Source organism: Kosakonia sp. H7A, assembly GCF_003028445.1.
Classification (GTDB): Bacteria; Pseudomonadota; Gammaproteobacteria; order Enterobacterales; family Enterobacteriaceae; genus Kosakonia; species Kosakonia radicincitans.
The window spans coordinates 57,672-113,632 of record NZ_PYTZ01000003.1 but is presented as its reverse complement, the minus strand read 5'-3'; the positions used below and the strand labels follow the sequence as shown (position 1 = coordinate 113,632).

Here is a 55,961-nt window from a genome sequence, read left to right as displayed (position 1 = left end):
CAAGTGAGTGATTAAGAAATTAATTAACAAGTTGCCTTTTATCCTGGGCTGACAAACGATGTTGTTAACCTGCCTCTTAAATTTTACCTGTAATATTAATGTAATATACAAAAGCGAACTGTGTTACACAGTGCCAGATGAAAGATTGCACAGCCCGAAGAGAACGCTTACATTCGAAAGACATGCCTTGCTTTTCAAACTGTTATTATTCGGGGAGTGTTATGTTTTTCGCTGATCCCACGGTTATCACTGTCACTCATCCGGAGTGCTGCTGATGGCGATACCCAAACTGCATAACTGGTTGCCTCTTCTCATCCTCTCACTGCTCTTTGTTGCCATGATGGAGCTGGTCCATTTGCCTGCGGCGCTCCTGCTGGGTCCGATGTTTGCCGGGATTATTCTCGCCATCCTTAACCGGCCTGTGGTAGTAAGCAAAACCAGTTTCGGCGTTGCGCAGGCGGTGGTCGGCGCCATGATCGCCCATGCCATTCCCCCTTCGGTGTTCGGTCGCATTGCTGCCGACTGGCCGCTGTTTATCAGTTGTATTGTTTCGGTGATTTTCGCCAGTGCCATTCTCGGCTGGATTATGGCGAAGCTACAGGTTTTTCCTGGCTCCACGGCGATCTGGGGTTCATCGCCAGGCGCGGCGGCAGCCATGACCATTATGGCCGAGAGTTTCGGTGCCGATGTCCGCCTGGTGGCGTTTATGCAGTATCTGCGGGTGATGATTGTGGCGCTGGTTGCGGTGCTGGTAACCCGCATATGGATGGGCGCGACCAGCCCGGATCATGCGGTCGCGACATTTACCCTGTTCGGCCCGGTGCGCTGGCTGCCGTTTGTCGGTACGTTGCTGGTCATTGCGGCAGGTTATCTGATCGCCCGGCGGGTAAAACTTCCCTCTGGTCCGATGCTGATAACGTTAATTCTGGGAACCATTATCGAAGATACCGGGGTGTTATCACTGGAATTGCCGCCGTGGCTGCTGGCGCTCTCCTACGCGGTGATTGGCTGGAGCATCGGGTTGCGCTTTACGCGGGAGATTGTCTGGTACGCCGCCCGCGCACTGCCGCGCGTGTTGCTGTCGGTGCTGACACTGGTGGCCGTGTGCTGCGGCTTTGCATTTTTGCTGGTGCAGTTCGCCGGTATCGATCCGCTCACCGCCTATCTCGCCACCAGCCCCGGCGGGGCAGACACGGTGGCGATCATCGCCTCTTCAAGTCACGTTGATATCTCGTTTGTGATGGCGATGCAGACCGGGCGCTTTATTCTGGTGCTGATCACCGGCCCGGCGATCTCACGCTTTGTGGCGAAAAGGCTGGGAGCATAACCCCGGCAGGAACGTCAATGCCGGGGCGACAATCACCCCGCAGCCAGACGCAGCCTTTCGATCACCCCAGCCACTTCACGGCGCGCGTCGCCTTGCAGCGTCTGTAATGGCGGCGGCAGACACGGCGCCGTCACCACGCCCAGTAATTCGGCGGCAGTTGCGATCACGCGCAGGCTGCCGCCATAGCGGTTGAACAGATCCCACAGCGGTGCCAGCGCGTCGGAATGCGCACGCGCCTGCGCCATGTCACCGGCCTGCGCCGCGCGGGAGATGGCCAGCGCCGCTTGCGGGAAAAGTCCGCCCAGCACCGAATACCAGATCCCGCAACCAGCGCTCAGACCGTCCACTGCAATAGCATCGCCGCTAATGCCGAGCGTAATATGTGCCGGAATGTGCCCCCGCAGCGCCGCAATCCGCTCCAGCGCGGCAATGGGAGGAATTTTGATCGAGCCGACATTGGGTAACTGGGCGATGCGGGCAAGTAGCGCATCGCTGAAGGTGAAATGCGTCGCACGGGGATTATCGTAAACGCAGAGCGGCACCGACAATTCGCGTGTCACCGCCGCGTACAGGCCAAAGACTTCCTCTTCGGTTAACGCGTGATAGGAAACCGGCGCCAGCAACACCGCGCTAACGCCCGCTTTTTGCGCATCTTCCGCCAGCCACAGCACATCGCGGGTACGCAGTGCGCCAATCCCGGCGATCACCGGCACCGCGCCGGAGTGTTCCGTCGCCAGACGCAACGCAGCAGCGCGTTCATTACGGCTGAAATAGGGATAGCAACCCGTCGATCCTAACGCCCCAATCGAATCCACCCCGGCCACGCGAAGTTTTTCGATCAGCCGAACGTATGCCGCTTCATCCAGCCGCTCATCAACCAGCGGCGTCAGTGGAAATGCGCTCAGTCCAGTGAAATCCATGCTTTACCCCCCTTCAGAGTCAGAAACCCAACGCTGTTTTCTCACAGCAACAGCCTGGCATCATACGTTGCAATCCGGCGATCGGTTCGTCGCCTGCCTCACATAATGCAGCCTGCGGCATTTCCGGCAGGCTCTTGAGGATGAACCTTAGTTTTCGTCGCCAACCGGAACAGCGTAGCGCAGGCTGATAGCGTTGTAGAGATCCACCACCGGGTCAATGGCCGGTACCACGCCGTGGCGCAAACGGATATCCCGCACCACTATGCCAACGACAGCGCGCAGCCGGTGATCTTTACCATGACGGCCAGCGAGCGCCATTCATGAATCTCCCTCATAACGTCATTATGATTTAATGACATCATCATTTGTGTCGCTCTGATTAAGATAACGTTCCGCCTTTGTCGGCACCCTCCTCGTTACTGAATCAGGATCCTATGAGCAACAAGATACACGGGCCGCTGTTCCTCGCGATCCTCAGCGCGCTGATGGCCTTTACTTCTCTGTCGACAGATATCTATCTGCCCGCCATGCCGCTGATGGCCAGCGAGCTGCAAGGGGATATCGAACTGACCATTACCGGTTTTTTAATCGGCTTCGCGCTGGCACAACTGGTATGGGGACCGATCAGCGACGCCATTGGCCGCCGTCGACCGCTGTTTATCGGTATGCTGCTGTTTATTATCGGTTCCGCTGGCTGCGCCCTGTCGACGGATATTCAGCAAATTGTCTTCTGGCGCGTGTTCCAGGCCTTTGGCGCCTGTACCGGGCCGATGCTGGCGCGGGCGATGATCCGCGATCTGTTTGCCCGCACCCGCGCCGCGCAGATGCTCTCGACGCTGACCATCATTATGGCTATCGCGCCGATTATCGGGCCGCTGGCGGGTGGGCAAATCATTAAGATCACCAGTTGGCACGCCATTTTCTGGCTGCTGGCGGTGATTGGCGGGCTGATGTTCTTCTCTCTCTATGCGCTGCCGGAAACCCTGCCGCCGGAAAAACGGGTCAACACCTCGCTGGCGGGCGCATTTACCAACTATTTCTCGCTGTTGCACAATCGTACCTTTATGCGTTTTACGCTGTGCCTGACCTTTTTCTACGTTTCCGCGTATGCGTTTATTACCGGGTCGCCGTTTGTCTATATCCGCTATTACGGTATCGATCCGCAATATTACGGCTGGCTGTTCGCCATCAATATTGTGGGGCTGATGGGGATGAGTATGGTGAACCGGCGGCTGGTGCAGCGCCATCCGCTGGAAAGACTGCTGAAAATCGCCGTAGCCGGTGCCGCTGTTGCAGCCGTTGCGCTGGCGCTGGTGGTGAAGCTGCAACTGGGTGGCATTGCTGCGGTCGTTGTCTGTGTCTTCCTGTTCTTCTCAATGAACGGCATCATCGCCGCGACTTCTACTGCTGCGGCGCTTGATGCGGTGCCTGCCATTGCCGGGTCAGCCGCCGCGTTAATGGGTTCCTTGCAGTACGGCAGCGGCATCATTTCATCACTGCTGCTGACGTGGTTTCGCGACGGCACGCCATGGACAATGGTGTGGATCATGGCGCTCTTCACGCTCGCCAGCGCGGCGATGGTACTGCGCCGCCATTCATGACTCTGGCTCATAAGCTCATGCCGATTTCTCCCAATAGTCTCAGGTAATCGGCAGGGCTATGATCGCTGTTCCCGGAAAACGTGCGGGGCAGCGGTCACGCCAGCCTCCACCGATTTTCCGCCCGGTGAGTAAACTTAACGATAAGACCCACACTGGAGAAGACCATGAAGATCATCCGCAATGCTTCCGTTCCTTCTGCGCAAGGCCCAAAGGAATATTTCACTGGCCATGTTCGTATCGACGCGCCGTTTAAGGCCGAAGAACCTGCCCGCGTGGGCGGCGCAACGGTGACGTTTGAACCGGGCGCGCGCACCGCGTGGCATACCCATCCGCTCGGCCAGACGTTGATCGTCACCCACGGTAAAGGCTGGATCCAGTGCGAAGGCGAAGCCATTCAGGAGATGAACCAGGGCGATATCGTCTGGATCCCGGAGGATGTTAAACACTGGCACGGCGCGACAGCGGATACAGCGATGACACATATCGCCATCGCCGAGTCGTTAAATGGCAGCCCGGTGACCTGGCTTGAACAGGTTACCGACGAGCAATATCGCGGCTAACGAAGAAGCCATGAATAGCGTTGAAAACAACGTGGTGGTGATCGCCGACGATGTGGATATCAACGAATGCTCTTCCGCCCGGCGCGACAAGCGCTGTAAAACCGTAGCGCCGGGCGTGCCTGCGCCGGTTTAACGTGGCAACAATTCTGGCGTAAAACGCTGCAACTCACTCAGCAACAGCGGGTTATCCGGCGAGTTAAACAGCTCGCTAAGCTCCGTTTTTTTGTTATGGAAGGCCAGCGCTTCCGGGTTCGCTTTACCACTGATCGCCTGTTTCGCTTTACGGTTACACCACTGGCGGTACTCTTCCAGCGTGGCGCGGTAGCGCTGCGCATTCTCACGCATCAGGTGTTCGGCCAGACGGAATTTGCCGTAGCGGTCGCAAAGCTGACTTTCGATGTAGATCGCTTTCGGCAGGATATCCATCATCAGGGTGATAAAATCCAGCACCTGCTCAAGATGGCGATCGGTCAGCTCATCGGCGAACGAGAGCAGATTATCAATCAGCGACAACACTTCATTACGCTCGCAGGCCAACTGCGCCAGCAGGCTTGCCGCTACGTCTTTGGTCTCCTCCACCAGCGCTTTATCCAGCAGCAGCACGCGGGCCGATTCCACCACGCCAAAATAGCGCGACAGTTTTTCCATATAAAAGATGACGTTCTGCGCATGAATATCGGCGGAGATCACGTCGATGCTTTGTTGTAGCTTGTCGATTTTTTTCGCCAGGTACAGGGTTTGCACCACAATTGCGCCGACAACAATGCCTGTCGAAAGGCCGATCGCCGCCAGTTGCGTGGCCTGCGCCATCTGTACCAGCTGTTTCAGTTCGGTGATGGATTCCGGGTTAAAAGGGATCTGTTTGAGCGGCATATGCTGCGCAATCCCTGATTTTTCCGCCAGTTCCGTCCAGTACGCCACGCCGTCGCGCAGCACCGCTTTCCCGTTTTGCAGCGCTTCCAGCACGTCCGGATAGACCTTAAGCCAGTCAAACGTAAATATGGTATCCATCAAAAAATGTCCTCTTCAGGTTTCAGAAGCTGCTGGCGCATCGCCGCAATTTGTACCACCGCCGGCAACGTAACGCGGTAGGCCGGGCCGGTCAGCGCCGGTAGCGTGAGCAGCGCGGAGATCGCCATCCCCACTGGACCGGCAAAAATACCGATCGCCCGCACCAGTCCCGCATTGGCCGCCAGCGCCAGCCCGCGCCCCAGCAACGCTCTGGCGACAGCATTGGCCACAATCAACGACACCTGGTAAGACATAAATCCGCCGAGGCGAATCGCCGCGATAATGGCGGACAGCGCCGCGCCGCCCGCCAGATTGCCGTTGATTTTCAACTGCGCGCGCACGCTGGCGCGTTCGGCTTCACTCATGTTTTCCCAGGAATCCTCAAACAATTTCGCCAGCATCGCTTTCTCGATTTCTACCGTGTCGGCGGAGAAATCCGTTTTCACGCCGATTTTTTTACACACATCGGTCAGGATCTCTTTGTACGGCACGCCGTTGCGGCGAATGAAATTCATCAGAGAATCGCCGCCAAAATGCTGCAATTCAGCCCCAATAAGCTGCCAAACCTGGCGAAAATCGCCGTTTGCGGCCTTGAATGCCTCATCGCCGGTTAATGACTCGGTGTAGCGCGTGGAACCATCTTTGTCGGTGGTTAAATAGTTCACCAGTACGCCCAGCATCTCCTGGTCTGCATAGCGCAGAAGCTCCAGGTCTGTATCCTGCCTGTAGTTATTTGCCATCGGTTATTGACTCTGTGGTAGTGCTGTCCTGACGTGCGGCAGCATGGGTGAGAAATTGCACTTCAACGCGGCGGTTGCGCTCATCATCAGGCGAAATGCCGCTGAGCGGCTGTGAATCGCCAAAACCGGCGACAATCACGCGCCGCGATTGTTGTTCATCCAGCGAGGTGACCAGCAGCTTGCGCGCTTCCCGCGCACGGGCGGCGGAGAGCGTGTAGTTGTCGTCATAAACGGTACAGAAACGGGAAATATCGGTGACCGGATTGCTGACCTGCAAGTTGTCGGTATGCCCTTCCACAAACACCTGGGTATTCGCCGCGCTGCCAACAAACTCAGCAATCCGCGGGGCCAGGCGCGCCAGCGCATCTTTTGCCTGATCGGTGATACAGGCGCTGCCTTTGGCAAAGATTTTGTCGCGCAGGGTGATTTTGCCGCTGGCCATATCAAACCCCACCAGCATCTCTTCACCGCGATCGGCCATCTCCTTTTGCATGCTGTGCATCAGGGTGTTCAGCTTCTGCTGCGCTGCCGCCAGGCCACTGTTTTTCTCCTGCTCACGCTTCACTTCCGCCACTTTATTTTGCAGCACCGATAACACCAGCATCAGCATGACCACGGCCATCACGCCCGCCATCAGATCCGAGATAGAGACCCACTCATTTGGTTTATCTTTCATCGGCTGATTTACGCCTCTGCGCTTTCAGGCAGCGGATTCAGCCTGTAGTGTTGCGCTTCGGTCAGCAATGTCGCGAGCTTACGCTGCATATCCATCACCGCGGCAATAAGCGCCTCTTTTTCTGCCGAGGGCCACTGGCTGGCGAGCTGTCTCGCCGTGACGTCGCACAGGTCTTCCAGCTTCTCATGCAGCGTAACGATGACCTTACAGGCGTTTTCCAGCGCGGCTTGCGAGTCATTAAAGCGCTTCGGCAGCGACTCCAGCCGCTGGTTGCTGACGGAGACGGCCATCAGGCTGGTCTGGATCTCTTTGGTGACCCGCTTGATGTATTGCGTCATCTCCTGCACTTCAATGTTGAGGTTTTCACTGGTGATGGAGAAGTCGTTCATCACCCGGCTCTGTACTTTCGCCGCCTCGTTGGTTTTCTCGCTCAGCTCCGTCATGGTGCTATCAATACGCGCCGACATGGTATCGACCGACTGGCTGATCACGGAGGTCGCCGAGGTGAGCTGGCTGGCCATCTCCGTCATATTGCTGCTGAAGGCATCGCCCATCTCGCCAATCGCCGCTTTGAGAGAGCGTTCGATGGTTTCCATGGTGGCGCTTAGCTGGCGGGTGGAAGTAGACAGCATCTCGCTCATCTGCTGTACGTTGCGGGTAAAGTCGCTGTTCATCTCCGTCACCACAGCAGAAAGCTCGCTACGGATATCATTCATCACGCTGCTTAAATCCTCGCCCAGCGTGGAAACAACTCCTTGCAGGCTTTCCGCGGAATCCGCCACTTTCTGCGAAGCGTTACTCATCGCGCCAGCCGCCTGTTGCAGCGCCTCCAGGTTCTGCTGGCTGCTGCGCGTATAGCTCTCCAGCAGGCTGCGGGATTGCCCGTTGATATCGGCAATTTCCGTCAATGTCGCCAGTTGATGCGTATGGCGCTGCGTTTCGTACTCTTCGGCGCGTTTCGCCTGCTGAACAAACTCATCGCGTAATGTCTGAGTTTGCTGCGTCAGCGCCGCGACGAGACTTTCGGTGGCCGTTATCTGCGCCTGCTGTTGCTGCGCGTGGCGCTGCGCTTCGGCTTCTTCGCCCTGTTTTACCTGCTGCGCAAACGCATCGCGCAGCGTTTGGGTTTCCTGCGCGAATGCCGCAACGAGCGTGTCAGTCGCCGTTATTTGTGCCTGCTGCTGTTGTTGAAGTTGCGCGCGGCGCGCGGCCTCTTCCGCTTCGCGGTTCTCATCAATTGCCTGCTGCAACCGGGCCATGCACCAGCTTAAGCGGCGCTCTTCATAGCCGTTATGGGTTTCCCACCACTTCAGGACAATAAAGGCGATAATCCCCCAGGTGGAGGTTTTAAATTTCACCCCCAGCCCCTGCATCATATTCATCAGATCGCCCATGGCGCTATCCATTGCGCCAATGCTGTTGCCGGTGTTATGCAGAATGCCGGAGGCTTTATCCAGCGCCAGCCCAAGGCCAAGAAACGTGCCCAACAGGCCGACAATTAACAGCATCCCCGGCATAATGGCGGCGATCTTCTCCGCTTTCGTCGCCACCGACTGGCTAAGTTCAGCGGCGGAACCCAGCCCGGAATTCATTTTTCCCTGCGTCTGACCATCCCATAATGTTTGCCAGTTCGCCTCTTTCGCCCGACGTTTCACGCTGCGAATAGTCATCGCCACGCCAGCTACCATCACCAAAAAGAAGAAAAGCTGTAACACATCCAGACCGGGAATCAGGAAATGGCCGACCTCTGCCAGCAGGTTCATGCCATCACCTCAACCATCAGCCCTTTTTCGGTACGTTGCTCGCAATCGTTGGCAAAGATGAGCGCAAAGTCGTTGATCAGATACTGTTCTTCCGTCGAGAGCGCCGACCACGGGCGGTTGTCCTGTGAACACTGAATCAGCAGACGCCCCACTTCCGCGCCGCGCTCCAGCAGAAATTCATTTCCTTCATCAATCAGTTGCTGTTCGTCTTTTTCCAGCATTTGCAGGAAGCCTTCGGCCGCATTCACGTAACAGCGACGCGCCTGCAAGGTATCTTCCAGTGCATTCAATTCTTGTTCTTCGCGCGGCAGGGAAATCTGCAAGTCGTTGAGCATAGCCATATCTTCCGCGCTCAGCGTTTCATTGTTCTGGGCGCGCAACAGGCGATCGCGCAGCATGCGGCTGCGGGAGAGCACCTTGCTATCGCGTTCCCAGTCCGCCTCCAGTAACTGACGGCTTTTCTCCCAGGCGATGATCATCTCTTCGAAGATAAACGGAATGATCGGCTTACCGAACTGACGAGTCGTCAGTGCATCCAGTTGCAGTGTGTGCTCTTCGCTGAACTCCGCATCCTGTTGAATCAGACGGTTAGCGGCGAAAATGATAAACAGCAGGTCATCATCAATCTCTTCCACGCGGGTAACGGATTCCATACGGCTTTCGTAAAACGCCAGCAGTTTCTGTACCGCGCGCAGGCGCAGGTAGTATTCAAAGTCCTGCAAATCGTCGCGCTCAAGGGCGATGTCCACTTCCGCTTTGGCAATCATGTAGTTGTTCAGCATCGCAATGGCGGAAACGGCGGATTTCTCTTCACCGTGCAGTTCACGTTCCGCTTCGGCCAGCGCTTCTGCATGGCGGCGAGCCTCTTCCAGCGCGGCTTTATCGAGCTGCTGCTGACGCGCGCCTTTGCACCAGTCAATCACCCATTGAATCGCTTTCTGCGCGCGACGCACCAGCGGGTGTTTATCGGCTTTCTCCAGCCACGCCAGCCCTTTATCCAGCAATGCCAGCGCTGTTTTGACCCAGGGATGCGTAAAGTACGCGCCTACCATCTTCAGGAAGGTGCGGCCTTTGCTGATGTGCGGTTTAATGCGCGTCCACATCTGGCTGACTTTACCGACAAAACCTTCCGCTTTTTCCGCCATCCAGCCAATGGCGCTACTGACGTACTCTTTCGCCTTGCTCACCGCCGACGAAACAAAGCTGCCAACCGAGGAAACCACAGAGGAAGCAAAATCGCATACAGAATCTAACCAACCCATTATTTTTAATCCCTTAGCTCACGCCGAGCATTTTTCTTGCTGTGTCAATGTGTGGAGGTATGTGTGATGCAGAAGAGGCGATCGCGCGATACGCTTCGCGGATCTGCGTCAGCGCGCTTTCAATGTGCGCCAGAGCCAGCTGTTGTTGCGGGCTGCGAACGGCTTTCGGCAATGCCAGCCGCATCGCATTGCGCATATCGCGCCCGGAAAGGCCATCGGAAAGGGCAACCGCCTGCGCGATCAGGGTTTCGCGGTCATCCGCCAGTGGAATGGCCGCCACCAGCAGTTTGGCCCAGATGCGCTGGCGCTCAGGCTCGCCGGGCAGGGTAAAGCCGATATGATGGGTGATGCGGCTCAGGAAGGCGCTATCGTAATTTTTCACAAAGTTGGTGGCGAAAATCACGATACCCGCGTGTTTTTCCAGTTCGATAAGCAAGGTGGAACGCATGGCATTGACCTCATTATCAATACCCTGCGTGACAGAAGAGAGGCGTTTACCAAGCAGCGTGTCGGCTTCGTCAAAGAACAACACGGCATTTTCGCGTTCGGCCTGGCGAAAAAGCTCAGCAATATTCTTCGCCGTTTCGCCCATAAATTTGCTTTCCAGATCAGTAATGCTCACCAGCATGATATTGCGCGCCAGCGAACCGGCCAGCGCCTCGGCGGTCAGGGTTTTTCCGGTGCCTGGCGGGCCGTAAAAATTAAGGACAATACCTTTTCCTTGCGGGTCAACGGCAGAGAATCCCCAGTCGAGGTAGATCTGCTGGTAGTGCTCGATTTTGGCTTTCGCTTCATCCAGTTGTTCAATTACTTCCGCCGCCAGGGCGACATCGCTTTCCAGCGTAAAACGCGGCGCAATCGCTGGAGCGAAAAGTGATTTATCCTCATCATCGGCTTTTTCCCGTTGCCGGGAGAACTGCGGGCTGATGCGTCCGGATGTCATACTATCGCCTCTCTGTGTTAACGGTTTCGGTTTACGCGAACCAAACATATAAGTCCCTGTCCTTGATAACGTCGCGGCCGCTATACGGCGTGAAAACGGGTATGTAAATCCTGTTCAAATTGCTCGCGCAGCGAGGCAGGCGAAAGAATGCCGATGTCTGGCAGCCAGTAGCGCAGCCAGCGAAAAAGCGTATGCGGATCGCTGATCGCCGTAGAGAGCGTCAGGCTGCCATCGTCGTGGTGTTCAATAATGCGTTGCGCGGGGAACAGCGCCCGGCGGGTGACATACTCCGCGGCATGCGCCGATACGCGCAGTACCGTCTCCACCCGCGAGCCAAAGCGAATACCGACATGATTTTCCAGCTCGGCGACCACCTCAGCGAGCAGCTCAAAGCGCTGGTCGGTGCTGGTTAGCCGCTCAATACGCGCCACTTCGAACGCCTTTAACTGCCCTTTTTCTATGGCCGCCAGGTACCACAAGCCGTATTGGTTAATCAGCCGGTAAGGCTGCGCGCGCCGGGCTTTGTCGCGGTAGCGATATTCCACTTCTGTGCGCTGGCTAATGGCCTGATTTAACTGGTTAAGCAGCGGCTCGAGCTGCTGATTTTGCCGGCTGCTCGGTGCGTGAAAGGAGATATTGCTGCGCTGTTTCATGCTGTTACGCAGCGATTGTCCGTCCTGGCGCGGAAAGAGATGCGCCACGCCGGTAAAGTCAGCGAATTCCGCCAGATGACCGCTGTGTAATGTCGGAAGAAGGTGGGCGCTGAGTTTATAGCGTCCTGGCGAAACCTGATCGAGGATATGTCCCAGCCGCGCAAGGTCGCGGTAAGCCGTGCGTTCCGTTATGCCGAATTTATCGCACAGCCACGCCTTATCGATGGTTTTGCCCTGATAGAGCGCAGCGAAAATTTCGCACAGCCGCTCAATCAACGGGTCGTGTTTTCTGTCGTGACTTTCCTTCATTGCTGCGGGTTCCGGAATAAAGTCTCACAAGACGTTAAAAGTACAGCCTGACCATCGCGCCACGGCCCGAAGTTTCAGGTAAAACCTTGTTTTTGTTCATAGGGATTAACGGCAGAAAACAGGAAAACTAAAATGAAATTTCCGCGTGCTATGCAATCCCCTGATTCTATTAAGGGAAAGATAAACGTCCTCGCTGACAGGAGATGTCAGTGCACAGTAATTGCCGCCTGCCGCTTCGCTAACTTCAACAAAACATCAACGAATCGGCCACTTACGTTGTTCATTCCCCGTGCGGAAAAGATAATCGTTATTTACTTTTGTATATAACGAGAAGCATGATGAAAACGATGACAGGCAAGTGTGCAGCGGTGATAGCGCTGGCAGTGTTGAGCGCTACGCCCGTTCTGGCAAAAGATATTCGCGTCACTTATGCCGGTTCGATGGGCAAAGTGATGGATCAGGGGCTGGGACCGGTGTTTGCGAAAGCGGAAAACGGTGCCTGGCAGGGCCAGGGACAGGGCGCTTACGGGATGGCGCGTTTGCTGGCGAGCCATAAACTGACGGCGGACGTGTTTGTCTCCATCAACCCTGGCCCCATGCAGATCCTGAAAGATGCAGGCTTAATCGATGATGCCGTCCCGGTCGCCAGCACCAGCATGGTGATAGCGTACAGCCCGAACGGGAAATATGCCGCGCAGTTTGCCGACTCCAGTAAACATCATGATGCCGGCTGGCTGAAGCTGCTGGCGCAGAAAGATATTCGCTTCGGCCGCACCGATCCGTATGTTGATCCGAAAGGGCAGAACATTGTCTTTACCCTTCTGCTGGCGGAAAAATATTACCACCAGCCGGGCATCGCGCAGAAAGTGCTGGGCGACCTGCAAAACCCGGAACAGACTCACCAGGAAGGCGGCCTGCTGGCGCGCCTCGAGAGCGGCCAGATTGATGCCGCAGCCGGTTACGAAAGCGAAGTACGTTCCGCCCATCTGCCGTATGTTGCGCTGCCGGATGAGATCAACCTGAGTAACCCGGCGCTGGCGAAACAGTGGTATGACACTGTCAGCTTCACCATTAAAGACAGCGCTGGCAAAGATCAAACCCTGCACACGCAGCCGATGGTGTTTTACGCGGCAGTACTGAAGAACGCGCCAAACGGCACCGATCAGGCGAAGAAATTCGTTGAATTTATGCAAAGTGCGCAGGGGCAGCAGATCTTTAATCAATATGGTTACGCCGCGCCGAAAGGCAACGCGCTGTACCGCTGATGCGCCAGGCCGGGCGTATGGCGGGCTGGTTGTCGCTTCCCGCATTGCTGCTGTTGTGCATTCCGTTTGTTACCCTGCTGCATGAAACGCCGTGGGGCCACTTCCGGCTTGCCTGGCGGGATGACAATGCGATTGCCGTGTCGCTCGGCCTTGGGCTGCTGGCGCTGTGCCTGATTATCCTGATCGGACTGCCGGTGGCCTGGTGGCTGGCGCGAGCTACCGGGCGCAAACGTCTGATCGCCGAGCTGCTGGTAATGATTCCGCTGCTGACGCCGCCGCTGTCGATGGGTATTCTGCTGGTTTCCGCATGGGGGCCGTACGGCCTATTTGGTCAGTGGCTGTCGCAGGTCGGCATGACGCTGGTCAACAATCCTGCCGCCTTTGTGCTGGCACAGCTTTACGGCGCGCTTCCCTACTTTATTGTGGTGGCGCGCAGCGCCTTCAGCACCGTACCGAAAACGATTCTTGAAGCCGGGCAGACGCTTGGCGCGGGCGGCTGGCAGCGCTTTCGCTATCTGGCGCTGCCAATGGCGATGCCAGGGCTGGCCTCGGCTATTGCGCTGGCCTGGGTGCGGGCGGTTGGCGAGTTCGGCATTGTGATGATCTTCGCTTACTTTCCGCAGGGTATTCCGGTCAAGCTCTACACCAACCTGCAAAACGACGGCGTCGATTCCGTTTATACCCTGCTGTGGCTGCTGCTGATCGTCACGCTGCCGCTGCCGATGATCTGTATGGCACTGGGTAGGCGGGCGCAGGTGAATCAGCTTTGAGATAAGAGGTCACGGCCCGGCACACTTTCCATCGCCGGGCCTCTGAGGATCAGTCACCCGCTTTGGTCAGGGTTGCCAGTTCATCAGCAGAGAGGTTTAACGCTACGGCAGTGACAAAGCTTTCAACGTGGGCGACGTTGGTGGCGCTGGCGATCGGCGCGGTGACGCCCGGCTGGTTAATCAGCCAGGCAAGCGCGACTTCGGCCGGTTTTACGTTATGTTTTGCAGCAATGGTTTCCAGCGCATCAATAATGGCGAAACCGCGTGGATTCAGGTATTTGGCAATGCCCTGCCCGCGCTGGCTCTGGCTGAGATCTTTTTCGCTGCGGTATTTCCCGGAGAGGAAACCGGAAGCGAGACTGTAGTAAGTCACCACGCCGATATTCTCCCGCACCGTTAAGTTCTGCAACGCGCCTTCAAAACCGGAACGATCGTAGAGGTTGTATTCCGGTTGCAACACCTGGTAGCGCGGCAACCCTTTCGCATCCGCCACTTTTAGCGATTCCGCCAGCTGCTCCGCATTGAGGTTCGACGCGCCGACGGCGCGGATTTTCCCCGCTTTCAGCAGCTTCTCATACGCGCCAAGGGTTTCCTCATACGGCGTGTCGTTATCCGGCCAGTGCGAAAAGTAGAGATCGATATAGTCGGTTTGCAGACGGCGCAGTGAATCCTCAACCGCCTGCGCTATCCAGCGGGCGGAAAGCCCTTTTTTACCCGGTTCGCGCAGATCGGCTCCCACTTTGGTAAAGAGTGTCACTTTATCGCGCGCGCCCGGATGCGCCGCCAGCCATTTGCCGATAATGGTTTCTGATTCGCCGCCTTTGTTGCCCGGTGCCCATGCCGAATAGACATCCGCGGTATCAATCGCGGTAAAGCCGCGTTCGAAAAGCGCGTCCAGCAGGCTGAAGCTCTGCTTTTCATCTACCGTCCAGCCGAAAACATTGCCGCCAAAAACCAGTGCGGGGATCTGCAAGCCAGTTGTACCCAGTGAACGTAAAGCCATTTGCTCATACCTCCGTGAAATAGCGTATCTGTTTACGCAAAGACTTTAATCCTGGCCTGCTGAGCCGTGCGTTTTTTGGTCATCCGTGCGGTTTAAACACCGGATGCGTCTGCAATAACGCGGTGATCGGTCGCAGATTTTCGCGCAGTACGCTATGCAAGTGGCGAATGGCCGGGTTGAACTGTTTGCGGTGCGGGCACACCAGATTCAGCGGCGCGGCTTCGCCAGCATGTTGCGGTAACAACACCTCCAGCCGGCCTGCCAGCACATCCGCGCTGATGTCGATCCATGATTTATAGACGATGCCCATTCCGTCCACCGCCCAGCGGCGGGCAATATCCGCGTCATCACACAACATACGGCTTTTAACAATAAGCTGACGCCGCATGCCGTTTTCCGGAAAGCTCCATTTGTCATACACCTGGTTGTTCATGGTGAATAACAGACAGTGGTGATTCACCACTTCATCCAGCGTTTTGGGGCGACCGTGTTGTGCCAGATAATCAGGGGAAGCGGCCAGTACCCGTCGATTATCCTCGGCCACCGGCAGCGCGACATAGCTGCTGTTATCCAGCACGCCGTAGCGGATGGCGATGTCCACCGGATCGCGAAAGACATCGCTTACCTGATCGGAAAGCGACAGGCGCAGCGAAATTTTCGGGTACTGCTGGCAAAAACGGGTGATCAACGGCAGCAAGACATTGCGGCCAATGTCCGAAGGAACGGCAACGCGCAATTCGCCACGGATCTCGTTATCGCCGCTGTGCAAGCTTTCAGCGCCCGCCTGCACCACTTCCAGCATCTCCTGGGCGAAGGGCAGATATTTTTCTCCTTCCGCGGTCAGACGCAGGCTGCGCGTTGAGCGCACAAACAGGCGCTTATCCAGATCGCGCTCTAGCCGGTTGACGGCAGCGCTGACCTGACCCGGCAGTAATCCGGCTTCCCGCGCAGCATTGGAAAAACTGCCCAGCATGGCCGAGCGAACAAACAGCGTGACATCTTCCAGGCGAATCATGGTGGCTCCCGTAGCGCAAAAACCCTTCTGTTTTGCCAGAAAACCCTGTGGCGGGAAATGTTATTTTCACTCCTCGAGTGAAAGTGCTGCCTTTTTACACCGATTTATCTGGTTATGTTTTGCGTTTATGCTCGCTGCAATCAACAGTACCGTCCCTGATTTGTTCATATTTTCACCAGGAGAGAAAAAATGACCCTTGATGATGCCGTCGTTGCCCGCCATACCGTAAAAGCATTCGAACCCGGCCAGACGCTGCCGCAGGATAAAATCGAAACGCTGCTGAACGTGCTGCAAAACAGCCCCTCCTCCGTTAACTCGCAGCCGTGGCACTTTGTTGTCGCCTCCACGGCGCAAGGGCGTGAAGCCATTGCCAAATCCACCACCGGCGCTTTTGCCTATAACGAGCCGAAAGTCCTGAACGCCTCGCATGTGATTGCGCTGTGCATCCGCAGTGATATTGACGACAAACACCTGCAAAACGTTCTCGCGCAGGAGCAGAAAGATGGCCGCTTTGTCGCAGAAGGCGCGCAGGCGGGCCAGGATAAAAGCCGCCGTTCTTACGTCGATATGCATCGCTACGAACTGCGCGATCTGCCGCAGTGGATGGAGAAACAGGTGTACCTGGCGTTAGGCGGCCTTCTGCTGGGCGCGGCAATGCTTGGCATTGACGCCACGCCAATGGAAGGTTTTGACCAGCGCGCGCTGGATCTGTCGCTGGGCCTGCGTGAAAAAGGGCTGACCAGCGTGGTGCTGGTCTCGCTCGGCGTGCGCAGCGATAAAGACTTCAACGCCGCCCTGCCGAAATCCCGCCTGCCGCGCGACGAAATCTTCACCTTTATCTAACCCCGCTATGCCCGGTGGCGCGACGCTTACCGGGCCTGCAACGTAAACCGGGTTTAATACAACCCGGAAATCACCAACAGTGCATCCATGATGATTTTCATTACATCGTCCCGTTCGCCTTTTTCTGCCATGAATATGTGAGCTATGTTCGCCGGTATTGTGCAGGTGTTTGCTCGTAACGTTGCTTAAACGCACGGGAAAACGAAGAGAGGGAGAGAAACCCGCAACGTTCTGCAATGACATCGACCGTCAGACCACGCTGCTGGTGCAACAAACGCGCGGCCTGCGCAAGGCGGATTTGCGTCAGCCAACTTTGTGGCGTCAGGTGATAACAGCGGGAAAAATGGCGGGCGAAAGTTGCGCGGGAGAGAAAGCAACGCTGTGCCAGCGTCTCCAGCGTCCACGGCTGCGCTGGTTCGGCCAGTACCGCCAGTACCGCAGGCGCGAGGCGCGGATCGCTCATCAACCGCAACAGCCCGGCTGGCGGCTCCTGTGCGGCCAGTAAAATGCGCAGCAGCATCGTTAAAAACGACATCGCCAGGCTTTGTACCATCTTCGCCCCGCCGGGCTGGTTACTCAGGCTTTCACGCACCAGCATCGCCAGCAGGGTTTGCAGCTCCGGGAAATCCTGCTGCCCGTCGGTATGCAAATGGACAACATCGACTTCATGGGCAAACAGCCAGCCGCTGTGCGGGCCAAAATTGAACTCGCCGCATAACACTTCCACTGCGCTGCCTTCACCTTCCGCCACAACCTCCGTCAGCGTGCCGTTGTACTGGCTGGACACCGGCGCAAGGTGTCCCCAGTCAATCAGCCCCTGCAACAGATGCGGAGAACCGTGCGGCAGCAGCAGCACGTCTCCCGCGCGCACATCGTAGGTTTTACCCGCCACATTCAGCCGTGCTTCCCCTTTCAGGATCACATGCCAGGGCACCGCGCCGGGCGCAAGTTGAACGTGATCGGCCTGCCAGCGCCCGGCGAAACGGCAGTGAAGATTCACCGCACAGACCGGCGCAAGCAGGGTGAGCATCTGGCTGAGAGTATCCATCTTTCCCCTGAGACGATAAGACAAAAAACAGAGACGATTTGGCGCATTCTACACCGTCCGCGCAGCCTAACATAAGCCCAACGCCGCCACAGCGGCCCTCATTTAACACTGAACAGGAGCAAATCATGAGCCGTTTAACCCACATTCAGGCTGAAGAAGCCACCGGTAAAGCCGCAGAATTATTTACTGCCATCAAACGCGCAATGGGCAAAGTGCCGAATGCTTATCTGACTATCGGCAGCCACTCGCCGGAGGCGCTGGGCCAGGCGCTGCAACATAATGCCATGCTGACGAAAAGCAGCCTGAGCGCCAAAGAGCGTGAAGCCATTAACCTTGCCGTCAGCGAAGCAAGCGGCTGTGATTATTGCCTGGCCGCCCACACACTGGCAGCAAAAGGTGCAGGTTACAGCGAAGAGCAGACCCGGCAGTTGCGTCGCGGCGAATACCCGCAGGATGCGCACATTGATGCGCTGGTGAAATTCGTGCAAACGCTGGTCACCACGCGCGGCACACTGGCTGACGATACCGTTGCCGCCTTTCGCAATGCCGGTTTCGACGATCGACAGGTGGTGGAAACCATCAGCGCCGTCAGCGCGATTCTGTTCACCAATATGATTAACCGCGTCAATGATACGGTGGTGGATTTTCCGAAAGTGAATTGATCAATCCGGGAGGCGGAAGCCTCCCTTTTTTATTGCCACGACTCCACCCAGTGGCACGCCACCTGATGGCCGGGGCGCACTTCACGCAGTTCCGGGATTTCAGTACGACAGCGTTCCGTTGCCTGCGGGCAGCGTGAAGAGAAGCGGCAGCCGGAAGGCGGGCGCGACGGATCGGGGATTTCCCCCTGCACCACCGCCACGGGTTCGCTTTCCGGGTCGAGCGTTGGCGCCGCCGCCAGCAGCGCCTGGGTGTAAGGGTGCAGCGGCTGGCTGAACAACGCATCGCGGCTAGCGGTTTCCACCAGTTTCCCCAGATACATCACCGCCACGTCATCACACAAATGCTCCACGACACCGAGATCGTGAGAAATAAACAGGAAGGTGACGCCATGCTCATCGCGCAAATCGGAGAACAGATTAATGATTTGCGCCTGGATGGAGACATCCAGCGCCGAGATGGGTTCGTCGGCAATAATAAAATCCGGGTTGAGGATCAGCGCGCGGGCAATGCCGATACGCTGGCGCTGGCCGCCGGAGAACTCATGGGGAAAGCGATTGTAATGCTGCGGGGCCAGGCCACAGATTTTCATCACCTCCAGCACTTTATCGCGCAGTTCCGCTTTGCTGCACAGCTTGTGTTCCAGCATCGCTTCGCCAATCGCATCGCCAATGCGAATGCGCGGATTCAGCGAGCTGTAAGGATCCTGAAACACCAGCTGGATTTTCGGGCGCAGCGCGCGCATCTGTTTCGGCGTCAGATCCTGCAACTCCTGACCGCGATACTTCACGCTACCCGCCGTTTTGTCATACAGCCCCAGCAGCGTGCGTCCGACGGTGGTTTTACCGCTGCCGGATTCGCCCACCAGGCCAAAAATGGTGCCGGGTCGAATGTTAAAACTGACGCCGTCCACGGCGCGTAGCTGTCCGGTTTCCTGACCAAACAGCCCGTCGCGCAGCGGGAAGTGCTTTTTCAGACCATCCACTTCAATCACATATTGTTGGCTCATGCGACCGGCTCCGCTAACTCACTGTGAATACATGCGGCTTGCCGCGTTTGCCCGATCAGCGGCGGAATACCCGCACGGCACTGCGGCGTGGCGCGTTCGCAGCGATCGAAGAACGCGCAGTACGGCGGTAGTTCGGCCAGATCCGGCACCTGGCCGGGAATGGAATAGAGGCGGCGTCGGCGCTCGCCCGGAACAGGGCGCGACGCGATCAGCCCTTTGGTATAAGGGTGCAGTGGGTTGCGCAGCACATCGGCGGTCGGACCTTGCTCAACGATGCGCCCGGCGTACATTACCACGACGTGTTCCGCCATCTGCGCGATAACGCCCAAATCATGGGTGATCAGCATCAGCGCCATCTGCTGCGCCCGCGCCTGGTCGCGCAGTAAGCGCAGGATTTGCGCCTGTACGGTGACATCCAGCGCCGTAGTTGGCTCGTCGGCAATCAGCAGTTTCGGCTGGCAGCTTAGCGCCATGGCAATCATGATGCGCTGCAACATGCCGCCGGAAAGCTGATGCGGATAGCAGCTCATCAGGCTCTCTGCTCGCGCCAGCCCGACATCGGCAATCAGTTGCGTGGCGTGCGCCCAGGCCGCTTTTGGTGTTTCGCCGCGATGGCGAATCAGCGGTTCGCAGAGCTGCTCGCCAATGGTCAGCACCGGGTTGAGCGCCGTCATCGGCTCCTGAAAGATCATCGCTAACTGATTACCACGCAGATCGGCCATTTTTGACGGCTTCAGGCGCAGCAGATCGGTGCCCTGAAAGCGGATTTCTCCGCCGTCGATACGCGCAACCTGCGGCGGTAACAGCCCCATCAGCGACATGGCGGTAACGCTTTTGCCGCAGCCGGATTCACCCACCACGCCAATAGTTTGCCCGGCCTGAATGGCAAATGAGACATCCTGTACAGCGCGCACGCGCCCCTGCTCGCTGGCGAAGGAGATGGATAAGTTATTAAAGGTAATTAGCGGCTCGCTCATTTCAGGCTCCGTTTCATTTTCGGATCCAGCGCATCGCGCAGGCCATCACCCAGCACGTTAATGGCGATGACGGTCAGAAAAATGGCGATACCCGGCGGCATCCATAGCCACGGGCGACGCTGAAAGTCGATCAGGCTGTTGGCCGCATCCATCATATTGCCCCATGAGGGCGTTGGCGGTACGACGCCAAGGCCGAGATAGCTGAGCGCAGATTCCATCAGGATGGCATTCGCCACCGCCATCGTCGCCATCACCACCAGAATGGGAATAGTGTTCGGCAACAGATGGCCGAACAGGCGGCGGCGCGAAGAGAGGCCCAATACCTGGGTCGCCAGCATAAAATCGCGTTCGCGCAGCGAGAGGATTTGCCCGCGCACCAGTCGCGCCAGCTTCGGCCACTCCAGCAGGCTGAGCATCACCACCACCATATAGATGCGCGAATCGGACGAGAAATCGAGCTCTGACAACATCGCTCCGGCGACAATCAGCAGCGGCAGGCTGGGAATCGTCATCACCAGATCCGCGAGGCGCATAATCAGTTTGTCCGTCCAGCCGCCGGCATAACCGGAGATCGCGCCCAGCAGGTAGCCCAGCGCCACCGACATCAGCATGGTCAGCAGGCCAATAATCAGCGAGATACGCCCGGCAAGCAGCAGACGGGTATAGATGTCGCGGCCAAGAAAATCGGTGCCCAGCCAGTGCTCTGCGCCAGGCGGTTTGTTGATCATCAGCGCGTCGGTGGCGTCATCTTTCCACGGCGACCACACCGGCCCCAGCACGCACCAGATGGTCATGACCACCAGCAGAACCAGGCACAGCATCGCCAGATGATTGTGTCGCAGCGCTTTCCACGCCTGGCGCCACGGAGAGGGCGTGGCCTGCGCCAGCGCCGGAATTTCCGCCTTGCGCAGGCGGCGATTGGTTGAGAAAAGGGAACCGAACATCACGACCTCACGCGAATACGCGGGTCGGCCCACGCGTACAGCACATCGGCAATCAGGTTGCCAACAATGGTTAATACCGCCAGAAACAGAGTGAACCCCATCAGCACCGGATAATCTCGGGCGGCCAGCGAATCAATATGGATATGCCCCGCACCCGGCCAGTTAAACACCTTTTCGGTGATGATCGCGCCGGAAAACAACCCTGGCAGCTCAAAACCGAGCAGGGTGATGATCGGCAGTAGCGCATTGCGCAGCGCGTGTTTGAGGATCACCGTACGTTCGCGCAGCCCTTTGGCGCGCGCGGTACGGATAAAATCCATCTTCACCACGTCCAGCATGCTGGCGCGGAAGTAGCGCGTCAGGCTGCCCGCCTGCAACATCACCAGCGCCATGACCGGCAACACCAGATGCGCCGCAACCTGCATCACCCACGCCCAGCCGCTGTCGTCGCTGCCGGTGTTGGTCATGCCGCCCACCGGCAACCAGTGCAGATCGACCGCGAACCACTTAATCAGCAACAGGCAGAGGAAAAAGGTCGGGAATGACATGGCGGCGAACACCACCACGCTGACCAGATGATCGAACAGCGAATTGGGTTTCAGCGCTGAGGCAATGCCCACCGCCAGCCCGATGCCCCAGTAAAACACCAGCGCAACGCTTGCCAGCAGGAACGAGTTCCAGATGTACTGGTTAAGTAGCTGGCTCACCGGGATTTGGTATTGCAGCGAGAACCCCAAATCGCCGCGCAGCAACTGGCCGAGCCAGTGCAGATAGCGGGTGAAGAGCGGTTGATCGAGGCCATAAATGGCTTTCAGTTCGGCGGCGCGGGCGGCGGTGAGGGTAATGTTACCGTCGATAAAGTCGCCCGGCGTTTTCGCGAACAGCATAAAAATAATCAGTGATGCGAGCAGCAGCATTGGCAGGGTTTGCAGCAGTCGCCTGAGGATAAAATTTCGCATAGCTTTCTCATGACAACTGCCGGGGAGCCCCGGCAGTTGTTGGTGTTACTTGACGATTTTCACATCCGGCAGGCTACCGGTCAGTCCGTTGTAAATATCCGGCTTAAAGCCGGTGACGCGGGCGCTGCTGGCCGACAAAATCTCGCGGTTACCCAGCAGAATCGCCGGTGGATCGTCCGCCAGCACTTTATACAGCTGGTGATAAATCGGTTTGCGTTTTTCCACATCGAGCACCGCATTACCTTCGTTGATCAGCTTATCAACCTGCGGATTGTTATAGCCGGACTCTTTCGCTTCCGTGCTGTAGTAATCCCACACGCCATCATGCGGATCGTTGAGCGTGCTGGTGCTGAAAGAGGCCAGGTCATAGTTGCCCGCTTTACGCTGCGCCATCAGGGCGTTGAAATCCACCACCTGCGGTTTCAGCAGCACGCCAATCTGCTGCCAGTTCTCTTTGGCAATGGGGATCAGCGCATCGTTCAGCACTTTCTTGCTCACCAGCAGCGTCAGCTCCAGACGTTTACCGTCCTTCACGCGGATGCCATCCGGCCCCGGTTTCCAGCCTGCTTCATCAAGCAGTTTCTTCGCCTGTGCCGGGTCGAATTTGTACGGGTTCACGCCGTCGGTGTTATACGCCCATGAAATCGGGGCAATAGGTTCAATCGCCACTTTGCCGTAGCCCTGATAAACCACATCGATCAGCTTCTGGCGGTCAAGGCCGTAAATCAGCGCCTGCCGCACTTTCACGTCCTGCAACGCCGGGCGGCGCACGTTGAATTCCACTTTGCTGTAGTCGCTGGAGCCAAACAGGTTGATATTGGCGAAGCCCAGCATTTTCAGTTGTTCGATATCATCCGGGCGCGAAGTGAACGAGTCGTAATCGGTTTCGCCGGTCTGGAACAACTGGAAGTTGGTGGATGGGTTGGTTACGCGATAGATAAAGCGCGGCGTTGGCGGTGTGCCACGGTAGAAATGGGTGTTGGCGTGGAAACGGATCTCCTGGCCCGGAATGTATTTTTCATAGACATATGGCCCGTTACCCAGCGGTTTACCGTGCAACGTGCGCAGATAATCGAGGTTACCGCGCTGATACTCTTTACCGTAATACGCTTTCGACAGCACCGGGCCGCCGATTTTCGCCAGCGTAGTCGCGCCTGGCTGCGTGGTGGTGACCTGTAAGGTCAGCGGGTCGATCACTTTCAGGCCGCTGACGCTATCGGCTTTTCCGGCTTTATACTCCGCGCCGCCCGCAATATTGGCGAGGGTGATGTCAGTATCGCCATCATATTTCGGGTCATACAGCACGGTCAGGGTAAACGCCACGTCTTCGGCAGTCAGCGGCGAACCGTCGCTGAAAGTCAGGTTCGGGCGCAGCTTAATGGTGTAGACCTTGTTGTCCGGGCTGACGCTCCAGCTTTCCGCCAGGCCAGGCACCAGATTGCCGTGGCTATCCCAGTCGATCAGGCGTGAGAAAATCACGTTGGTGACGTTTTCGTCCCAGCCGTTAACAAAGAAATAGGGGTTAAAAATACCCTGCGGTTCAGAGATGCCTGCCACCACCGTGTCTTTACGCAGCTTAGCCGCCGCCGGAATTTGGCTGGCATCGGTGGCTGGCGTAATACCCTCTTTTAAGGGTTCATCGGCGAAAGAGGCTGAAGAGAAAGCCACCACACTGCTGAGTAACGCGATTTTCAGCGCCAGAGTAAAGCGCGTGGGTTTTGTTTTTAAGCTATTCAGTAAGCTGGACAAAATTGCTCCCTCATCAAATGATTGCGTGGAATTTACAAATCATGACGAACGATAAAAGCCGCACCGCACCCTGTCTAACAACGAAAAAATCTGGCTTATAGCAAATTGTCATTAGCAAATTTATGGCAAATCAATGTCATAAGTTTGCTAAGCAGCTTACAAACCGCATTGTGCCGACGAATTGAGGAACCCGCAAAGCCCGGTCAAAACCATCCCCGGTAGTAAAGGCGTGATTTCCACAACTCTGGTCGTTTTATCACCATGAAAGTGCGCGCCTGAAAAAACAGGCAAACAGAAAGAAGCGCTTCCTGTTTGCCTGTGGCTGCATGCCTGCTTATTTACGTTACTGAGGAATAACGTCCGTAGCACAGAATTTTGTGATTAGCGTGTTGGCTAATTATATTCAGAGCTAATAAGGATCCTTTGATTTAATTCATCAAACTCATCGGCAAGATAATTAACTTCAAACAAACCAAGTTTAATTAACATATTGTCTTTCTTATCATTGAATGCGAAAGAAAGATAAACACAGCCATTTGACTCGACCAGTGTTGTTCTGTCAGGAGTCAGTGTTGTATTACTTTTATCTAACATAATATTCTCCTATTAATATTCCAGTAATTCTCTTCGGCCTTCTATTGCCGACAGTGCTCCGTCAACCAGAGCAAATAATTCATCCTCGCCGGGGTAAATGATAATTTCAGGGGTAATAAAGCCGATGCGTTTACGAATGTCATTAATCACTCTGCCGCTCCGGGCAACGCCTCCGGTGAGAATAATGGCATCGACGCGGCCCGCGAGAACAGCCGCGCATGAGGCGATCTCTTTTGCGACCTGGTAAGCCATCGCCTCAAGCACCTCTAACGCTTTTTGATTTCCATCGCTGATTAGCTGCTCAACATCGCGAATGTCTTTCGTGCCTAAATAGCCAAACACACCGCCTTCACCAATGAGCTTTTTCTTCAGCGAATCATAGGTATATTCACCAGAAAAACAGAGGGTTAATAAAGCCAGGCAAGGGAGACGACCCACGCGTTCCGGCGAGAACGGTCCATCGCCGCCTAATGCGGAATTCACATCAACAATCCGGCCATCGCGATGAGCGCCGACGCTGATACCGCCGCCGAGGTGCGCAACAATTAAATTCAGGCTGGCATAAGGTTTTTCCACCTGAATGGCGTAACGATGAGCAACCGCTTTCTGATTAAGGGCATGAAAAGCGCCGACCCGCGATATTTCCGGCATGCCGGAGATTTTAGCAACAGGATCACACTCATCCACCACCACCGGATCAACGGTATAAGCCATATTCTCTTTATCAGCGTCTTTTGCCAGTTCCCAGGCCAGAATAGCGCCAAGATTTGAAGCATGCTCACCGTTAAGACCCACGCTTGCATCATGTAAATAAGCGTCGTTAATACGGTAAACACCACTTTCAAGATAGCGGACCAGCCCGCCGCGCCCGACAAACAGATCCATATCTTTGGTTCTGAAACCGTGTTCATGCAACATGCCAAGAATAATTTCTTTGCGGAATTGTTTTTGTTCCAGGATATTTGAATACGGACCTAACTCAGCTTCATTATGGTTATATGTCCGGCAAACCAGTTGCGTTCTGTTGTTATAAATCGCCAGCTTGGTTGAGGTTGATCCAGGATTAATGACCAGAATATACATAACTAGTCCTTACACTGAGCTATCGCGCAGGCAATAGAAAAATACTTCGTGGTGGCCGTGTCCGAACGCGAAGTAAATACGACAGGAGCCGAAGTGCCGGTCAGGACGCTGGCGCTTGAACCGCTGCCGAGCTGCATGACGGTCTTATAGAAGACATTCGCGCTGTTAACATCGGGCAGCACGATTAAATCAACATCACCGCCGACCTGCGTATCCAGCCCTTTATGCCGGCAGGAATCGTGGCTAAACGCCAGATCAACAGAGAGCGGCCCTTCAACGATGCAATTATCAAAATGTTCTTCGCTTAATTCCGCTGCATCTATCGTTGCCTGGATTGCAGGCGTGGCATGTTCCACGGCAGCTATGAGGGCAACCTTCGGATTACTGATGTCCAGCCGGTGGAGTAAATCCACCGACTGCGTAACCATGATTTTTTTATCCTGTTTTGTCGGGGAAATATTAATTCCGGCATCAGTAATCGCGAATAACTTTCTATAAAAAGGGCTCTGAATAAAAGCCATCTGCGTGACCAGGCTGGATGCAGCAATCCCAAAGGTTTTATTAAGGATGGCCCGCAGATAAACGGGGCTGTCGACCAAGCCCTTCATTAAAATATCGGCCTTTCCTGACTTCACCAGCTCCACAGCTTTATTACACGCTTGCGTTTTATCGGGAAGATCAATGATTTCAACTTCTCTGATATCAAAATCCAGACGCCCGGCAATGGTGACGATTTTTTCGCGGCAACCGACTAAAATAGCGCGACCTAACCCCTGCACGACGATCATCCTGATTGCATCGAGTGCAAAAGCATCCTCCGCAGCAGCTACTGCAATGGTTTTCTGACTTTTTCTTTTGGCTAACTCTAAAAATGAATCTAGCTGCTTTAGCATAATGGAATATCCTGAATACTCACTAAAAGCTCAGCAGGTATGAGCCATCATACCTGCTGAAATTCGGCAATCACTTACCTGTTAACACATATGCTGGCCGCCATTAATGGCAATATTAGAGCCGGTGATATAACCCGATTTATCACCACAGAGATATAACACAAGCTCTGCGATTTCATCGGCTTCACCAAGACGACCAACCGGAATTTGCGCTTTAATAGTTTCCAGCACATCATCCGGAATCGCCTGCATCATTTCCGTATTGATATATCCTGGAGAAATGGTGTTTACGGTAATGTTTTTACGCGCAACTTCCTGCGCCAGCGCTTTGGTAAAACCGTGAACGCCTGCTTTAGCCGCAGAATAATTAGCCTGACCAAACTGCCCTTTCTGACCGTTAATGGATGACATGTTAATTATGCGACCACGTTGATTGGCTAACATATTGTCAATCACCGGTTTGGTCATATTAAACATGCTATTCAGGTTAACCTGAATCACTGCATCCCACTGGGATTTATCCATTTTCTTGAATGTTGCATCACGGGTAATACCGGCATTATTGACCAGCACATCAATGTGGCCATATTTATTCAATACCGAGGCAACGGCAGACTGACATTGTTCATAATTACTGACATCACAAACAACCGTATCGATTTTTTCAAAGCCTGCTGCTTTTTGCGTTTCAGCCCAGTCGTTCAGCCGACTGGCATCATTATCAAACGCAACGACCTGGTAACCTTCTTTAAGAAATCGCAGGCTAATTTTTTCACCAATACCCCGAATTCCGCCCGTTACCAGTGCAATTTTTTCTTCCATGACCTGTTTCCTGTATCAAATAAAATTCCGGATCGCCGCGTTAATCCATCTCAACCGTGACAGCAATGCCCATGCCACCGCCAATGCATAATGTCGCCAGACCTTTTTTACTTTTCCGGCGCTGCATTTCATGAATTAACGACACAAAAATACGGGCACCAGACGCGCCAATAGGGTGACCGAGAGCAATGGCACCACCATTAACATTCACTTTCGTCAGATCCCAGCCCATTTCACGGTTAACCGCGATAGCCTGCGCCGCAAACGCTTCATTGGCTTCAATAAGATCAAGGTTGCTGACCTGCCAGTTTGATTTTTTAAGTACATTTCGGGAAGCTTCAATCGGCCCGGTTCCCATTATTTCCGGTGCAACGCCTGAGGTTGCAAATTCAACGATTCGGCCAAGCTGTGTAATACCCAGTTCTCTGGCTTTTTTCGCGGTAGCCAAAATAACCATGGCCGCGCCATCATTTACCCCGGAAGCGTTGCCGGCGGTTACGGTTCCCTCTTTCTTGAAAGCCGGGCGTAGTTTTGCCAGCCCTTCACGCGTGGTTTGTGGACGCGGAAATTCATCTTTTTCAACTACGATGGTCTCTTTACCGGGTTTGATAATAACAACCGGCACAATCTCACTGACAAAACGGGAAGCCTCAAGGGCAGCAGCAGCTTTACGTTGCGAGGCCAGCGCAAATTCATCCTGCTCTTCACGCGTAATACCATATTTCTCCGCGATATTTTCCGCAGTCATCCCCATGTGATAATCATGGAATGCATCCCATAATCCATCATTAACCATGCTGTCCTGCATTTCCCAGTTACCCATTTTCATTCCATTACGGGAGTGAGGAAGAATATGCGGCGACTGACTCATATTTTCCTGCCCGCCCGCAATAATCAGCTCAGCTTCACCGCACTTTAATGACTGATATGCAAGCTGTAATGCTTTCATTCCTGAGCCACAAACTTTATTAATTGTCAGCGCGGGAACATCCTGTGAAATACCGGAATGAATTAATGTTTGTCGCGCTGGATTTTGCCCACACCCCGCCGTTAAAACCTGACCAATGATAACCTCATCCACTTCTTTTACCGGAATATGAGACTTTTCAAGAAGTGATTTAATCACTATAGATCCCAGTTTAGGTGAGGATATATTGGCAAGGGAGCCATTAAGCGAGCCAATAGCTGTCCTTGCTGCGCCAAGTATAACAATATCAGTATCCTTCATTATTTTAGCCTTTCGCTTAATTAAACTACGAGAATTTTTATCCTAATTAGGTGAAAGGGTACTTTGATTAATGTCAATGTTTGAGTAAAAGCTGACCCATACAATTTATTCAATGTTTACTATGAATTTTATATAAATAAGGCGGTTTCAAGATCGATAGTATTTAAATTTGACAATTCTTATCACCGCTCAAAAAGGATATTTACATGATATATTTAAATGGAGGTTTTTAAAAATGACAGAAAGAGCCGAATGTTTACAAACAGGGCAAAAAGCGCAATTTACAAAAAAACTCACTGAAGAAGACGTGATAAATTTTGCAGAGGCCTCAGGTGACATGAACCCAGTGCATCTTGACGATGCCGCGGGTAAAAAAAGCATATTTGGCCAGCGTGTTGTTCACGGAATTCTGGTAAGCGGTTTAATTTCTGCAGTTATTGCAAATAAACTCCCCGGTAAAGGCTCTATTTATTTGGCGCAGGATCTTAAATTTACCAAACCAACTTTTATTGGCGATACGGTGACAGCAACCGTGGAAATTATTGCTATTGATACGGAGAAAAAACGGGTCAGTCTGAAAACCACCTGCACAAATCAGCATGGCGATGTTGTCATTAAAGGAGAAGCACTTGTGTTATCTCCCGCCGTAAAACACTGACCGGAGATAACACATTATGAAACCGATTATTCAGGGTAATGTGGCTAAAAACTGCCACCCGGAAGGGCTGCTGAAAGCCATTGATAAACAGATTGCCTATGTCGAATCACACGGCGAGATCTATGGGCCTAAAAAGGTTCTGGTGATTGGCGCCTCCTCCGGTTATGGGCTGGCTTCTCGTATTGCGCTGGCTTTTGGCGGCGGCGCCGACACCATTGGCGTCTCGTTTGAAAAGGGTCCCGGTGAAAAAGGCGCAGGCAGCGCGGGCTGGTATAACAACGTTCTGTTTCAGCGACGGGCGAGTGAGAAAGGGCTGATCGCGAAAGATTTTATTGCCGATGCTTTTTCCGATACCACGCGGCAAAACGTGATTGATTTTATCCAGCAAGAATTTGGCGGGAAAATCGATCTGGTGGTGTATTCCGTTGCGTCTGGCATACGTCTTCATCCTGACGGTACGCGTTATCACTCAACGCTGGGCGTTCGCGGCCAGGCTTTCTCCGGCCCTGGTTTTGAACTGGAAAGTCAGCGCATGGTAGAACAGACGCTGGAACCTGTTACCGAACAGCAGCTTGCCGATACAGTAAAAGTGATGGGTGGCGAAGACTGGCAGCGCTGGATCACCATGCTGGAACAAGCCGATGTATTAGCCGCAGGGTTTAAAACGGTTGCCTATTCGTATATTGGCCCGGAATCAACCTGGCCGCTTTATAAAGAGGGCTCTTTGGGTGCCGCAAAAGCGCATTTACATAATACCGCCGATGAAATTAATGCGCAGTTGCAACGTATCAGCGGCAATGCTTATGCGGTTATTTGTAAAGCGCTGGTCACCAAGGCCAGCGCGTTTATTCCTGTGTTTCCGCTGTATATCACCCTGTTGTATAAAGTCATGAAACAGAAACGGTTACATGAAACCTGTATTGAGCAAATGCACCGGCTGATGCTGGATCATCTTTATCCCCCTCTTGGCAAGGTGACTACCGATGCTCAACGGTTGATTCGCATGGATGATTATGAACTTCGCCCGGATGTGCAAAACGCGGTGGAATTACTCAGAAAACAGGTGACTGCGGATAACTTTATGGTCATTGGCGATTTTGCCGGTTATTTGCAGGAGTTTCACGAACTGAACGGCTTTGGCATAGCGGGGGTGGATTATTCGGATGAACTGGATATTCACACGCTGGTTAAAGAATATAGCCTTGCGTAACGTCTGAAATGCCATTAAAAAAGCCTCCGCATGGAGGCTTTTTATTTATTAGCGCTTACCGACGTCAGGAATAATTAAATCGCCGCGCACGCGGTACGAACCCAGCACGCTCTGCGTTTTCTCATTCAGCCATGCCACAATGCGCGCCGCCATTGCATCCATTGAATATTCAATCGCCGGGATGGTCGGGATCCCCGGTAAATGCAAAGAGCCAGCAAGGCTGAAGACCATAATGTCGCCCGGCACCGATTTATTAAACGCTTGCAGTTGCGGGATCACGCGCTGCGCTTCCTGCTCGTCAGCCACCAGTAGCGCGTTAAAATTCAGCGTGGTGGCATTATTGAGCAGCACCTGCAACGCCACCGATGAACTGGTGTCATCCATAAAAACCAGGTTGCGGTTAAACGGCAGGAAATTGTTTTCCAGCGCCAGCTTGTAGCCGTGCAACACCTGCTCGGCCGCAGCGGTATCGGGATGGATAAGCGCAATTTGTCGGCGGCCCTGGCTAATCAGGTAGTTGCAGGCGGTTTCCGCCGCAAAAGCGTGATCAAATTGAATGCTGTTGGGCGTGGAATCGATGGACTCTTCGCAATCGACCAGAATCACATTTTCATCTTCAATTTTCAGAGGGAAACGCGCGCCGATAATCAATACATCGTCGCACAGCCCGCAGGTCAGTTCATCCAGCGCGCTCATCACCCCGGCTTTGGTATTGGCGAAGCGCAACAGCAAATGTTTCTGATTCTGGCTGAGATGTTTTTCCAGCGCATACAGGTAACCGGTGGTCTGGTTAATATTCTCCTGGGCGCAAATCACCCCGATGCAGCCTGTCGACTGGCTGAGCAATGACTGGGCGATAACATTGGGCCGATAATTCAGCTCTTCGACCGCTTTCAGTACCGCGAGGCGACTGGCTTCCTTAACGCCGCGCGAACCACTCAACACCCGTGAGACTGTGGCTTTGGAGACCCCAGCTAAACGTGATACATCGTTGATTGTAGACATCTTTCTCCCCTGAACAGCGCGTAGCCTGCGCCTAAAAATTCGTCCTGCAAAATCGGTTCAATCTATAACCACTCGCAGTATAACGGTTTCCCTTTTTGATGGAAACCGATTTTCCATTTCACCTCTTTTGCTATCAACGAAGCGCAAAATTCCGTGATGTAAATCCAATAAAAAAGCCTTATGGGTAGCAGATGTTGATAGCTATCACACTTCTGTGGAGAAAAAATGGAAACCGGTTTCCATATGATATCCAATCATCCCCGCAATAACTTTTTACACTTCGAGGATGGTTAACGATGTTCAGGATTATGTTGTGCTGCTCTGCCGGGATGTCCACCAGCTTGTTGGTGAGAAAAATGCTTGAGGCGGCGAAGGAACGGGAGCTGCCAGTGGAGATCGACGCGTACGGCGTCGCGGAATTCGACACACAATTTCCGCGTTATCAGGTCGTGCTTCTCGGACCGCAGGTTAAGTACATGTTAAATACACTGTCAGAAAAGGCCGCCGCACACGGCATTCCGGTTCAACCCATCAATCCGATGGATTACGGCATGCAACGCGGTAATGAGGTACTGGACTACGCTTTGTCGCTGATTGAAGCGGCGCATTAAAAAGGTGTTCTTATGAGTTCCTTATATCAATCAATGATTACGCTTATTGAGCAATCCATTACGCCGCTGGCCGGTCGTCTTGGACAGCAGAAGTACGTTATCGCCATCCGCGACGGTTTTACCGCTGCGCTGCCGTTTATGATCATCGGCTCCTTTATGCTGGTGTTTATCTTCCCACCGTTTTCCGCCGACACCACCGTCGGTTTCGCCCGCGCCTGGCTCGATTTCTCTACCGAATACCGCGCGCAACTGATGCTGCCGTTTAACCTCAGCATGGGAGTGATGACGTTTTTTATCTCCGTTGGGGTTGGCGCCAGCCTCGGTCGCCAGTTTAACCTCGACCCGGTGATGACCGGCCTGCTGGCGTTTATGGCGTTTCTGCTGGTTGCCGCGCCGTATGCGGACGGCAAAATCTCCACCCAGTATCTCTCCGGCCAGGGCATTTTTACCGCCTTGCTGACCGCCATCTACTCGTCGCGCGTTTACGCCTGGCTCAAACAGCACAACATCACCATCCGCCTGCCGAAAGAGGTTCCAACCGGCGTGGCGCGTTCGTTTGAGATTTTGATTCCGGTGGTGGTGATCATTGGTACGCTGCACCCGCTGAACCTGTTTATCGAAGCGCAAACCGGGATGATCCTGCCGCAGGCGATTATGCACCTGCTGGAGCCGCTGGTTTCCGCCTCTGATTCCCTGCCCGCCATTCTGCTCTCCGTGCTGCTGTGCCAAATCTTCTGGTTCGCCGGTATTCACGGTTCGCTGATTGTCACCGGCATTATGAACCCGTTCTGGATGGCCAACCTCTCTGCCAACCAGGCCGCGCTGGCAGCGGGCGCTGCGCTGCCGCACGTCTATCTGCAAGGCTTCTGGGATCACTATCTGCTGATTGGCGGCGTGGGTTCAACCTTACCGTTGGCGTTCCTGCTGCTGCGTAGCCGCGTCGCGCATCTGCGTACCATTGGCAAAATGGGCGTTGTGCCAAGCTTCTTCAACATCAACGAACCGATTCTTTTCGGTGCGCCCATCATCATGAACCCGATGCTGTTTGTACCGTTTGTCTGCGTGCCGTTGGTTAACGCCGTGCTGGCTTACACCGCGACCAAAATGGGCCTGCTGGCACAGGTGGTTTCGCTGACGCCGTGGACAACACCCGCGCCAATCGGTGCCTCATGGGCGGCGAACTGGGCCTTTAGCCCGGTGGTGATGTGCCTGATTTGTATGGTGATGTCTGCCCTGATGTATCTGCCATTCCTGCGGGCGTATGAACACTCGCTGATGAAAGCAGAAGAACAAAAAGCGCAGACCAGCGCACCGATGACGGAAACCGTCCGCAGTAACTAAAAGGAGTCGGTAATGAAATATGTTTTTCCCGCAAACTTCTGGTGGGGCAGCGCCTGCTCGGCACTGCAAACCGAAGGGGAAAGCCAGCAAGGCGGTAAAAGCGCCACTACCTGGGATACGTGGTTTGCCCGCGAACCGTGGCGTTTTCACCAGCAGGTTGGGCCGCAGGAGACCTCGACGTTTTACCGCCACTGGCGGCAAGACATCGCGCTGTTGAAGCAGCTTAATCACAACAGTTTTCGTACTTCGCTGAGCTGGTCGCGCCTGATCCCGGATGGAACCGGTGAAGTGAACCCGCAGGCAGTCGCCTGGTACAACGACGTAATCGACGAACTGCTGGCGCAGGGAATTACGCCGTTTATCACGCTGTTTCACTTCGACATGCCGATGGTAATGCAGGAGAAAGGCGGCTGGGAAAGCCGCGAAGTGGTTGAGGCTTTTAGTCGCTACGCGCAAATCTGCTTTGAGCTATTCGGCGATCGGGTGCAGCACTGGTTTACCTTTAACGAGCCGATCGTTCCGGTCGAAGGCGGCTATCTGTACGATTTCCATTACCCGAACGTGGTGGATTTCAAACGCGCGGCGACGGTGGCGTACCACACGGTACTGGCTCATGCCAGCGCTGTCAGAGCATTTCGCGCCGGGCACCACTCCGGCGACATCGGCATTGTGCTGAACCTGACGCCGTCTTATCCGCGCTCGCAACATCCTGCGGATGTGAAAGCGGCACACCACGCGGATTTGCTGTTTAACCGCAGTTTTCTCGACCCGGTACTGCGCGGCGAGTATCCCGCTGACCTGGTGGCGTTGCTCAAAGAGTACGATCAGCTCCCCGCCTGCCAGCCGGAAGATATCTCGCTGATTGCAGAAGGGAAAATCGACCTGCTCGGCATCAACTATTACCAGCCGCGGCGGGTAAAGTGCCGGGACAGTGCGGTCAATCCCGATGCGCCATTTATGCCAGAGTGGTTGTTTGATTATTACGAAATGCCAGGTCGTAAAATGAACCCGTATCGCGGGTGGGAAATTTACGAGCCAGGTATTTACGATATTCTCACCAACCTGCGTCTGAATTATGGCAACCCACGCTGTTTTATTTCTGAAAACGGTATGGGCGTCGAGAATGAAGAACGCTTTATTGAAAACGGACAAATTAACGACAGTTATCGTATTACCTTTGTTCGCGATCACCTGAAATGGCTACATAAAGGAATCAGCGAAGGCTGTAATTGTCTTGGTTACCATATGTGGACATTTATTGATAACTGGTCATGGTGTAACGCATATAAAAACCGCTATGGTTTTGTGCAATTAGATCTGGCAACTCAGCAACGCACTATTAAGAAAAGTGGAGAGTGGTTTGCCGCCACCGCCGCGCTTAATGGTTTTACTCAGGAATAATGATTATGGTCGCACTTGAAGAAGCGGTAATGGAAATTATCGTCAACGCCGGACAGTCGCGTAGCTTGTGCTTTGAGGCACTGCGCTCGGCCAGGGAGGGCAATATTGAAGAAGCCCGCAGCCTGCTGCGTGAGGCCGATGGTTATTCGCGCCAGGCGCACAAAATGCAGACGCAATTGATTGAGCAGGATGCCGGTGAAGGCCGTCAGCCAATGACGTTAATTATGGTGCATGCCCAGGATCATTTAATGACGTCATTACTGGCCCGCGAATTATCTGAAGAAATTATTCAACTGCATTCATTATATCGACAGTAATAAATGGAGAATTGATTACGGTAAATCTTAATTAATCTGTACCCGACTCTACAAAATAAATATTAGTTTTTGGTGATGGCAATATTTTTACCCTGCCAGCGCAGGGTAACTATTGTCTGCGAATAACTTACTAAATTGAGATAACCATGAGAATAAATAAAATACTTCCAGTGGCGCTGGCGGTTACGGCCACCCTTTGCTCTGGCTCCGCCTTCGCACAAGAATTTACGCAAGAGCAAATCGATGCCATTGTCGCCAAAGCGGTCGATAAAGCACTGGCGGAACGGCAGGCCAAAATGGATGCCGCCATCAATAAAAAAGCAGATGTCATTGTTGAACCACAAACCACCGCCCAGGAGCCGGATAAAGCCATTCCTTACGGCGTGAAATTCAGCGGCTATGCCCGCTACGGCGCGCACTTCCAGTCTGGCGATCAGAAATATGTCGGCGTCGATGGTTCCTATAATGGCGCCTCCGCCATTGGTCGTCTGGGTAACGAAGGCAACGGCGGCGAGTTCCAGCTTTCGAAAGCGTTTAAAGGCGACAACGGCGCAATCTGGGACGTTAACGTGATGTTCGATCACTGGGGCGACGAAGTTAACCTGAAAAAAGCCTATGCCGGGGTAACCAACCTGCTGGCCTCGAACCCGAATGCTTACTTCTGGGCGGGGCGCGACTTCCACCAGCGTCCGCAACAGGGCATCAACGACTACTTCTGGATGAACCATGATGGTCAGGGCGCCGGGGTGAAAAACTTCGATATTGGCGGCGTACAGTTTGACGTAGCTGCCGTGGCGGCCGTGGAATCCTGTAGCCCGGAAGTGCTGGAGGATGAAGCCAACCCGTCACGTATTACCTGTACGGGCAGTTCGAACGTCGGGGACAAGGGTAACTATGCGGTCACCTCGAAAATTCACGGCATGAAGGTCGGCCCGCTCGATCTGGAGATCTATGCCAACTACGGCTTTGACTCCAAAGCGATCGAAAGCGAAGACCGCCTGCGCGCCTGGCAGGGCGGCGTGGTGCTGAGCCACACCTATGACCATGGTGTGAACAAAGTGATTGCCCGTTATTCCGATAACGCGGACAACAGCGTATTCAACAAAACCGACGATCTGACAGCGATTTACGCCAGCTTCGAAGGCAACTACAAGTTCAGCCAGCAAACCCAGGTGGAATACCTGCTGGCCTTCCACGATTACGATAACAGTGCCAACAAAGCCGATAACCGCCGCAACTATGGCGCGATTATTCGTCCGATGCACTGGTGGAACGATGTCCATTCAACCTGGCTGGAAGCCGGTTATCAGCGCGTCGACTATGACAATGGCGGCGATAACCACGGCTGGAAACTGACGCTGTCGCAGAACATCTCAATTGCGATGGGGCCGGAATTCCGCCCGATGCTGCGCTTCTACGTAACCGGCGGCGAAGTGGATAACAAACGTACCGCGCGGGTCAATGGCACCGACGACAGTACGCTCGATTCGTTTAACGTCGGCGCAATGTGGGAAGCCTGGTTCTGATGTAAAACCGGAGGCGGTCACCCTCAGCCGCCTCCGGTTAATCTCTGTACATGTGTTATGATGCGCGCCTTATCAATAAGCAATCAGCATGACAGAGTTGGGTTAAAAGATGGGTTCCACAAAAAAAGGGATGCTTTATGTACTGGCAGCCGCGGTGTTATGGGGCAGTTCCGGGGTTTGCGCGCAGTACATCATGGAGAAAAGTCATATCCCGTCACCGTGGTTAACCATGACGCGGCTGCTGTTTACCGGCATCATTTTGCTTACGCTCTCTTTTGTGCACGGCGATAAAATTTTCGCCATCCTGAAAAACCGCAAAGATGCCATCAGCCTGCTGATCTTCTCACTGTTTGGCGCGCTGACCGTACAACTGACCTTTTTGCTGACCATCGAAAAATCCAACGCCGCTACCGCCACGGTACTGCAATTTTTATCGCCCACGATCATCGTGACCTGGCTTGCGCTGGTGCGGAAAGCACGCCCCACCATGCCGGTTGTTACGGCGATTTTCACCTCACTGATGGGGACTTTCCTGCTGGTGACGCACGGCAATCTGACGTCGCTGTCTATCTCACCGCAAGCGCTGCTGTGGGGGATCGTTTCGGCGTTTTCCGCCGCGTTCTATACCACTTATCCCTCGGCGCTGATCGCCCGGTACGGCACGCTACCGATTGTCGGCTGGAGTATGTTGCTGGCAGGGCTGATGCTGGCGCCGTTTTTTGGCGGGCAAGCGGAAAGTGTGGCGGTAGATGGGCACCTGCTGATGGCGTTCTTCTATCTGGTGGTGATCGGCACGGCGCTCACCTTTAGCCTCTATCTGAAAGGCGCGCAGATGATTGGCGGCTCGAAGGCCAGCATTCTGAGCTGCGCGGAACCGCTGAGCAGCGCACTGCTCTCGGTGGTACTGCTTGGCGTTGCTTTCTCTTTACCGGACTGGCTTGGCACGCTGTTGATTGTCTCGTCGGTACTGCTGATCTCCTGGGATTCGCGCCGCAAAATGCGGCTCGCCAGCGCCTCGGCGTGACATTCTCCGATGGCGGCAACGCCTTATCAGGCCTACGCGCTGTGCAATACGCGAACACTCTGACCGGGTAAGCGCAGCGCCACCTGGCGAATTGTGGCGTTTACGCTTTTACCCGCACCTTCGCCGCCACCAGCAGCGCGGTCAGCAGCATCAGGCTGCCAGAGAGCACCAGCGGCGACAGCAAACCATAATGATCCAGCGCGAAACCACCAATCGCCGCGCCGCAGGTATTGGCAAGCTGAATCACCGCCACCTGAATGGAACCGGCTTTTTCCGCCTGATCGGCAAGCGTACGGGTGATCCAGGTTGACCAACCCACCGGCACCAGCGCAAAACCCAGCCCCCAGATGATGGCGATCCCCGCGGCAACGACTTTATCGCTGCCCCACAAAATCAGCACCAGCGCGCTGACAGCCAGCGTCAGCGGTGCAAGGGCGAGCGCCATTTTGACCGAACGCTTCATCACCATGGAAGAGAAGGACGTTCCGACAAAGCTGGCGATACCAAAGCTCAGCAGCACCAGCGTTAAGCCATCGACGCTAAACCCGGCCAGGTTCATATATACCGGACGAATATAGGTAAAGAACGAGAACTGCCCGGCGAAGACCATAAAGATGGCGATCATGCCCGCCAGTACACCAGGGCGTTTGAGCAGGCCAAACATATTCTCGTGATGTTCGGTTTTGCCCGGCAGCGACGGCAACGCCCGCCACACCCAGAGAATGCAGATCGCTCCCATCAACGCCGCACCGTTAAAGACATTGCGCCAGCCGATAATGCCGCCGAGGAAACTGCCCAGCGGCGCGGCGATCACCAACGCAATCGACACTGCGCCAAAAATCACCGACAACGCTTTCGGCACGGTACGCATCGGCACCAGACGTATGGTCAGCGAAGCCGACATCGCCCAGAAACCGCCGAGCGCCAGCCCCAGACAGGCGCGGCCTGCCAGCAGCAGCGTAAAGTTAGTAGCAAAGGAGACCAGCAGGCAAGAGAGGGTCAGCAGTACCGCAAAGGCGATCACCACATAACGCCTGTCGGCGGCGCGGATCACCGTCGTAATAAACAGGCTGGCAAACATAGCCACAAACGCGGTTACCGTGACCGTTTGCCCGGCCACGCCTTCGGAAACGCCCAAATCCAGCGCCATTGGCGTCAGCAGGCTCACCGGTAAAAACTCCACGGTGATCAGACAGGCAACGCAAAAAGCCACCGCGAAAACGGCTGACCAGTTAGGACGGGTTACCGCGTCCGGTTGCGCCACAGTTTGCTCACTCATTTGTCACCTGCTTAGTTATTCGTCGTGAAGGTCGCGCAGTGTAACATTCATCATCTGTGACGCAATTAACAATTCGGCAACTCATTTTATGATGGGGATCAGTGCAGCCAGTGGACGCCCTCTTGCGGGATAAACTGGGCGTTATAACGCAGCTGGAAGTTGTTCAGTTCGATGGTATCCGGCTCCAGCTCGCGTAAAAACCCGAGTGCCAGACGCACCTGCGCATCGGTTATCGGCGCGGCAAGCCGCGCTTTTTGCATCAGCCGGTGCCAGTATTGCAGGTTCTGTTCGCTGCTATCGACAATGGAAACCTGCCAGATCAGCAGCACCTGCGCCGCATTTTGCAAATGTGCTTCATCCGGGCGCGCCAGGTAACTTAAGTACTCACTGCCCGCCGTTTTGCCCATCTGATCCATCATCGATTCCACCGGAACGGGTTGAATGTTAAGCCGGTCGGTGAGACGGCGGATCGCCCGCCGGGAATCAGAGGTTAACACTCTGAAGCCAATCACAAAAACAACCACCAGCGTTGCCAACATCAACCAAATCATACCTGCTCCCGGTGCGTAAAAGAGGCTCATCATACGGGGAAATCCCCTCTGACGCACAGCCGTAAAAACAGCCGTAAGCCGACAATTAATTATCGGCTTACCGGGCGCTTCGCATAAATAGCGCGATTACTCGAAGAACAGCCCCAGTTTGTTAAACACGCCCGGATCGCTCTGGTGACGGATGATTTGCACCACATCTTCCAGTTTGTCGATCTGGCTTATCATCTGCTCCAGCCGCTGGTCGTTGGCAACCTGTAGCCAGATGCGGCTCTGTTCGCCATTTTGTAGCGGTAAACAGAGAATACCTTCCACGTTGAATGCACGGCGCGCGAACAGCCCGCAAACATGCGTCATGACGCCCGGATGGTTACGCACGGTGAGTTCGAGAATGACGTTATCAGTTGTTTGCATGGCTTATTCCCCCACCATTTCTGTATTTGCCGCGCCCGGCGGTACCATCGGATAAACTTTTTCTTGCGGGTCGATACGGACATGGATCAACGCCGGGCCAGGACGGGCGATGATCTCCTGCAACGCGGCCTGCGGATCGGCGGCGGCGTTTAAATCACACGTTTGCAGGCCGAAACCTGCAGCGATCTGCATAAAATTAACCATCCCCGGATAGGTTGCCGCAAACACGCCAGATTTATAAAACAGGCTCTGCTGCTGGTGAACCAACCCCAGTGCTTCGTTGTTCATCAACACGATCTTCACATCGAGGTTATTCTCTGCGGCAGTGGCCATTTCCTGAATGTTCATCATCAGGCTGCCATCGCCGGAGAAGCAGATAACTTTGCGATCCGGGTTCGCCAGCGCGGCGCCAATGGCGGCAGGGAGACCAAAACCCATGGTGCCCAGCCCGCCGGAAGTCAACCACTGACGCGGGCGGTTAAGCGGGTACGCCTGTGCCGTCCACATCTGGTGCTGGCCCACATCGGTCGTAATAATGGCGTTATCATCAACGCAAGCCGCAACGGCGTTGATCAGACCGTAGTGGCTCAGCGGATCGCCGCCCTGCGGAATGGCGCCCGGAAACTCGCGTTGCAGTTGCTCAACTGTGTTACGCCAGGCGTAGCGGGAGTGCGCCTCAACGTGCGGGATCAGCGCGTCAAGCACTTCGCCGACATCGCCCTGGATCGCTACATGCGCCTGCTTCACTTTGCCCAGCTCCGCGCGGTCGATATCGACATGGATAATTTTGGCATTCGGGCAGAACTGCTCTGTTTTACCAATTGCCCGGTCATCAAAACGCGCCCCCAGCACCACCAGTAAATCCGCCTCTTGCAGGATAAAGTTGGTGCTGCGTGCGCCGTGCATCCCCAGCATGCCCAGCGACAGCGGGTGTTGCTTCGGCAGCATGCCGAGCGCCATCAGCGTCATGGTGGTCGGCAGGTTGGCTTTCTCCGCCAGATGACGAATCTGCTGCGGTGCATTGATTACCCCGCCACCGAGATAGAGCACCGGACGCTGCGCGGCATTGATCATCTCTGCGGCTTCGCGCACCGCCTGCGCATTCCAGGCCGGGGCCGGGGTTTTGTAGCCAGGTTCCGGCAGTTCGCTCAGGGTGATTTCCGCCGTCTGCACATCTTTAGGAATATCTATCCACACCGGGCCAGGGCGGCCGGACTGCGCAATGCGAAACGCATCGCAAATTACCTGCGGCAGTTCGGCGATGTCACGCACCAGGTAGTTGTGTTTGGTGATGGGGATAGAGATGCCGTAAGTGTCCACTTCCTGAAACGCATCGGTGCCGATCATTGAGGCGGGTACCTGGCCGGTAATGCAAACCAGCGGGATGGAGTCGAGGCGCGCATCGGCGATGGCGGTCACCAGGTTGGTCGCACCCGGCCCGCTACAGGCCAGACATACCGCCGGTTTACCCTGCGTACGCGCCATGCCCTGCGCAATAAAACCTGCGCCCTGCTCGTGGCGCGCCAGCACATGGCGAATCTGTTTGCTCTGGCTGAGCGCGTCGTACAGCGGCAGAACCGTACCGCCAGGAATGCCGGTTACCGTGGTGATGCCCTGTCGTTCCAGTAAATGAACAATCAGTTGCGCGCCAGTGTAGCGCGTGGGTTGTGATGTGCTGCCCGAACTTGCCATGCTCCAGTCCTTTTCTTCTGGGCCAGCTTTCCGGAGGGGGTTAAACGAAAAACCCCGCCGGTTTGCGCCGGCGGGGTTTTGGAATCGTGTGTTGTTCCGGACCCTACGGCGCATTGCCGACGACCACCACCACACGCACGACGACCACCGCGGCGTTATGCGCGGTTTTTAGTAGGTTCATCGACATTGTGGAAGCGTTCATTAGGGACCTGTCTGTCATGTAATTAACAGGATTTATACAAACACAGGATTTCGTCGCCGACAACTGCTTTTTACGCACCCGCAGAAAACTGCGCGGCGGATCACGTTTGGTTATGCAGCCGCTGAAAACAAAAAACCCCGCCGGAGCGAGGTTTTTATACAGTTTTTTGCGGTTGGTGGCCGCAAACACACTGCGTTACGTCAACAGTGGAACTATACGCGGAAACAGGCCGCCGCGCAATTTTCAGGCGTTTTTTCCCGCATTGAGTATGGATCAAGGTCAAAATTTCGTCCAATAAATACTGTATATATAAACAGTGTTAATATATACTGACCTTGCTAATCAGTGTGCAGGGGCCGCAATTCTACGGCGCAAACAAGTCCTGGCTGAAACGGGTGGTGCCGTCAGCGCCTTAACCCCTAAGCGAGCACACTGCGTTACGCCAACAACACGGCTGACAACAGGCAGCGGAAAGGTAAGCCAGCCGGTGCTCCTGAACCAGAGGAGACGCGTATGAGCGGAATGGAACTGTTTATTCTGATCCTGAAACTCATTGTTGCTTTGTTGCAACTGCTTGAAGCTGTCCTGAAATTCCTGCGTTAATTCAGGTTCAAGCCGCACCAAAGAGGGGCGGGCAACCGCCCCTCTTTAACACCGCTAATCTGGTATCCGCTGCGGGCGGCATGTTACATTTTGTTGACAACTCACTCGCCCGGGCCACCATGACACTCTCCGTTTTCTGCATTTTGCTATTTGCCGCTCTGCTTCATGCCAGCTGGAATGCCATTGTGAAATCCGGCAGCGACAAACTCTATTCGGCAATTGCCGTCAGCGGTTCCGCCGCGCTGATCGCGCTGATTTTGTTACCTTTCTCGCCACAGCCGACGCTCGCCAGCGTGCCTTATCTCGCCGTCTCGTGCGCGTTGCAGGTGGTTTACACCGTGCTGGTGGCAAAAACGTACCAGGTTTCGGATATGAGCCAGACCTATCCGCTGATGCGCGGCACCGCGCCCCTGCTGGTGGCGCTTATCAGCGTACTGATCCTCGGCGATTCGCTTTCTGGCGTGGCGTGGGGCGGTATTGCCGTGATCTGCCTGTCGATACTGGCGATGGCGTTTAACGGACGCACGCAGTCACGCAAAGGGATCTGGCTGGCGCTGATTAATTCGGGGTTCATCGCGGGTTACACGCTGGTCGATGGCACCGGCGTTCGTCTTGCCGGTTCTGCGCTGGGCTACACATTATGGACCTTCTTCCTTAACGGTTTTTGCCTGTTGTTGTGGGCGATGCTGGCGCGGCGGCAAGAGGTGACGCGTTATCTGGTCGCCAACTGGAAAAAGGGCATTCCCGGCGGCATCGGCACCATGGGCTCTTACGGCCTGGCGCTGTGGGCGATGACGCAAGCGCCGCTGGCGGTCGTCGCTGCGCTGCGCGAAACCTCAATTCTGTTCGGCGCTCTGATTGCGTTTGTTCTTCTCAAAGAGCAGGTTGCCGGGCTGCGGATTGTTGCCGCCTGTGGCATTGCCGCCGGTGCGATACTGCTGCGCCTTTCCTGAAACTTACTGGCAACAAAAGTTGCCGAATGTTGTCTATAAAACCTGCCTGTCTCCCTCCTGTCTTTGCACCGGATAATTGTGGTTCTGTCATCTGGCTGTGCTAGATTTCTCCGGCATTAAGGCTGTATTGCAGCCATATATTCTTTAATCCTCCATTTTTTAAAAGTAATCATCGACATGAAAAGGCAGAGAAACGTCAATTTGTTATTGATGCTGGTGCTTCTGGTGGCTGTCGGGCAGATGGCGCAAACCATCTATATCCCGGCGATAGCGGATATGGCGCTCACCCTGAATGTTCGCGAAGGCGCGGTACAAAGCGTCATGGCTGCATATCTGCTGACTTACGGTGTCTCTCAGCTCTTCTATGGCCCGCTGGCGGACAGAGTCGGTCGCCGCCCGGTGATCCTGGCCGGAATGAGCATCTTTTTGCTGGCGACGCTGATCGCCATTACCACGCACAGCCTGTCGATGTTAATTCTGGCCAGCGCCTTACAGGGCATTGGCACCGGCGTGGGCGGCGTGATGGCGCGAACGCTGCCGCGCGATCTGTATGCCGGTACGGAACTGCGTCACGCCAACAGTTTGTTGAATATGGGGATTTTGGTTAGTCCGCTGCTTGCGCCGCTGATCGGCGGTGTGCTGAATACGCTGTTTAACTGGCGCGCCTGTTTTATCTTTTTGCTGGTGCTGTGCCTGGTCGTCACCTGGAGTATGGCGCGCTGGATGCCGGAAACCCGGCCAAAAGACGCGCCGCGCATCCGCCTGCTGGCCAGCTACAAAACCCTGTTCGGCAACGGCGCATTTAACTGTTACCTGCTGATGTTGATTGGCGGTCTGGCCGGGATTGCGGTCTTTGAAGCCAGCTCGGGCGTATTGATGGGCGGCGTGCTGGGCCTGAACAGCATGACGGTCAGCGTCCTGTTTATTCTGCCAGTGCCAGCGGCCTTTTTCGGCGCGTGGTTTGCCGGGCGGCAGAACAAGCGCTTTACTTCGTTGATGTGGCAGTCGGTGATCTGCTGCCTGGCGGCCGGTCTGATGATGTGGCTCCCGGGCATTGTCGGGGTGATGAATATCTGGACGCTGATCGTGCCCGCCGCGCTGTTTTTCTTCGGCGCCGGAATGCTGTTCCCGCTGGCGACCAGCGGCGCAATGGAGCCATTCCCGTTTCTGGCGGGCACCGCGGGCGCGCTGGTTGGCGGGTTGCAGAACATCGGCTCTGGCGGCCTGGCGTGGCTCTCTTCACAACTGCCGCAGAACGGCCAGTTTAGCCTTGGGATGCTGATGACGCTGGCGGGGCTTTTAATTCTGTTGTGCTGGCTGCCGCTGGCGACGCGTTTTTCTCGCCATGAACCGGTGATTTAACCTCATGATGGCCCGGCCTCGCGTCGGGCTTGTCGCACTCCGGCGCAATCATCATTTTCAATAACGGCTCCGGCCCTGGCCGCCATGCGCCCTCTTCGCCGTCATAAAATTGCGTATCGGTATTGATCGCATAGGGAATTTTCACCTTATTCAGTTCGCAGGCCATAAAACGGGCGAAAGCCATTTGTGATTCGGTGGGCGCATTTTTAATGGATTCGCCTACCGCCCAGCCGCCAACCCAGCTGGCATGCCCGGATTTCTGCTGCCAGCGCACCGCTGTATTAATCCGCGCGCGAATGGCGGCTTTTTCCGCCGCCGTGCCCGATGTCCACGGATATTTACCGTTATTTTTCAGTGGCCCCCACGGGAAAATGTGCCACTCGGCCAACAGATAGTTCTGGCTGTGTGGCGGCAGTTTCAACGAGGAGAGATCTTCCGGCGCGGCGCGCATACGCGGGGCAATAAAAATCATGCGTTGAGCGTCGATATCATGCAGGGTGCGCACGACATTTTCATAAGCGCGATTCAGGGCGGGCAAATCGCGGTTAAGTTTGTCAGCCGGTTCATAAATCACATCAAAACCGAGCATCGGGTGCCCGGTACCGAAAAAATTCGCTACCGTTGACCACCACGCCACCAGTTGCGCTTCGTTTTTGGCGTCCGGATCGGCTTTGAAGCTGTCTGCCTGATAGGCAATTACCGGAATCACCCCATACTGTTCGCAGGCCTCTACCAGTTTACGCAGGTGGATCAGCCGCGCTTCCGTCATATTATCGGCAACGCGAATGCGTACATGGCGGATACCAGCGTCGTAGAAATCACGCACAATCAGCGGGTCGAACTCGCGGATACCCCGATCGGTACGCGCCCAGTCGACATCCATCCCCACCCCCAGCTTTTGCGCATATTGCGCCGCCGTCAGCGGAGTATCAGCGGCAAACACAGAGGTTCCCGCCAACAGCATAACAACTGCAATCAGTGGTTTTAACACAGTTGACCTTGTGAAAATCAGGGATGAATACATGTATTTAGCATGCTTGCGTTTACACGTGTAGCAGCAAAACGTAATAAATTCTCAAAACCGCGACCCACTTGCACCGCTGGCTGATTCCTGTTTTCTTTAACGCTCCGATTCTTACGAAAACGAACCGATGAAAAACCCCGACATTCAGAAACTCATCCAGCAGTTTCCGCTTATAGAGCAGTTGATCGCGCTGAAAGAAACGCAGTGGTTTAACCCTAATAGTACCTCCGTTGCACGCGCTTTGCCGCATGTTGGCCTGACACAACAGGATGTTAGCGAGGCCCACGCGCGGCTTGCCCGCTTCGCACCGTTCATTGCGCAGGCTTTCCCGGAAACGGCGGCAAGCCGCGGCATGATTGAATCTGACGTGGTTCCGATTCCGGCAATGCAGCGCCGCCTCAGTCCGGATATCACCGGCGAGCTGTGGCTGAAAAAAGACAGCCATTTGCCGATTTCCGGTTCTATTAAAGCGCGCGGCGGCATTTATGAAGTACTGACCCACGCGGAAAAACTGGCTTTCGCCGCCGGATTACTGACGCCGGATGACGATTACAGCAAACTGTTGTCGCCTGAATTTGCCCGTTTCTTCAGCCAGTACAGCATCGCCGTTGGCTCCACGGGAAATCTGGGGTTATCGATCGGGATTATCAGCGCGCGGCTTGGTTTTCACGTCACGGTACATATGTCAGCCGATGCCCGGGCATGGAAAAAAGCGCTACTGCGCAGCCACGGCGTAAACGTGGTGGAGTATGCCGAAGATTACGGCGTGGCCGTTGAACAAGGGCGCAAAGCGGCGGAAGCGGATGCGAACTGCTTTTTCATTGATGATGAGAACTCCCGCACCCTCTTTCTGGGCTATGCCGTCGCCGGACAGCGCCTGAAAGATCAGTTCACACGGCTTGGCAAAGTGGTGGATAACGCGCATCCGCTGTTTGTCTATCTGCCGTGCGGCGTGGGCGGCGGGCCTGGCGGTGTCGCCTTTGGTCTGAAGCTGGCGTTTGGCGACGCGGTACACTGTATTTTTGCCGAACCAACGCATTCTCCCTGTATGTTGCTGGGCGTGTATACCGGGCTACATGACGGCATTGCGGTGCAAGATCTGGGGATTGATAACCAGACGGCGGCCGATGGTCTGGCGGTCGGGCGCGCTTCCGGCTTTGTCGGACGGGCAATGGAGCGCCTGCTGGACGGCTTCTACACCGTTGATGACAACACACTTTACCAGCAACTCGGCTGGCTGGCGCAGGAAGAGGGCATTCAACTGGAGCCGTCAGCGCTGGCGGGAATGTCCGGGCCGCAACGGATTTGCAGCAACAGCGGCTATCATCAACTGCACGGCTTTAGCCCTGAACAACTGGCGCAGGCCACCCACCTGGTATGGGCCACCGGCGGCGGAATGGTGCCCGCCGATGAGATGGCGCACTATCTGGCGAAAGCCCGCTAAATCAGCCGCTCCGGCGCAGCCAGGCCATCAGTTCGACAGGGGAGCGCCGTTGGCGCAGCAGATCGCGCATCACGCGCATATGCGGCGCGCTGTGGCTGAAAAAGCGGTGATAACCGTGGCAAAGCGCGCTTCTTCCCTCAACGATGCGGTGCTTCGGGCAGTCGCCCCGGCAAAAACGCAGCATGTCACAACGCAGGCAGACTTCGCTGAGGCTGGCTTTTTTACTCTGCCCAAAAGCCGCTGCTTCATGGCTGGCGTTGAGCGTTTTAATCGGGATCTGATGCAGATTGCCCAGCCGGTAATCCGGGGAGACATAGTGATCGCACTGGTAGAGATCGCCGTTCGCTTCCAGCGCAAAAGCGTGGCCGCAGGTCTCGCCTAAGCTGCACATTTGCGACGGATAGCCGCTCCAGACGCCGAGCGTGGAGTCAAATAACTGCACGTAAACGCGGCCAATATCTTCCCGCACCCACAAGTCGAATATCGCGGTAAGAAAGTTTCCCCAGGCTTCGCCGCTGACCGATTCGGCAGACAAGCGCCCCTGCGCGTCCTGCTCCACCAGCGGAATAAACTGCAAAAATGGCGTACCAAGCGCACGTAAATAGCGATACAGGCGCTGCGGCTGCTGGCTATTGAGATTATTGACGACGCACAGCAGGTTGTACTCGACCTGATGTTTATTCAGCGTCGCAATGGCATTAAGGACTTTCGGGTGTGATGGTTTGCCGCTGCGGTTCACACGGTAAGCATCATGCAAATCCGCCGGGCCATCGATGGAAACGCCCACCAGCCAGCCGTTGTCATGAAAAAAACGGCACCACTCCTCATTCAGCAGAATGCCATTCGTCTGGAAGGCGTTTTCAATACGTTTGCCATTGGCGTGCTTTTTTTGCAGGGCAGCAACGCGCTGAAAGAATTCCAGCCCGCAGAGCGTCGGTTCGCCGCCCTGCCAGGCAAACGGCACTTTTTCGCCCGGCTGGGCGTCGATCTGCTGGCGAATAAATGCCTCCAGCGTGGTGTCATCCATAACATTTTGCTGCGGTTTTTCGAGGTAAAAACAGTAGCGGCAGTTAAGGTTGCAGCGTGAACTGGCGGGCTTAGCCATAACGTGGCAGCCTGGCATGCAAACATCCTCACAAGATAAGAATAAGCTGACGGATATGCGTTACAGCAAACAGTAATGCGAGGGAAAGCACCGCGAGGGAGATCAATAATTTGTCACGTATTGCGCCGGGCAAGGCGAAATCGCTTTTATTGACGTCCATTAAGATACGCTTATGGGTGTAGCGCCAGAGCAGTAACGCGGCCAACGCCAGAATGATGAGCGAGATCCAGAAAGGCATGCCCGAATGTTGCCAGTTATGCCTGACCGCCAGCGCCATCAGCGCGCCGTAGCCGAACAGCGTGCGCAACCATGCCAGCGATGTTCGTTCCGGTTGCAGGCCAGGATCCGTTTCGCGCCGGGCTTTGCGGTTATCCGGCATAGAACACCAGCACCATCACCACCAGCGCAACCGCCAGCAGCGCCACGCTTATTACCATCAGCACGCGGGTATAGGGCAGATCTTCTTTCAGGCGCATCGCTTTTTCATTGCGCAGCCAGCGCAGATAGCCATAGAGCGCCAGCGCGCCGGAGAAGAGACACAGCAGCAGCGCCAGCACTTCACGAATCAGCGGCGTGGCAAACTGCGGCGCTAACTGGTCCAGCCCAACGCCCGCCGCGAGAAACCCCAGAGCAGTGCGGATCCAGGCAAGAAACGTGCGCTCATTCGCCAGCGAGAAGCGGTAGTCCGGCGCTTCACCGACGCGGGAAATTTTCATCTGTTCTCCTTCCACGTTGATAACCTTGCCGGCATTACCCCTTCTTGCAACGGTAAAGGGAAAAACCGCTCCGGCCAGGCCTTCAAAGTAGCGGATAAACTGACGCTTTTCGACTCTTTCGCGCAATGGAAAGCCGGCACCCTGACGGTGCCGGACAGGAGAATTAATGCAGCGGCGGCCAGTACGCTTTGTTCGCTTCCAGCAGATCGTCGAGAATCGCTTTCGCCACCGTCGCACTGGGCACAGTTTTCGACAGTGTGATCGCCTGCCACAACTTCTGGTAGGAGCGCTGTTCCCAGGCATCAACCACCAGTTTTTCCACCGCCACCTGCTGGCTCATCAACCCTTTCTGGAAGTGCGGAATATCACCGACCGTCAGCGGTTCCGGGCCGTTTTTCCCCACCAGACAAGGAATTTCTACCATCGCATCGGCATCAAAATTATGAATGGCACCATTGTTCGTCACGATCAGCAACATGCGCTCCTGGGTGTTAAAGGCAATGGCGGTAGCCAGATCGACAATGTAAGAGGCATGTTCGTCAATCTCCAGCTCACCGGCGGAAGACTTCCCGGCAGCAATAATCGCCCGGCAAGCGCCAAACACCTGCTTCTCACGATGATCCATCACCTCATTGGCACGCGTACGTTCCGGGTTACTGTGAGCAACCACGTAATCCGGGAAGAAGTAATACTTCAGATAAGTGTTTGGCATGGTATCCGGGTCGAGCGCCTGCACATCTTTCGCTTTGGCGAACGTATCGTTCCAGCTTGCTTCGGTATGTGCGTTATCCGCTGGCGGAACATAACCGTGTTTCGCCACATATTCGCGCAATTTCGGCATCAAATCGTTACCGTTCAGATCTTCAATTGATGTCCACCAGCCGAAGTGGTTAAGCCCGTAGTAGCGTACCCGCATCTCTTTGCGGTCTTTCAGACCGACAATTTGCGCCATCCGTCCTTCAATGCCGATAGGCATATCGCAGATGTTAAGAATTTTGGCCTGCGGGCGCAGGCGACGCGTGGCTTCCGCGACAATTGCTGCCGGGTTGGAGTAGTTAAGCATCCACGCATTGGGTGAATATTTTTCCATATAATCAACCAGCTCCAGAACGCCGCCGATAGAACGCATACCGTAGGCGATACCGCCAGGCCCGCAGGTTTCCTGGCCTAATACACCGTGGCGCAGCGGGATTTTTTCATCTTTTTCACGCATCGGGTATTTACCGACGCGGATATGCGCCATCACAAAATCGACATCGGTAAAGGCTTTTTGCGGGTCGGTGGTGTAGCTGAATTCAATCTCCGGCGCCTGCTCCTGCAGGATAATTTTGCAGGCTTCGGCGATGGTTTCCTGGCGCGCGCCATCGTTGTCATAAAATTTCAGCGCCCGCAGCGGGAAGCGATCGCGGTTTGCCAGCAACATCAAAACGATACCGGGGGTAAACGTGCTGCCGCCGCCGGCGATAACCACTGAAAACTGTTTCATGATACTGCCTCCGTCATGGTGGATGGTTCATTGGTCAAAGGGGTTTTCATCAGGGATTCAAGCTGGTCGCGCAGCAGGGGAACATGCAGGCCGACAATCACCTGGATGGCGTTGCCGCGTCGCACAACACCGTGCGCGCCCAGCGCTTTAAAGACGTCGTCGCTTTGGGTTTTCGCCGTATCGACCAGCGTGATGCGCAGCCGCGTCGCGCAGTTATTGACGCTTTCGATGTTTGCCGCACCGCCCAGCGCCTGCAAAAATCCCGCAGCCTGGCCCAGCGAGTCTTTCGCTGCCGCCGTGGTTTGTCCGCGCGCTGCTTTGTAATCGGCCTTGCTGTAGAGTTTGATTTCACTCTCTTCCCGGCCGGGCGTTTTCAGGTTTAAGACGGCGATCAACGTGCGGAAAACGACGAAATAGAGCGCGGTAAAACAGAGGCCGATGGCAATCTGGGTGAAAACCGTCGCAGCATGGTTATGGAACATCGGGATCCAGTTTTGCGGCAGAAACTGGTCGAGCAGCCCACCGCCCATATTGCCCACCACACCAAAGCTATACATTACCGTCGCCATCGTCGCTGCCAGTACAGCGTGAACAGCAAACAGCAGCGGGGATATAAACAGGAAGGTGAATTCCAGCGGTTCAGTAATGCCCACCAGTACAGCCGTCAGCGTTGCGGGGATCAGCAGTCCCGCGACTTTGACGCGGTTTTCCGGCGCGGCGGTATACCAAATCGCCAGCGCGATGCCGATGGAGCCAAACACTTTCGAGTTACCATGCAGGGCAAAGCCGCCTTCCGGGAACAGAACTTTTAGTGGTTCGGTACTCTGGCTGAATGCCTGTAGATGTTGCGCCCAGTACATCTGAATACCGCCTTCCACCGCCGCCGGGCCGAAGATAAAGGGGCCGTAGACAAAGTGGTGCAGCCCGGTCGGGATCAGAATGCGTTCCAGGAAAGTGTAAATCCACACGCCCAGCGCCCCGGCAGAGCGCAGAAAAGTCTGCAACGATTCAATGCCAAGCTGCACTTTCGGCCAGCCCAACAGCGTCAGCCAGGCGCAGGGGATCATCACCAGGAAGGCGATAATCACCACAAATGAGGTGCCCTGGAAGATGCCGAGAAACACGGGCAGCGGTTTGTCGAAAAAGCGGTTATGGATGGCGGTGACAATGCCGGAAATCGCAATCGCCCCGATAATGCTGGTGTCGAGAGTTTTGATCCCGGCAATCAGCGTTAAACCGCTGCCCGCCGTGGGTTCAATGCTAAAATCGACGCCAAAAAAGTGACCCCAGGTCATTCCCATGGCGTTAATGAAGTAATTCCAGGTCAGAAAACTGATCAGCACCGCCAGGCAGGCTCGCCCTTGCGCCTGTTTTGCCAGCCCAATCGGTAAACCGACGGCGAAAATCAGCGGCATATTGCGAAACACCGCCCAGCCGCCCTCTTCGATGATATGGACACATTGCGCAAACAGATTGTCGGGTGCGGTTAATGTCGCGCCGACAAACAGGGGATTACTCAGCATGATGGCAATACCCACCACCATACCGGCGAACGGGAAGAGCAGCACCGGTGTGAACATAGCGCCGCCGAAGCGTTGTATTTGACTGAGCATCATAGAATCCTCATGTAACAACTTGTAGGGGGTAGAGGCCTTGTTGGTTTTTTGTGGACCTGTGAGCAGCATAAGAAGTCGCCGCCGCGCCAACATGGCGCGCCGCTGCGATTCGTGATCGCTTTCATGGTTTTATTTCACGTGCTCAGGTCTACTTTTCAGGCAAAAAATGGACATATTCAGAGGCAATGTTCCCGCTGACGGGGGCAGAGAGGTCTACAGGTGATCTACAAATCTATTGCTGAGCGATTACGCCTGCGGCTCAATTCATCGGATTACAATATCGGCAGCCCGTTACCGGGCGAAAAGGCGCTGGCGCTGGAGTTTGGCGTGGCGCGAATGACGATTCGCAAGGCGGTTGATCTGCTGGTGGGCTGGGGATTAGTGGTACGCCGTCACGGCAGCGGGACATTTGTCGCACGCAAAGACGTTCATCATGAAACCACCAATCTGACTGGGCTGGTAGAAGTGCTGCGCCGACAGGGCAAAGAGGTGCAGAGCCAGGTTTTGCAGTTCGAAGTGATGCCGGCCCCGCCAGCCATTGCCAGCCAGTTGCGCATACAAATTAACGAACGGATCTACTTCTCACGGAGGGTTCGCTACGTAGAGGGAAAGCCACTGATGCTGGAAGACAGCTATATGCCGGTGAAACTATTCCGTTCGCTGTCACTGGGGCATCTGGAGGGGTCGAAATTCGATTATATCGAGAAGGAGTGCGGAATCACCATCAGCGGTAACTACGAGAGCCTGACGCCGGTGCTGGCCGATAAACAGGTGGCCAGCTTGCTGAACGTGGCGGAACAAACGCCGCTGCTGCGTATTACTTCACTCTCCTACAGCGACAGCGGCGAATTTCTTAACTACTCAGTGATGTTCCGCAACACCAGCGAGTATCAGGTGGATTACCACCTGCGCCGTGTTCATGCCGGAACGCCATTAACCCATCCCCCAGAACAGTACCGCCAGAAGCTGTGGGGTGATAATACGTAAAAACATCACCAGCGGATAAACCGTCGCATACGAGAGTGCCGCCGCGCCACTGGTGGCATGCAGGCCGTTGGCAAACGCCAGCGCCGGCGGATCGGTCATCGACCCGGCCAGCATGCCGCAGAGGGTCAGATAGTTCATCTTCGCCAGCATTCGCGCCAGTAAACCGACGGTGATCAGCGGAATGGCGGTGATAAGAATGCCATAACACATCCATTTCAACCCATCGCCCTGGGTCAGCGTGGCAATAAAATCACCGCCCGATTTCAGCCCCACCACCGACAAGAACAGCACAATGCCCAGTTCGCGCAGCGCCAGGTTCGCACTGGGCGGCATAAACCAGTACAACTTGCCGATCGTACCAATTCGCCCAAGAATCAACGCCATAATCAGCGGCCCGCCCGCGAGACCCAGCTTCAGCGCTGCCGGAAACCCTGGTATATACAACGGCAACGATCCCAGCAGAACGCCAAGCCCAATACCAATAAACACCGGCAGCATTTGTACCTGCTGCAACTTGTGCTGGGCATTGCCGACTTCGTTAGTCACCGCTTCGATTGCCGCCGGACGCCCGACAAGATTAAGGATATCGCCGAATTGCAGGCTGGCATCGCTGCTGGCTACCAGCTCCACACCGGCGCGGTTCAGGCGGGAAATCACGACGTCGTAGCGCTCCTTGAAGTGCAGATCGCGGATTTTTTTCCCCAGCACTTTTTCGTTGGTTACCACCACGCGTTCGACACGCAAATCCGTGCCGCGCGTCGACAAAGAGGTATCAACTTCTTTGCCTATCACCAACTGCGCGTTATGCAGATCCTTCGGAAGCCCCACCAGATGCAACAAATCTCCGGACTGAATCAGCGTGCCCGGCGAGGGCACCATCAGTAAATCATTCCGTTTGAGACGCGAGCAGATGATTTTATCGCTGTTAAGAATGGGAACGTCCTGAATCGCCATATTGTTGAGATTCGGGTTTTCCACGCGGATATTGATGGTGCGGATCAGTGAAGTGCCATTGCTTAGCGTTGCGTCGTGCTGTCGCGCCTCTTCATCGACATTAACGCGAAACAACACGCGTAGCAGCCACATACTGAGCAAAATACCGCAAATACCAAACGGATACGCCATGGCGTAGCTCATCCCCATCTGGTCGAGCTGCGGGCCAGGAATGCCTAAATCACGCAGGATCTGCTGCCCTGCGCCAAGCGCTGGCGTATTGGTGACCGCACCGGAAAAAATCCCCAGCACCACCGGCAGTGGAATAGCAAAAAGTTTATACAGAATGGTGGTGACAAGACCGCCGAGAACAACGATTAAAACAGCGAACAGATTCAGGCGCAGGCCAGAAACGCGTAAAGAAGCGAAGAACCCCGGGCCCACCTGGATGCCGATGGTATAAACAAACAGGATCAGGCCAAATTCCTGCACAAAAAGCAGTATCTGACCGCTTATAGTGATACCCAGTTTATCTAAAAGGTGGCCGACAATTATCCCGCCAAACAGCACACCGCCAATACCGAAACCCACACCGCGGATCTTCACATTGCCGATCCACAATCCGACAACGGCCACCAGCGCCAGTACGCTTACCGTTAAGGCAATATCACTCATGATCTTTTCCCTGTACATGATGACTGCAAGGAGTTTGGCAGAACCCGTAATAGCTGTATAGGTTACCCCTTACACAGTGTATGGAATTTATTTGCCTCAGAATGTGGCGAAGATTGCACCAGCAGAAAACCGTTGCCCTGAACAAAAGCACACCCTTTTACCGACACGGGCGGAAAAAACCGTGCGCCTGCTAAGCATTCCGGGAATGTCAGACACAACAATAGGTTATGGCATGGTTAATGCAAAAGCCCACTTTTGTTAAAAACAGGGGGCGGCATGACAAATACAACACTGACTCACGTAGTGGTTACCAGCCAGAAAAAGTGGACCCAGTTAGCGCTGGGCTTGCTGTGTATGATCTCCATCTCCAGCCCGCAATATGTCTGGGCGCTGTTTACGCGCCCTTTTATGGCAAAGCTGAACGTTCCGCTGGCGGAAATTCAGCTCACCTTTTCCCTGTTGATCATTTTGCAAACCTTCTTCTCACCTTTTCAGGGGCGATTGATCGATAAGTTCGGCCCGCGCAGGTTAATTGCCATTGGTACTGTGCTGAGCGGCGTAAGCTGGATGCTGACCTCAACCATCAGTAGCCTGAGCGAACTTTATCTCTATTACGGCGTGCTGGGCGGCCTTGGCACCGGGATTGTTTACATCGGCGTGGTGGGTCTGATGGTGCGCTGGTTCCCGGAAAAACGCGGATTTGCCACAGGGATGGTGGCGGCGGGCTATGGCATGGGCGCGATTCTGACCACCTTTCCGGTCACACAATCGCTGGCCGCGAAGGGGCTGGAAAACACGCTCTGGCAGTTCGGGCTGGTCATGGCGGTCATTGGTTTTATTGCCAGCCAGGGGCTACGCGCGCCGCAAACACTCAACACGCAGGAGAGCAACAGTAGCCTGGCGATGAGTGCTAAAAGTTTTTCTCCAGGAGAGATGCTACGCAAGCCGTTGTTCTGGCTGATGTTTGTGATGATGACCATGATGTCCACCTCCGGGCTGATGGTCACTTCACAGATGGCGATTTTCGCCGAAGATTTCGGTATTACCGCAGTGACCGTAATGGGCGTGGCGGCGCTGCCGCTGGCGATGACCATCGACCGCTTTATGAACGGGCTGACGCGCCCGGTGTGCGGCTATATTTCTGACCGCATCGGTCGCGAAAATATGATGTTTATCGCTTTTGGCCTGGAAGGCTGTGCGAT

The 55,961-nt window shown here is 55.0% G+C and carries 56 protein-coding genes and 1 pseudogene (1 of these 57 only partly in view); 22 read left to right on the top strand and 35 right to left on the bottom strand.

The features are described 5' to 3' along the window. Positions 1 to 274: 274 nt before the first annotated feature. On the top strand, positions 275 to 1,327 hold the full coding sequence (locus CWM66_RS13455; protein ID WP_107146771.1) for an AbrB family transcriptional regulator: 1,053 nt from the start codon (positions 275 to 277) through the stop codon (positions 1,325 to 1,327). A 32-nt stretch (positions 1,328 to 1,359) separates the two neighbouring features. Here CWM66_RS13455 and CWM66_RS13450 read toward each other — a convergent pair whose 3' ends face one another. Continuing rightward, a complete protein-coding gene (locus CWM66_RS13450) occupies positions 1,360 to 2,247 on the bottom strand; it encodes a dihydrodipicolinate synthase family protein (RefSeq protein WP_107146770.1) in 888 nt (295 codons plus the stop codon). Positions 2,248 to 2,266: 19 nt separating this feature from the next. Beyond that, positions 2,267 to 2,490: pseudogene (locus CWM66_RS13445) on the bottom strand (hypothetical protein); the annotation flags it as partial. A 191-nt stretch (positions 2,491 to 2,681) separates the two neighbouring features. Between CWM66_RS13445 and CWM66_RS13440 the strand changes: the two are divergent. From CWM66_RS13440 to CWM66_RS29430, 3 genes are all read left to right on the top strand, one after another. After that, positions 2,682 to 3,848, top strand: coding sequence for a multidrug effflux MFS transporter (locus CWM66_RS13440; RefSeq protein ID WP_072440442.1), 1,167 nt, complete (start codon positions 2,682 to 2,684; stop codon positions 3,846 to 3,848). Positions 3,849 to 4,012: 164 nt separating this feature from the next. After that, the gene (locus CWM66_RS13435; RefSeq protein ID WP_007369459.1) at positions 4,013 to 4,408 is read left to right on the top strand and encodes a cupin domain-containing protein; all 396 of its coding nucleotides are present in this window, start codon (positions 4,013 to 4,015) and stop codon (positions 4,406 to 4,408) included. 10 nt (positions 4,409 to 4,418) lie between these two features. Next, positions 4,419 to 4,541, top strand: coding sequence for a hypothetical protein (locus CWM66_RS29430; protein ID WP_255416474.1), 123 nt, complete (start codon positions 4,419 to 4,421; stop codon positions 4,539 to 4,541). Here CWM66_RS29430 and CWM66_RS13430 read toward each other — a convergent pair. From CWM66_RS13430 to CWM66_RS13400, 7 genes are all read right to left on the bottom strand, one after another. After that, positions 4,538 to 5,419 carry a hypothetical protein gene (locus CWM66_RS13430; RefSeq protein WP_007369457.1) on the bottom strand — a complete coding sequence of 294 codons (882 nt, stop codon included), beginning with the start codon at positions 5,417 to 5,419 and terminating at the stop codon, positions 4,538 to 4,540. The genes CWM66_RS29430 and CWM66_RS13430 overlap by 4 nt on opposite strands. Beyond that, a complete protein-coding gene (locus CWM66_RS13425; protein WP_007369456.1) occupies positions 5,419 to 6,159 on the bottom strand; it encodes a DUF3944 domain-containing protein in 741 nt (246 codons plus the stop codon). The genes CWM66_RS13430 and CWM66_RS13425 overlap by 1 nt, the downstream gene beginning before the upstream one ends. After that, positions 6,149 to 6,835 carry an OmpA family protein gene (locus CWM66_RS13420; protein ID WP_007369455.1) on the bottom strand — a complete coding sequence of 229 codons (687 nt, stop codon included), beginning with the start codon at positions 6,833 to 6,835 and terminating at the stop codon, positions 6,149 to 6,151. Before CWM66_RS13420 ends, CWM66_RS13425 begins: the two co-directional genes overlap by 11 nt. 8 nt (positions 6,836 to 6,843) lie before the next feature. Continuing rightward, complete coding sequence (locus tag CWM66_RS13415; protein ID WP_107146768.1) at positions 6,844 to 8,598, bottom strand: hypothetical protein; 1,755 nt, start codon at positions 8,596 to 8,598, stop codon at positions 6,844 to 6,846. Then, positions 8,595 to 9,860, bottom strand: coding sequence for a hypothetical protein (locus CWM66_RS13410; protein ID WP_007369453.1), 1,266 nt, complete (start codon positions 9,858 to 9,860; stop codon positions 8,595 to 8,597). The genes CWM66_RS13415 and CWM66_RS13410 overlap by 4 nt, the downstream gene beginning before the upstream one ends. A 13-nt stretch (positions 9,861 to 9,873) precedes the next feature. Further along, positions 9,874 to 10,803: an ATP-binding protein gene (locus CWM66_RS13405; protein WP_233218391.1), complete on the bottom strand. Its 930-nt coding sequence runs from the start codon at positions 10,801 to 10,803 to the stop codon at positions 9,874 to 9,876. Between the two features lie 80 nt (positions 10,804 to 10,883). Continuing rightward, positions 10,884 to 11,765 carry a YafY family protein gene (locus CWM66_RS13400; RefSeq protein ID WP_007369451.1) on the bottom strand — a complete coding sequence of 294 codons (882 nt, stop codon included), beginning with the start codon at positions 11,763 to 11,765 and terminating at the stop codon, positions 10,884 to 10,886. Between the two features lie 347 nt (positions 11,766 to 12,112). On the opposite strand from CWM66_RS13400, the gene CWM66_RS13390 reads away from it, so the two are divergent. Both CWM66_RS13390 and CWM66_RS13385 read left to right on the top strand, forming a co-directional pair. After that, entirely contained in the window at positions 12,113 to 13,030 is a 918-nt protein-coding gene (locus tag CWM66_RS13390) for an extracellular solute-binding protein (protein ID WP_369878897.1), read from the top strand. A 17-nt stretch (positions 13,031 to 13,047) separates the two neighbouring features. Next, complete coding sequence (locus CWM66_RS13385; RefSeq protein WP_035942317.1) at positions 13,048 to 13,800, top strand: molybdenum ABC transporter permease; 753 nt, start codon at positions 13,048 to 13,050, stop codon at positions 13,798 to 13,800. A 49-nt stretch (positions 13,801 to 13,849) separates the two neighbouring features. Here the strand turns inward: CWM66_RS13385 and CWM66_RS13380 are convergent, their stop codons facing one another. After that, on the bottom strand, positions 13,850 to 14,803 hold the full coding sequence (locus CWM66_RS13380) for an aldo/keto reductase (protein ID WP_035886809.1): 954 nt from the start codon (positions 14,801 to 14,803) through the stop codon (positions 13,850 to 13,852). 79 nt (positions 14,804 to 14,882) lie between these two features. Further along, positions 14,883 to 15,818 (bottom strand): LysR family transcriptional regulator, encoded by a 936-nt coding sequence (locus CWM66_RS13375; RefSeq protein ID WP_071921713.1) that lies wholly within the window; start codon positions 15,816 to 15,818, stop codon positions 14,883 to 14,885. A gap of 189 nt (positions 15,819 to 16,007) precedes the next feature. Here CWM66_RS13375 and CWM66_RS13370 point away from each other — a divergent pair, with 189 nt between their 5' ends. Beyond that, a complete protein-coding gene (locus CWM66_RS13370) occupies positions 16,008 to 16,661 on the top strand; it encodes an oxygen-insensitive NAD(P)H-dependent nitroreductase NfsB (protein ID WP_007369445.1) in 654 nt (217 codons plus the stop codon). Positions 16,662 to 16,803: 142 nt separating this feature from the next. Here CWM66_RS13370 and CWM66_RS13365 read toward each other — a convergent pair whose 3' ends face one another. Beyond that, positions 16,804 to 17,709 carry an AraC family transcriptional regulator gene (locus tag CWM66_RS13365; protein WP_107146765.1) on the bottom strand — a complete coding sequence of 302 codons (906 nt, stop codon included), beginning with the start codon at positions 17,707 to 17,709 and terminating at the stop codon, positions 16,804 to 16,806. Between the two features lie 125 nt (positions 17,710 to 17,834). Between CWM66_RS13365 and CWM66_RS13360 the strand changes: the two genes are divergently transcribed. After that, positions 17,835 to 18,371, top strand: coding sequence for a carboxymuconolactone decarboxylase family protein (locus CWM66_RS13360; protein WP_007369443.1), 537 nt, complete (start codon positions 17,835 to 17,837; stop codon positions 18,369 to 18,371). Between the two features lie 29 nt (positions 18,372 to 18,400). Here CWM66_RS13360 and CWM66_RS13355 read toward each other — a convergent pair whose 3' ends face one another. The 10 genes from CWM66_RS13355 to CWM66_RS13315 all read right to left on the bottom strand — a co-directional run bounded on the left by CWM66_RS13355 (position 18,401) and on the right by CWM66_RS13315 (position 28,627). Beyond that, on the bottom strand, positions 18,401 to 19,378 hold the full coding sequence (locus CWM66_RS13355) for an ABC transporter ATP-binding protein (protein WP_107146764.1): 978 nt from the start codon (positions 19,376 to 19,378) through the stop codon (positions 18,401 to 18,403). Next, positions 19,375 to 20,355 (bottom strand): ABC transporter ATP-binding protein, encoded by a 981-nt coding sequence (locus CWM66_RS13350; RefSeq protein ID WP_107146763.1) that lies wholly within the window; start codon positions 20,353 to 20,355, stop codon positions 19,375 to 19,377. The genes CWM66_RS13355 and CWM66_RS13350 overlap by 4 nt, the downstream gene beginning before the upstream one ends. Next, complete coding sequence (gene opp4C, locus CWM66_RS13345) at positions 20,352 to 21,299, bottom strand: oligopeptide ABC transporter permease (protein ID WP_199200045.1); 948 nt, start codon at positions 21,297 to 21,299, stop codon at positions 20,352 to 20,354. Before opp4C ends, CWM66_RS13350 begins: the two co-directional genes overlap by 4 nt. Beyond that, positions 21,299 to 22,258, bottom strand: coding sequence for an ABC transporter permease (locus CWM66_RS13340; RefSeq protein WP_007369439.1), 960 nt, complete (start codon positions 22,256 to 22,258; stop codon positions 21,299 to 21,301). Before CWM66_RS13340 ends, opp4C begins: the two co-directional genes overlap by 1 nt. 45 nt (positions 22,259 to 22,303) lie before the next feature. Beyond that, complete coding sequence (locus tag CWM66_RS13335) at positions 22,304 to 24,007, bottom strand: ABC transporter substrate-binding protein (RefSeq protein WP_007369438.1); 1,704 nt, start codon at positions 24,005 to 24,007, stop codon at positions 22,304 to 22,306. Between the two features lie 393 nt (positions 24,008 to 24,400). Then, a complete protein-coding gene (locus CWM66_RS28790) occupies positions 24,401 to 24,601 on the bottom strand; it encodes a hypothetical protein (RefSeq protein WP_007369437.1) in 201 nt (66 codons plus the stop codon). A gap of 12 nt (positions 24,602 to 24,613) precedes the next feature. Beyond that, a complete protein-coding gene (gene buk, locus CWM66_RS13330; RefSeq protein ID WP_107146761.1) occupies positions 24,614 to 25,684 on the bottom strand; it encodes a butyrate kinase in 1,071 nt (356 codons plus the stop codon). A 2-nt stretch (positions 25,685 to 25,686) separates the two neighbouring features. Beyond that, the gene (locus CWM66_RS13325) at positions 25,687 to 26,577 is read right to left on the bottom strand and encodes a phosphate acyltransferase (protein WP_107146760.1); all 891 of its coding nucleotides are present in this window, start codon (positions 26,575 to 26,577) and stop codon (positions 25,687 to 25,689) included. An 81-nt stretch (positions 26,578 to 26,658) separates the two neighbouring features. After that, entirely contained in the window at positions 26,659 to 27,399 is a 741-nt protein-coding gene (gene phbB, locus CWM66_RS13320; RefSeq protein WP_071921720.1) for an acetoacetyl-CoA reductase, read from the bottom strand. A 40-nt stretch (positions 27,400 to 27,439) separates the two neighbouring features. Next, complete coding sequence (locus CWM66_RS13315) at positions 27,440 to 28,627, bottom strand: acetyl-CoA C-acetyltransferase (protein ID WP_107146759.1); 1,188 nt, start codon at positions 28,625 to 28,627, stop codon at positions 27,440 to 27,442. A 235-nt stretch (positions 28,628 to 28,862) separates the two neighbouring features. Between CWM66_RS13315 and CWM66_RS13310 the strand changes: the two genes are divergently transcribed. Then, positions 28,863 to 29,285, top strand: coding sequence for a MaoC family dehydratase (locus CWM66_RS13310; RefSeq protein ID WP_107146758.1), 423 nt, complete (start codon positions 28,863 to 28,865; stop codon positions 29,283 to 29,285). A 16-nt stretch (positions 29,286 to 29,301) separates the two neighbouring features. Further along, positions 29,302 to 30,495 (top strand): enoyl-ACP reductase FabV, encoded by a 1,194-nt coding sequence (gene fabV / locus CWM66_RS13305; RefSeq protein ID WP_107146757.1) that lies wholly within the window; start codon positions 29,302 to 29,304, stop codon positions 30,493 to 30,495. 48 nt (positions 30,496 to 30,543) lie between these two features. Here fabV and CWM66_RS13300 read toward each other — a convergent pair whose 3' ends face one another. After that, a complete protein-coding gene (locus CWM66_RS13300; RefSeq protein ID WP_007369430.1) occupies positions 30,544 to 31,500 on the bottom strand; it encodes a LacI family DNA-binding transcriptional regulator in 957 nt (318 codons plus the stop codon). 296 nt (positions 31,501 to 31,796) lie between these two features. Between CWM66_RS13300 and CWM66_RS13295 the strand changes: the two genes are divergently transcribed. The 6 genes from CWM66_RS13295 (at position 31,797) to CWM66_RS13270 (ending at position 37,720) form a co-directional block, all read left to right on the top strand. Next, the gene (locus tag CWM66_RS13295; protein ID WP_007369429.1) at positions 31,797 to 32,111 is read left to right on the top strand and encodes a PTS sugar transporter subunit IIB; all 315 of its coding nucleotides are present in this window, start codon (positions 31,797 to 31,799) and stop codon (positions 32,109 to 32,111) included. Between the two features lie 12 nt (positions 32,112 to 32,123). Continuing rightward, positions 32,124 to 33,452, top strand: a complete 1,329-nt coding sequence (locus CWM66_RS13290) for a PTS sugar transporter subunit IIC (RefSeq protein WP_064562586.1) — start codon at positions 32,124 to 32,126, stop codon at positions 33,450 to 33,452. Positions 33,453 to 33,464: 12 nt separating this feature from the next. Next, positions 33,465 to 34,853 carry a glycoside hydrolase family 1 protein gene (locus CWM66_RS13285; protein ID WP_007369427.1) on the top strand — a complete coding sequence of 463 codons (1,389 nt, stop codon included), beginning with the start codon at positions 33,465 to 33,467 and terminating at the stop codon, positions 34,851 to 34,853. Between the two features lie 5 nt (positions 34,854 to 34,858). Then, the gene (locus tag CWM66_RS13280; protein WP_007369426.1) at positions 34,859 to 35,170 is read left to right on the top strand and encodes a PTS lactose/cellobiose transporter subunit IIA; all 312 of its coding nucleotides are present in this window, start codon (positions 34,859 to 34,861) and stop codon (positions 35,168 to 35,170) included. A 146-nt stretch (positions 35,171 to 35,316) separates the two neighbouring features. Beyond that, on the top strand, positions 35,317 to 36,696 hold the full coding sequence (locus CWM66_RS13275; RefSeq protein WP_090397934.1) for a carbohydrate porin: 1,380 nt from the start codon (positions 35,317 to 35,319) through the stop codon (positions 36,694 to 36,696). Between the two features lie 109 nt (positions 36,697 to 36,805). Continuing rightward, entirely contained in the window at positions 36,806 to 37,720 is a 915-nt protein-coding gene (locus CWM66_RS13270; RefSeq protein ID WP_071921723.1) for an EamA family transporter, read from the top strand. 100 nt (positions 37,721 to 37,820) lie between these two features. Here the strand turns inward: CWM66_RS13270 and nepI are convergent, their stop codons facing one another. The 5 genes from nepI to ivbL all read right to left on the bottom strand — a co-directional run bounded on the left by nepI (position 37,821) and on the right by ivbL (position 41,855). After that, the gene (gene nepI, locus CWM66_RS13265) at positions 37,821 to 38,999 is read right to left on the bottom strand and encodes a purine ribonucleoside efflux pump NepI (protein ID WP_107146756.1); all 1,179 of its coding nucleotides are present in this window, start codon (positions 38,997 to 38,999) and stop codon (positions 37,821 to 37,823) included. A 98-nt stretch (positions 39,000 to 39,097) separates the two neighbouring features. Next, positions 39,098 to 39,550 (bottom strand): DUF1198 domain-containing protein, encoded by a 453-nt coding sequence (locus tag CWM66_RS13260; RefSeq protein ID WP_107146755.1) that lies wholly within the window; start codon positions 39,548 to 39,550, stop codon positions 39,098 to 39,100. A gap of 126 nt (positions 39,551 to 39,676) precedes the next feature. After that, positions 39,677 to 39,961, bottom strand: coding sequence for an acetolactate synthase small subunit (gene ilvN / locus CWM66_RS13255; protein WP_007369420.1), 285 nt, complete (start codon positions 39,959 to 39,961; stop codon positions 39,677 to 39,679). A gap of 3 nt (positions 39,962 to 39,964) precedes the next feature. After that, positions 39,965 to 41,653, bottom strand: a complete 1,689-nt coding sequence (gene ilvB / locus CWM66_RS13250) for an acetolactate synthase large subunit (protein WP_107146754.1) — start codon at positions 41,651 to 41,653, stop codon at positions 39,965 to 39,967. Positions 41,654 to 41,756: 103 nt separating this feature from the next. Further along, entirely contained in the window at positions 41,757 to 41,855 is a 99-nt protein-coding gene (gene ivbL / locus CWM66_RS29095) for an ilvB operon leader peptide IvbL (RefSeq protein WP_139227959.1), read from the bottom strand. Positions 41,856 to 42,368: 513 nt separating this feature from the next. Here ivbL and tisB point away from each other — a divergent pair. The 3 genes from tisB to emrD all read left to right on the top strand — a co-directional run bounded on the left by tisB (position 42,369) and on the right by emrD (position 44,773). Continuing rightward, complete coding sequence (gene tisB, locus CWM66_RS13240; RefSeq protein ID WP_064562565.1) at positions 42,369 to 42,458, top strand: type I toxin-antitoxin system toxin TisB; 90 nt, start codon at positions 42,369 to 42,371, stop codon at positions 42,456 to 42,458. A gap of 119 nt (positions 42,459 to 42,577) precedes the next feature. Then, entirely contained in the window at positions 42,578 to 43,411 is an 834-nt protein-coding gene (locus tag CWM66_RS13235; RefSeq protein ID WP_007369417.1) for a DMT family transporter, read from the top strand. Positions 43,412 to 43,588: 177 nt separating this feature from the next. Further along, the gene (gene emrD / locus CWM66_RS13230) at positions 43,589 to 44,773 is read left to right on the top strand and encodes a multidrug efflux MFS transporter EmrD (RefSeq protein ID WP_079517163.1); all 1,185 of its coding nucleotides are present in this window, start codon (positions 43,589 to 43,591) and stop codon (positions 44,771 to 44,773) included. Here emrD and CWM66_RS13225 read toward each other — a convergent pair. Further along, positions 44,676 to 45,737, bottom strand: coding sequence for a cellulase family glycosylhydrolase (locus CWM66_RS13225; RefSeq protein WP_035886867.1), 1,062 nt, complete (start codon positions 45,735 to 45,737; stop codon positions 44,676 to 44,678). The genes emrD and CWM66_RS13225 overlap by 98 nt on opposite strands. 187 nt (positions 45,738 to 45,924) lie before the next feature. Between CWM66_RS13225 and CWM66_RS13220 the strand changes: the two genes are divergently transcribed. After that, positions 45,925 to 47,241, top strand: coding sequence for a D-serine ammonia-lyase (locus CWM66_RS13220; RefSeq protein ID WP_107146753.1), 1,317 nt, complete (start codon positions 45,925 to 45,927; stop codon positions 47,239 to 47,241). Position 47,242: 1 nt separating this feature from the next. Here CWM66_RS13220 and CWM66_RS13215 read toward each other — a convergent pair whose 3' ends face one another. The 5 genes from CWM66_RS13215 to CWM66_RS13195 form a co-directional block, all read right to left on the bottom strand. Beyond that, positions 47,243 to 48,364 carry an anaerobic sulfatase maturase gene (locus CWM66_RS13215; protein ID WP_158262947.1) on the bottom strand — a complete coding sequence of 374 codons (1,122 nt, stop codon included), beginning with the start codon at positions 48,362 to 48,364 and terminating at the stop codon, positions 47,243 to 47,245. Between the two features lie 10 nt (positions 48,365 to 48,374). Next, on the bottom strand, positions 48,375 to 48,725 hold the full coding sequence (locus CWM66_RS13210) for a DUF202 domain-containing protein (RefSeq protein WP_007369412.1): 351 nt from the start codon (positions 48,723 to 48,725) through the stop codon (positions 48,375 to 48,377). Further along, positions 48,715 to 49,062 carry a YidH family protein gene (locus CWM66_RS13205; RefSeq protein ID WP_007369411.1) on the bottom strand — a complete coding sequence of 116 codons (348 nt, stop codon included), beginning with the start codon at positions 49,060 to 49,062 and terminating at the stop codon, positions 48,715 to 48,717. The genes CWM66_RS13210 and CWM66_RS13205 overlap by 11 nt, the downstream gene beginning before the upstream one ends. Positions 49,063 to 49,225: 163 nt before the next feature. Then, positions 49,226 to 50,548 (bottom strand): 6-phospho-alpha-glucosidase, encoded by a 1,323-nt coding sequence (locus CWM66_RS13200; RefSeq protein ID WP_072440490.1) that lies wholly within the window; start codon positions 50,546 to 50,548, stop codon positions 49,226 to 49,228. Further along, positions 50,545 to 52,161: an alpha-glucoside-specific PTS transporter subunit IIBC gene (locus CWM66_RS13195; protein WP_007369409.1), complete on the bottom strand. Its 1,617-nt coding sequence runs from the start codon at positions 52,159 to 52,161 to the stop codon at positions 50,545 to 50,547. The genes CWM66_RS13200 and CWM66_RS13195 overlap by 4 nt, the downstream gene beginning before the upstream one ends. A 222-nt stretch (positions 52,162 to 52,383) precedes the next feature. Between CWM66_RS13195 and CWM66_RS13190 the strand changes: the two genes are divergently transcribed. Beyond that, on the top strand, positions 52,384 to 53,151 hold the full coding sequence (locus tag CWM66_RS13190) for a GntR family transcriptional regulator (RefSeq protein WP_072440492.1): 768 nt from the start codon (positions 52,384 to 52,386) through the stop codon (positions 53,149 to 53,151). On the opposite strand, the gene CWM66_RS13185 is transcribed toward CWM66_RS13190, so the two are convergent. Further along, entirely contained in the window at positions 53,098 to 54,759 is a 1,662-nt protein-coding gene (locus CWM66_RS13185; RefSeq protein ID WP_007369408.1) for a putative transporter, read from the bottom strand. The genes CWM66_RS13190 and CWM66_RS13185 overlap by 54 nt on opposite strands. A 276-nt stretch (positions 54,760 to 55,035) precedes the next feature. Between CWM66_RS13185 and oxlT the strand changes: the two genes are divergently transcribed. Continuing rightward, positions 55,036 to 55,961, top strand: partial view of an oxalate/formate MFS antiporter gene (gene oxlT, locus CWM66_RS13180; RefSeq protein WP_071921729.1) — the 5' portion only. It continues 337 nt past the right edge of the window; 926 of the gene's 1,263 nt are visible here — the first part of the coding sequence; its start codon is at positions 55,036 to 55,038; its stop codon lies off the right edge, out of view.

Coding starts and splice junctions, on each gene's coding strand:
- ivbL (WP_139227959.1), bottom strand. CDS start 41,855: ATGAACGCTTCCACAATGTCGATGAACCTACTAAAAACCGCGCATAAC.
- CWM66_RS13355 (WP_107146764.1), bottom strand. CDS start 19,378: ATGAGCCAACAATATGTGATTGAAGTGGATGGTCTGAAAAAGCACTTC.
- CWM66_RS13415 (WP_107146768.1), bottom strand. CDS start 8,598: ATGAACCTGCTGGCAGAGGTCGGCCATTTCCTGATTCCCGGTCTGGAT.
- CWM66_RS13210 (WP_007369412.1), bottom strand. CDS start 48,725: ATGCCGGATAACCGCAAAGCCCGGCGCGAAACGGATCCTGGCCTGCAA.
- CWM66_RS13285 (WP_007369427.1), top strand. CDS start 33,465: ATGAAATATGTTTTTCCCGCAAACTTCTGGTGGGGCAGCGCCTGCTCG.
- CWM66_RS13260 (WP_107146755.1), bottom strand. CDS start 39,550: ATGATTTGGTTGATGTTGGCAACGCTGGTGGTTGTTTTTGTGATTGGC.
- CWM66_RS13290 (WP_064562586.1), top strand. CDS start 32,124: ATGAGTTCCTTATATCAATCAATGATTACGCTTATTGAGCAATCCATT.
- CWM66_RS13370 (WP_007369445.1), top strand. CDS start 16,008: ATGACCCTTGATGATGCCGTCGTTGCCCGCCATACCGTAAAAGCATTC.
- CWM66_RS13295 (WP_007369429.1), top strand. CDS start 31,797: ATGTTCAGGATTATGTTGTGCTGCTCTGCCGGGATGTCCACCAGCTTG.
- CWM66_RS13300 (WP_007369430.1), bottom strand. CDS start 31,500: ATGTCTACAATCAACGATGTATCACGTTTAGCTGGGGTCTCCAAAGCC.
- CWM66_RS13385 (WP_035942317.1), top strand. CDS start 13,048: ATGGCGGGCTGGTTGTCGCTTCCCGCATTGCTGCTGTTGTGCATTCCG.
- CWM66_RS13435 (WP_007369459.1), top strand. CDS start 4,013: ATGAAGATCATCCGCAATGCTTCCGTTCCTTCTGCGCAAGGCCCAAAG.
- CWM66_RS13215 (WP_158262947.1), bottom strand. CDS start 48,364: ATGCCAGGCTGCCACGTTATGGCTAAGCCCGCCAGTTCACGCTGCAAC.
- buk (WP_107146761.1), bottom strand. CDS start 25,684: ATGTATATTCTGGTCATTAATCCTGGATCAACCTCAACCAAGCTGGCG.
- phbB (WP_071921720.1), bottom strand. CDS start 27,399: ATGGAAGAAAAAATTGCACTGGTAACGGGCGGAATTCGGGGTATTGGT.
- CWM66_RS13195 (WP_007369409.1), bottom strand. CDS start 52,161: ATGCTCAGTCAAATACAACGCTTCGGCGGCGCTATGTTCACACCGGTG.
- CWM66_RS13375 (WP_071921713.1), bottom strand. CDS start 15,818: ATGATTCGCCTGGAAGATGTCACGCTGTTTGTTCGCTCGGCCATGCTG.
- CWM66_RS13350 (WP_107146763.1), bottom strand. CDS start 20,355: ATGAGCGAGCCGCTAATTACCTTTAATAACTTATCCATCTCCTTCGCC.
- CWM66_RS13270 (WP_071921723.1), top strand. CDS start 36,806: ATGGGTTCCACAAAAAAAGGGATGCTTTATGTACTGGCAGCCGCGGTG.
- CWM66_RS13340 (WP_007369439.1), bottom strand. CDS start 22,258: ATGCGAAATTTTATCCTCAGGCGACTGCTGCAAACCCTGCCAATGCTG.
- CWM66_RS13410 (WP_007369453.1), bottom strand. CDS start 9,860: ATGGGTTGGTTAGATTCTGTATGCGATTTTGCTTCCTCTGTGGTTTCC.
- emrD (WP_079517163.1), top strand. CDS start 43,589: ATGAAAAGGCAGAGAAACGTCAATTTGTTATTGATGCTGGTGCTTCTG.
- CWM66_RS13425 (WP_007369456.1), bottom strand. CDS start 6,159: ATGGCAAATAACTACAGGCAGGATACAGACCTGGAGCTTCTGCGCTAT.
- CWM66_RS13325 (WP_107146760.1), bottom strand. CDS start 26,577: ATGCTAAAGCAGCTAGATTCATTTTTAGAGTTAGCCAAAAGAAAAAGT.
- CWM66_RS13420 (WP_007369455.1), bottom strand. CDS start 6,835: ATGAAAGATAAACCAAATGAGTGGGTCTCTATCTCGGATCTGATGGCG.
- CWM66_RS13380 (WP_035886809.1), bottom strand. CDS start 14,803: ATGGCTTTACGTTCACTGGGTACAACTGGCTTGCAGATCCCCGCACTG.
- fabV (WP_107146757.1), top strand. CDS start 29,302: ATGAAACCGATTATTCAGGGTAATGTGGCTAAAAACTGCCACCCGGAA.
- CWM66_RS13205 (WP_007369411.1), bottom strand. CDS start 49,062: ATGAAAATTTCCCGCGTCGGTGAAGCGCCGGACTACCGCTTCTCGCTG.
- CWM66_RS13400 (WP_007369451.1), bottom strand. CDS start 11,765: ATGAAGGAAAGTCACGACAGAAAACACGACCCGTTGATTGAGCGGCTG.
- CWM66_RS13315 (WP_107146759.1), bottom strand. CDS start 28,627: ATGAAGGATACTGATATTGTTATACTTGGCGCAGCAAGGACAGCTATT.
- CWM66_RS13430 (WP_007369457.1), bottom strand. CDS start 5,419: ATGGATACCATATTTACGTTTGACTGGCTTAAGGTCTATCCGGACGTG.
- CWM66_RS13440 (WP_072440442.1), top strand. CDS start 2,682: ATGAGCAACAAGATACACGGGCCGCTGTTCCTCGCGATCCTCAGCGCG.
- tisB (WP_064562565.1), top strand. CDS start 42,369: ATGAGCGGAATGGAACTGTTTATTCTGATCCTGAAACTCATTGTTGCT.
- ilvB (WP_107146754.1), bottom strand. CDS start 41,653: ATGGCAAGTTCGGGCAGCACATCACAACCCACGCGCTACACTGGCGCG.
- CWM66_RS13390 (WP_369878897.1), top strand. CDS start 12,113: ATGACAGGCAAGTGTGCAGCGGTGATAGCGCTGGCAGTGTTGAGCGCT.
- CWM66_RS13455 (WP_107146771.1), top strand. CDS start 275: ATGGCGATACCCAAACTGCATAACTGGTTGCCTCTTCTCATCCTCTCA.
- ilvN (WP_007369420.1), bottom strand. CDS start 39,961: ATGCAAACAACTGATAACGTCATTCTCGAACTCACCGTGCGTAACCAT.
- CWM66_RS13185 (WP_007369408.1), bottom strand. CDS start 54,759: ATGAGTGATATTGCCTTAACGGTAAGCGTACTGGCGCTGGTGGCCGTT.
- CWM66_RS13225 (WP_035886867.1), bottom strand. CDS start 45,737: ATGCTGTTGGCGGGAACCTCTGTGTTTGCCGCTGATACTCCGCTGACG.
- CWM66_RS13405 (WP_233218391.1), bottom strand. CDS start 10,803: ATGACATCCGGACGCATCAGCCCGCAGTTCTCCCGGCAACGGGAAAAA.
- CWM66_RS13450 (WP_107146770.1), bottom strand. CDS start 2,247: ATGGATTTCACTGGACTGAGCGCATTTCCACTGACGCCGCTGGTTGAT.
- nepI (WP_107146756.1), bottom strand. CDS start 38,999: ATGAGTGAGCAAACTGTGGCGCAACCGGACGCGGTAACCCGTCCTAAC.
- CWM66_RS13275 (WP_090397934.1), top strand. CDS start 35,317: ATGAGAATAAATAAAATACTTCCAGTGGCGCTGGCGGTTACGGCCACC.
- opp4C (WP_199200045.1), bottom strand. CDS start 21,299: ATGTTCGGTTCCCTTTTCTCAACCAATCGCCGCCTGCGCAAGGCGGAA.
- CWM66_RS13235 (WP_007369417.1), top strand. CDS start 42,578: ATGACACTCTCCGTTTTCTGCATTTTGCTATTTGCCGCTCTGCTTCAT.
- CWM66_RS13280 (WP_007369426.1), top strand. CDS start 34,859: ATGGTCGCACTTGAAGAAGCGGTAATGGAAATTATCGTCAACGCCGGA.
- CWM66_RS13220 (WP_107146753.1), top strand. CDS start 45,925: ATGAAAAACCCCGACATTCAGAAACTCATCCAGCAGTTTCCGCTTATA.
- CWM66_RS29430 (WP_255416474.1), top strand. CDS start 4,419: ATGAATAGCGTTGAAAACAACGTGGTGGTGATCGCCGACGATGTGGAT.
- CWM66_RS28790 (WP_007369437.1), bottom strand. CDS start 24,601: ATGTTAGATAAAAGTAATACAACACTGACTCCTGACAGAACAACACTG.
- CWM66_RS13310 (WP_107146758.1), top strand. CDS start 28,863: ATGACAGAAAGAGCCGAATGTTTACAAACAGGGCAAAAAGCGCAATTT.
- CWM66_RS13365 (WP_107146765.1), bottom strand. CDS start 17,709: ATGGATACTCTCAGCCAGATGCTCACCCTGCTTGCGCCGGTCTGTGCG.
- CWM66_RS13360 (WP_007369443.1), top strand. CDS start 17,835: ATGAGCCGTTTAACCCACATTCAGGCTGAAGAAGCCACCGGTAAAGCC.
- CWM66_RS13200 (WP_072440490.1), bottom strand. CDS start 50,548: ATGAAACAGTTTTCAGTGGTTATCGCCGGCGGCGGCAGCACGTTTACC.